Origin of the sequence: Streptomyces sp. ISL-87, assembly GCF_018614095.1 — a bacterium.
Classification (GTDB): Bacteria; Actinomycetota; Actinomycetes; order Streptomycetales; family Streptomycetaceae; genus Streptomyces.
In genome coordinates this window covers 1-41,284 of record NZ_JAGGOY010000108.1, presented here as the reverse complement: position 1 = coordinate 41,284, position 41,284 = coordinate 1, and the positions used below count along the sequence as shown (strand labels likewise).

General features: G+C 72.7%; 32 protein-coding genes and 1 pseudogene. 16 read left to right on the top strand and 17 right to left on the bottom strand.

Translation table 11 applies throughout. From position 1 onward, the window contains the following. Positions 1-2,271, bottom strand: a pseudogene (locus tag J7I97_RS39190) (hypothetical protein); the annotation flags it as partial. Next, a complete protein-coding gene (locus J7I97_RS32250; protein WP_214942217.1) occupies positions 2,259-2,723 on the bottom strand; it encodes a hypothetical protein in 465 nt (154 codons plus the stop codon). The gene J7I97_RS32250 and the pseudogene J7I97_RS39190, both read right to left, overlap by 13 nt. Positions 2,724-2,823: 100 nt before the next feature. Here J7I97_RS32250 and J7I97_RS32245 point away from each other — a divergent pair, with 100 nt between their 5' ends. The 3 genes from J7I97_RS32245 (at position 2,824) to J7I97_RS32235 (ending at position 5,677) form a co-directional block, all read left to right on the top strand. Further along, the gene (locus tag J7I97_RS32245; RefSeq protein WP_214942214.1) at positions 2,824-3,342 is read left to right on the top strand and encodes a hypothetical protein; all 519 of its coding nucleotides are present in this window, start codon (positions 2,824-2,826) and stop codon (positions 3,340-3,342) included. After that, positions 3,320-4,600, top strand: coding sequence for an ABC transporter substrate-binding protein (locus J7I97_RS32240; RefSeq protein WP_214942211.1), 1,281 nt, complete (start codon positions 3,320-3,322; stop codon positions 4,598-4,600). The genes J7I97_RS32245 and J7I97_RS32240 overlap by 23 nt, the downstream gene beginning before the upstream one ends. Positions 4,601-4,666: 66 nt before the next feature. After that, on the top strand, positions 4,667-5,677 hold the full coding sequence (locus tag J7I97_RS32235; protein WP_214942207.1) for a YafY family protein: 1,011 nt from the start codon (positions 4,667-4,669) through the stop codon (positions 5,675-5,677). A 459-nt stretch (positions 5,678-6,136) separates the two neighbouring features. On the opposite strand, the gene J7I97_RS32230 is transcribed toward J7I97_RS32235, so the two are convergent. Together J7I97_RS32230 and J7I97_RS32225 are read right to left on the bottom strand one after the other, a co-directional pair. Next, positions 6,137-7,249, bottom strand: coding sequence for a phosphatase PAP2 family protein (locus J7I97_RS32230; RefSeq protein WP_214942204.1), 1,113 nt, complete (start codon positions 7,247-7,249; stop codon positions 6,137-6,139). Positions 7,250-7,472: 223 nt separating this feature from the next. Next, positions 7,473-8,582 carry a glycosyltransferase family 39 protein gene (locus tag J7I97_RS32225; protein WP_308369326.1) on the bottom strand — a complete coding sequence of 370 codons (1,110 nt, stop codon included), beginning with the start codon at positions 8,580-8,582 and terminating at the stop codon, positions 7,473-7,475. Between the two features lie 289 nt (positions 8,583-8,871). Between J7I97_RS32225 and J7I97_RS32220 the strand changes: the two genes are divergently transcribed. Both J7I97_RS32220 and J7I97_RS32215 read left to right on the top strand, forming a co-directional pair. Beyond that, entirely contained in the window at positions 8,872-10,548 is a 1,677-nt protein-coding gene (locus J7I97_RS32220; RefSeq protein WP_214942198.1) for an MFS transporter, read from the top strand. A gap of 106 nt (positions 10,549-10,654) precedes the next feature. Continuing rightward, positions 10,655-11,824 (top strand): acyl-CoA dehydrogenase family protein, encoded by a 1,170-nt coding sequence (locus tag J7I97_RS32215; RefSeq protein ID WP_214942194.1) that lies wholly within the window; start codon positions 10,655-10,657, stop codon positions 11,822-11,824. A 9-nt stretch (positions 11,825-11,833) separates the two neighbouring features. Here J7I97_RS32215 and J7I97_RS32210 read toward each other — a convergent pair whose 3' ends face one another. After that, positions 11,834-12,292, bottom strand: coding sequence for a cell division protein SepF (locus tag J7I97_RS32210; protein ID WP_214942191.1), 459 nt, complete (start codon positions 12,290-12,292; stop codon positions 11,834-11,836). Positions 12,293-12,576: 284 nt separating this feature from the next. Between J7I97_RS32210 and J7I97_RS32205 the strand changes: the two genes are divergently transcribed. From J7I97_RS32205 to J7I97_RS32190, 4 genes are all read left to right on the top strand, one after another. Then, positions 12,577-13,929 (top strand): DUF5685 family protein, encoded by a 1,353-nt coding sequence (locus tag J7I97_RS32205; RefSeq protein ID WP_214942188.1) that lies wholly within the window; start codon positions 12,577-12,579, stop codon positions 13,927-13,929. A gap of 77 nt (positions 13,930-14,006) precedes the next feature. Then, positions 14,007-14,822 carry a DUF1684 domain-containing protein gene (locus tag J7I97_RS32200; protein WP_251049719.1) on the top strand — a complete coding sequence of 272 codons (816 nt, stop codon included), beginning with the start codon at positions 14,007-14,009 and terminating at the stop codon, positions 14,820-14,822. Between the two features lie 168 nt (positions 14,823-14,990). Continuing rightward, on the top strand, positions 14,991-15,875 hold the full coding sequence (locus tag J7I97_RS32195) for a S1 family peptidase (RefSeq protein WP_214942182.1): 885 nt from the start codon (positions 14,991-14,993) through the stop codon (positions 15,873-15,875). Between the two features lie 111 nt (positions 15,876-15,986). Next, positions 15,987-16,466 (top strand): hypothetical protein, encoded by a 480-nt coding sequence (locus tag J7I97_RS32190; RefSeq protein ID WP_214942179.1) that lies wholly within the window; start codon positions 15,987-15,989, stop codon positions 16,464-16,466. Between the two features lie 26 nt (positions 16,467-16,492). Here J7I97_RS32190 and J7I97_RS32185 read toward each other — a convergent pair whose 3' ends face one another. From J7I97_RS32185 to J7I97_RS32155, 7 genes are all read right to left on the bottom strand, one after another. Then, a complete protein-coding gene (locus J7I97_RS32185; RefSeq protein ID WP_214942177.1) occupies positions 16,493-17,389 on the bottom strand; it encodes a DUF4231 domain-containing protein in 897 nt (298 codons plus the stop codon). 78 nt (positions 17,390-17,467) lie between these two features. Then, on the bottom strand, positions 17,468-21,445 hold the full coding sequence (gene fxsT / locus J7I97_RS32180) for an FxSxx-COOH system tetratricopeptide repeat protein (protein WP_214942174.1): 3,978 nt from the start codon (positions 21,443-21,445) through the stop codon (positions 17,468-17,470). Beyond that, positions 21,429-22,796 carry a TIR-like protein FxsC gene (locus J7I97_RS32175; RefSeq protein ID WP_214942171.1) on the bottom strand — a complete coding sequence of 456 codons (1,368 nt, stop codon included), beginning with the start codon at positions 22,794-22,796 and terminating at the stop codon, positions 21,429-21,431. The genes fxsT and J7I97_RS32175 overlap by 17 nt, the downstream gene beginning before the upstream one ends. Positions 22,797-22,876: 80 nt before the next feature. Next, a complete protein-coding gene (locus J7I97_RS32170; protein WP_214942224.1) occupies positions 22,877-23,626 on the bottom strand; it encodes an AAC(3) family N-acetyltransferase in 750 nt (249 codons plus the stop codon). 254 nt (positions 23,627-23,880) lie between these two features. Further along, entirely contained in the window at positions 23,881-26,148 is a 2,268-nt protein-coding gene (gene fxsB, locus J7I97_RS32165) for a radical SAM/SPASM protein FxsB, inactivated metallohydrolase extension form (RefSeq protein ID WP_214942168.1), read from the bottom strand. Positions 26,149-26,177: 29 nt separating this feature from the next. Next, positions 26,178-26,342, bottom strand: coding sequence for an FxSxx-COOH cyclophane-containing RiPP peptide (gene fxsA, locus J7I97_RS32160; protein WP_308363674.1), 165 nt, complete (start codon positions 26,340-26,342; stop codon positions 26,178-26,180). Between the two features lie 387 nt (positions 26,343-26,729). Further along, positions 26,730-27,632, bottom strand: a complete 903-nt coding sequence (locus J7I97_RS32155) for an alpha/beta fold hydrolase (RefSeq protein ID WP_214942162.1) — start codon at positions 27,630-27,632, stop codon at positions 26,730-26,732. 123 nt (positions 27,633-27,755) lie between these two features. Between J7I97_RS32155 and J7I97_RS32150 the strand changes: the two genes are divergently transcribed. After that, positions 27,756-27,893 (top strand): hypothetical protein, encoded by a 138-nt coding sequence (locus J7I97_RS32150; RefSeq protein WP_214942159.1) that lies wholly within the window; start codon positions 27,756-27,758, stop codon positions 27,891-27,893. A gap of 16 nt (positions 27,894-27,909) precedes the next feature. Here J7I97_RS32150 and J7I97_RS32145 read toward each other — a convergent pair whose 3' ends face one another. Next, the gene (locus J7I97_RS32145; RefSeq protein ID WP_214942156.1) at positions 27,910-29,046 is read right to left on the bottom strand and encodes a DUF3533 domain-containing protein; all 1,137 of its coding nucleotides are present in this window, start codon (positions 29,044-29,046) and stop codon (positions 27,910-27,912) included. 182 nt (positions 29,047-29,228) lie between these two features. Between J7I97_RS32145 and J7I97_RS32140 the strand changes: the two genes are divergently transcribed. The 4 genes from J7I97_RS32140 (at position 29,229) to J7I97_RS32125 (ending at position 35,902) form a co-directional block, all read left to right on the top strand. Next, complete coding sequence (locus tag J7I97_RS32140; RefSeq protein ID WP_214942154.1) at positions 29,229-32,870, top strand: DNA polymerase III subunit alpha; 3,642 nt, start codon at positions 29,229-29,231, stop codon at positions 32,868-32,870. Beyond that, positions 32,867-33,856, top strand: a complete 990-nt coding sequence (locus J7I97_RS32135) for a hypothetical protein (protein WP_214942152.1) — start codon at positions 32,867-32,869, stop codon at positions 33,854-33,856. The genes J7I97_RS32140 and J7I97_RS32135 overlap by 4 nt, the downstream gene beginning before the upstream one ends. Positions 33,857-33,883: 27 nt before the next feature. Then, a complete protein-coding gene (locus tag J7I97_RS32130) occupies positions 33,884-34,591 on the top strand; it encodes a hypothetical protein (protein ID WP_214942150.1) in 708 nt (235 codons plus the stop codon). Between the two features lie 450 nt (positions 34,592-35,041). Next, positions 35,042-35,902: a triacylglycerol lipase gene (locus tag J7I97_RS32125; protein WP_214942148.1), complete on the top strand. Its 861-nt coding sequence runs from the start codon at positions 35,042-35,044 to the stop codon at positions 35,900-35,902. Between the two features lie 47 nt (positions 35,903-35,949). On the opposite strand, the gene J7I97_RS32120 is transcribed toward J7I97_RS32125, so the two are convergent. Next, a complete protein-coding gene (locus J7I97_RS32120) occupies positions 35,950-36,996 on the bottom strand; it encodes a lytic polysaccharide monooxygenase (protein WP_214942146.1) in 1,047 nt (348 codons plus the stop codon). A gap of 231 nt (positions 36,997-37,227) precedes the next feature. After that, complete coding sequence (locus tag J7I97_RS32115) at positions 37,228-37,722, bottom strand: DUF402 domain-containing protein (RefSeq protein WP_214942144.1); 495 nt, start codon at positions 37,720-37,722, stop codon at positions 37,228-37,230. A 161-nt stretch (positions 37,723-37,883) separates the two neighbouring features. Between J7I97_RS32115 and J7I97_RS32110 the strand changes: the two genes are divergently transcribed. Continuing rightward, positions 37,884-38,270, top strand: a complete 387-nt coding sequence (locus J7I97_RS32110) for a GntR family transcriptional regulator (RefSeq protein ID WP_214942141.1) — start codon at positions 37,884-37,886, stop codon at positions 38,268-38,270. A 109-nt stretch (positions 38,271-38,379) separates the two neighbouring features. Here J7I97_RS32110 and J7I97_RS32105 read toward each other — a convergent pair whose 3' ends face one another. Both J7I97_RS32105 and J7I97_RS32100 read right to left on the bottom strand, forming a co-directional pair. Next, positions 38,380-38,922: an FABP family protein gene (locus J7I97_RS32105; RefSeq protein ID WP_214942138.1), complete on the bottom strand. Its 543-nt coding sequence runs from the start codon at positions 38,920-38,922 to the stop codon at positions 38,380-38,382. Between the two features lie 199 nt (positions 38,923-39,121). Beyond that, positions 39,122-40,219: a DUF5925 domain-containing protein gene (locus tag J7I97_RS32100; protein WP_214942136.1), complete on the bottom strand. Its 1,098-nt coding sequence runs from the start codon at positions 40,217-40,219 to the stop codon at positions 39,122-39,124. A 206-nt stretch (positions 40,220-40,425) separates the two neighbouring features. On the opposite strand from J7I97_RS32100, the gene J7I97_RS32095 reads away from it, so the two are divergent. Then, positions 40,426-41,232 carry an SGNH/GDSL hydrolase family protein gene (locus J7I97_RS32095; RefSeq protein WP_214942221.1) on the top strand — a complete coding sequence of 269 codons (807 nt, stop codon included), beginning with the start codon at positions 40,426-40,428 and terminating at the stop codon, positions 41,230-41,232. Positions 41,233-41,284: the final 52 nt, after the last annotated feature.

Sequence of the window (41,284 nt, the reverse complement as noted above, 5' to 3'; positions counted from 1 at the left end):
GGTGGGGGTGGCGGGTGGTTGGGGGCTGGGCTGGGGCTGCGCCGCCGGTGCCGGGCTCCGACCGGGCGGCGGGGCGCGGGCTGGTTGGGGATCGGGCGAGGGCGGCGGTGGTGGGGGTCGTTCGGGTGGGGAGGGGCGGAGACGGGTGGAGAGGGCTGCCAGGAGGCCGATGAGGAGGGCGGGGAGGGCGGAGGTGCCGGGGGTGGTTGCGTCGAGGGCTACCAGGAGGGCGGCGGCTACGAGGGCGCCCAGGAGGCTGTCGGCGCCCACGGCCGCGACCGCCGCGAACCAGAGCAGGCCCCGGACCGGGTCGAACGCCTCAGGATCGAAGGCCTGGACGGCCATGCCCAGCAGGCCGCCGCCCAGGGCGGCCAGGGCGGCGCCCGCCACGAAGGCCAGGAGTTTCAGGCGGGGGACGGGGACCCCCGCCGCCGCGGCGGCGTCCTCGTGGTCTCGTAGCGCCGCGAAGGCGCGGCCCGAGCGGCCTCTGCGCAGCGCGGCCACCGCCGCCAGGGATGCGGCGAGGAGGACGAGCTCCAGGGCGTAGTACGCGCGGTCGTCGGTGAATCTGGGGGGACGGGCCAGGCGTACTCCGACCGTCGCGTACGGCTGGGTGAGGACGAAACGGCTCACCATCACCCCCACCGCGAGGGTGACCAGCGCCAACGCCGGCCCGCGGCGGCGGATCGCGGGGGCGCCGGTGAGTAGGCCGAGCGGGGCGACGAGCACGACCGCGAGTCCGAGGGCCAGCAGCCCGGGCACGCCGGCACCCGCCAGCCGGGCGGTGAACAGCGCGCCGAGACCGGCGTACGCCGCCTGCCCGAGGGAGAGCTGCCCGCCCCGGCCGGTCACGACGACCAGCGACAGCAGGACCACCGCGAGCGCGGGCACCTGGAGCGCGCCCCCGCCGCCCGGGAACCGCAACGGCATCAGCAGCACCCCGCCGGCCAACACGGCCACCGCCCGCGCCACCGGCCGTCGGCCCGCCGCGCACACTGCCGCCCGTAGGGCCGCCCCCCACGCCGCGGGCCGCAAAGCCGCCACCCACCCCGCCCGACGTCGGCCCGGGCCCGCCCGACGTCGGCCAGCGGCCGGGCCCGCACCCAGCCGGGGGCCGGCCGGCCCCGGGCCCGCCTCGGCATCGGCTTCGCCTGCACGCAGTCGGGGTGTGGTTGGGGTTGGGGGTGGTTCGGCAGCGTCTGGGCCTGCAACCGGTGGGGATGTGGTCGGGCTTGGGTGTGGTTCGGCAGCGGCAGGGCCCGTGCCTTGTCCGGGTGTGGCTGGGCCTGGGCGTCGTTCAGCGGCGGCCGGGCTCGGCTCGGCATCGGCTTCGCCTGCACCCGGTGGGGGTGTGGTTGGGCCCGGGGGTGGTTCGGCGGCGGCCGGGGCCGGGCCGGGTGTGGCTGGGGCCGTACGGAGGCCGGGGCGGACGGGGTGGCGGTCGGGCGGGGTCAGGAGGGCTGTCAGGAGGAGGGCGGCCGCGAAGAGGTTGGCGGAGAGGGCCTGGAGGAGGGGGCCGGGCCAGCCGGGCGGGTGGAAGCGGGTGAGCTGGGACTGGGCCACTGCCACGGTGAGGGCGACCAGGACGGCGACCGGGATGCTCTTCATCCGGGCGGCCACCGCCACCGCCAGGACCTCCAGGACCAGCAGCGGCAGCCCGTACGGGTCGAGGCGGACGTAAGGGGCCAGCAGGATCCCGGTCAGGCCGGCCGTCGCCGAGCCGAAGGCCCAGCCGGCCGCCGCCATGCGGGTGGTGTGGATGCCGCCCAGCGTCGCGAGGGCCCGGTTGTCGACCACGGCCCGCAGATCCCGGCCGAACGGGGTCCGCCGGGTCACCCACGCGACCAGCAGTCCGAGCAGGGCGACGGTCGCCAGCTGGGGCCACGGCTCGGAGCGGAACAACACCGGCGCGTCCGTCCGGGCGCCCGTCCCCCACACCGCGACCCCCACCCCGATGAGCAGGACGAAGACGCCGATCGACCTCATCAGGTCCGCCGCCAAGTCCGCCGGGCGGAAGAACACCAGGTGGAGGAGGAGACCCAGCAAGGGAGCCGCCAGCAGGACCGTCACCGCCGCCGCCGCGGGGACCGGGACCGACCGCCCCACCACCAGCTCGCGCATCACGTACGCGCACAGCATGGCCACCGCCCCGTGCGCCAGGTTCAGCACCCCGGTCGCGCGGTACGTCACGATCAGCCCGATCCCGGTCAGCGCCGCCGCGCTGCCCACCGTCAGCCCGGCCAGCGTGAGCTCGTACGTCAGAGAGGCCACGGCGGCTCGCATACCGGGCACGGGCTCAGGCCGTCCGCATCGGCGGCCGGCGACACCTCCGCGCGGCCGTCGACGAGCGGGCAGTCCGGCCGGTGGGCCAGCGATCCGCCCGGAACCCGTACGAGGGGACCGGAGGAACGGGCCACCGCCCAGGAGACGGGGGCAGGGGGAACAACCGGCGCAGGGGGAACAACGTGGGCAGGGGGAACAACCGGCGTGGACGGCTCCGCAGACGGCCAGCGCGTGAGCAGGACCGCGCCCGCCACCAGCAGCGCCGCGCCCGGGACCGTGCACGACGCCAGGTACGGGAGCTGCCGCTCGGCGAACCGCTCGCCGGAGACCCCGTACCAGCCCGCCACGCACAGCAGCACCCCGCACACCACCGCGCCGAGGCCCGCCCACAGAGGCAGGGGCGGGGGCCCGGGCCCGTCCGGTCGCCGAGGAACTCGCATACCGCGCCCCACACCGCCCATTTCTTGCACCGTGTCCGGAAGGCACCGACTCTGGAAGCATCGAGCCGACCGGCTCGCTCGGACACCGGTGGTGAGCCAGATGGTCCTGAGCAGACACCCCCGCAGTGCCGCGTGGGCCGCGGCCGCGGTACTCCTCCTCGCACCCGCCGCCGCGGGCTGTTCGTCGGACTCGGGGGACGGCGGTCCGGCGCAGACCCCCTCGGTCGTGGTGCCCGTCGTGCCGACCCCCACCAGCGGGCCGACCGATCCCGCAGCCGCCAAGGCGCAGATCGAGGAGAACTGGACGGCCTTCTTCGACGGCACGGTCCCCGCCGAGGAGAAGACGAGGCTGCTCGAGAACGGCGAGCGGCTCGGGCCCCTGCTGGCCGGCTTCGCCGCCGACCCCAATGCCGCCAAGTCCTCGGCCAAGGTGACCGCCGTCGACTTCACCTCGGCCACCGAAGCCCGGGTGACGTACGACCTGCTCGTCGGCGGCACCACGGCGCTGCCCGACAGCAAGGGGAACTCGGTCCTCCAGGACGGCGTCTGGAAGGTCTCCGTCAAGACGCTCTGCGCGCTGGTCAAGCTCAGCGGCAATGCGTCTGCTCCGGGCTGCTGAGACCCTGCTGCTCGCGGCGCTGCTGACGGCGAGCGCCGCCTGCGGCAGCCGGCTGCCGGAAAGCGCGTTCCACTCCTCGGCTCCCGCGGCCGGCGGGAGTATCCGCGTCGGGATCATCGCCGGCGTCACCAGCCCCGTCGGCGGTGATGCGTTCACCGGCCCGGGCGAGGGCGCCCGCGCGTACTTCGCCGCGCTGAACGCGCGCGGCGGGCTCGACGGCCGCCGGATCGAGGCGGTCGACTGCGACGACGGCGGCAGTGGCATCGGCAACAACGACTGTGTACGCCGGCTCGTGGACGACGAGCGGGTGTTCGCGCTCGTCGCCACCACCTCCCTCGACTACGCGGGCGCCGCGCAGGTCAGCCGCGCGGGCGTGCCCGACATCGGCGGCCAGCCCCTCGGGACGGCGTACGACACCTACCCGCACCTGTACGGGATCTACGGCAGCCAGTCCCCCCGCGACGGCAAGGCCCCCGGCTGGGGCGGCACCCTTTACGGCGGCACCGAGGTGTACCGGTGGTTCAAGCGCGAGCAGGGGGCCAGGACCGCCGCCGTGGTCGCCTACAACCAGGCCGCCTCGGCCGGCTACGCCCGCCAGATCACCGACGGGCTGCGCGCGGAGGGATACGAGGTGGTCCCCGAGCAGGTGGACTTCGCACTGCCCAACTACCGGGCGGTGGCCGCCGACCTGCGGGCGCGCGGCACCGACCTGGTCTTCGACGCCCTCGACAGCCACGGCAACGCGAAGCTGTGCGAGGCGATGGACGCGGCCGGGGTACGGGTCAAGGCCAAGGTCACCAACGTGCAGAACTGGAACGACCGGGTCGGGGAGGACTTCGCGGGCGCCCCGCAGTGCCGCAACTCCCTCTGGGTGACCGGCTCCAGCCGCAACCACGCCGACGCCGCCGATCCGGCCGTCGCCGAGTTCCGGACGGCGATGCGGGCCGCCGGCCATCGGGTCCTGTCCCAGTGGCAGCTCGAAGGCTGGGCGGCCGCCATGTGGTTCACCGACGCGGCCCGCTCCTGTCTGCCGGACCTCACTCGTCCGTGTGTCGAACGCTTCCTGGAGCGCCCCGAGCCGTACACCGCGCGCGGACTGCTGCTGCCCGTTTCCTACGTCCCCTCCCCGGACCCGCCCGCCACGCGGCGGACCTGCCTGTCCGTGGCCCGCTGGCAGGACGGCAGGGGCTGGGTGACCCAGGGCGGGGAGATGACCGACAACTGCTTCGACGTACCCCAGCTCCCGTACCGGCCCTGACCGCCCCGGCCCCGACCGCCCCGGCCCCAGCAGGGGGAGGGGAAAGGGCGCTGGCAGACTCGGGGCATGCTGGAGACCTCCGCACGACTGCTGCGCCTGCTGTCCCTCTTGCAGGCCCACCGCGAATGGACCGGGGCCGATCTCGCCGACCGGCTCGGTGTCACTCCGCGCACGGTGCGGCGGGACGTGGACCGGCTGCGGGAGCTCGGCTATCCGGTGAACGCCAGCCCCGGGACGGGCGGCGGGTACCAGTTGGGAGCCGGGGCCGAGCTGCCGCCCCTCCTGCTGGACGACGACGAGGCCGTGGCCGTCGCCGTGGGGCTGCGGACGGCCGCCGGAAACGGCGTCGAGGGGATCGGGGAGGCCTCCGTACGGGCCCTGGCCAAGCTGGAGCAGGTGCTGCCGGGGCGGCTGCGGCGGCGGGTATCGGCGCTGAACGAGTTCACCGTGCCGATGCTGCGCGGGCCGCAGCGGTCCACCGTCGACGCGACCGTCCTCACCGAGCTCGCCACCGTGTGCCGGGACAACGAGCGGCTGCGCTTCGGATACCGGGACCACGAGGGGGCCGTCACCCGCCGCACGGTGGAGCCGCACCGGCTGGTGTGCACCGAACGGCGCTGGTACCTGGTCGCCTGGGACCTGGACCGGGAGGACTGGCGGACCTTCCGCGCCGACAGGATCGAGCCCAGACCGCCGCACGGCCCGCGGTTCACCCCGCGCCCCGCGCCCGCCGAGGACCTCGCCGCGTACGTCTCCCAGGGCGTGGCGCAGCGCGCGTACGCGGCCCAGGCGCTGGTGCGGCTGAAGATCCCGGCGGAGGAGGCGGCGCGGATCATCGGGCCGTCCGACGGGGCGCTGGAGCCGGTCGACGGGCAGAGCTGCCTGCTGCGCACCGGAGCGGTGAACCTCGACGTGCTGGTGATCCACATCATGCTGCTCGGCTGTGAGTTCGAAGTGGTCGATCCGCCGGAGCTGACCGAGCGGATCAGGTCTCTGCGGGACCTGCTGGGGCGGGCCGTGGACGCGGCGCCGGATCCTTCGGCAGAGCGGACCCCGGCGGCAGTGAAGAAGATGTAACGAATCTGAGGGGAGTTCATATGGCTCGCGCCGAGCCCGCCGCGAGCAATCCCGGACAGGAATTCAAGGGCGCTCGGCGGGAATTCGAAAGAGCTTCTGCGGCGGGCGTTCCCGAGGGCCGGAAAAGAATTGCGCGGGTGCATTTGTCCGCCGGTCGGGATCAAGACTCCTCTGTCCAGGAACTGTCGACATCCCGTGACACAAGCGTGACCCGGGACGGACGAACGTACCGGCGCGCGGCTGACGGCCGGGCCCAATGGGCGGTGGCCCCCAACGGGCGGTGGTCCCCAACGGCAGTGGTCCCCCAATGGACGGCCGCCCCCCAATCGACGGTCGCCCCCCAATAGGCGGTCACCCCCAAACGACCGCGGCGGGCCGGGAGTGACCCGGCCCGCCGCGATGGTGGGTGTGTGTGCCGTACGGGGAGGCTGTGCGTACCGCCCCCGCCGGCCGGGCGGCTCAGCCGCCGGCGACCGGACGGGCCGAGGCCCCCCGGGCGGCGGCCCGCTCGGGCGCCGCCGGGCGGCGGCTGCCGGCCGGGGTGACCGGGGTCCGCTCGGAACGGATGACGTGCGGCCGGCCGGGCAGGTGCGGGCCGGGCAGGTGCGGGGCGGGCAGGTGCGGGGCGGGCCGGGGCGCGGGCGCGTGCCCGACGGGGACCGCGGGCGCGCCGGCCGGGGCGGGTACCGCCACGGGCACGCCGGGCTCACCGCCCTCACCCGCGTCGGCATCGCGTACCAGCTGCCACTTTCCGCCCGCGGAGAGCAGCGGGGTGAGCGCGACCGCGACCGGGGCGGGCACCCGCCCGGTCTCCAGACGGCGGCGCATCCGCTCGCGGAGCGCGAAGACATGGGCCTCGACCCGGGCGATCAGCGGCTCGAACCAGGGCAGCGCCAGCAGGATCAGCAGGCCCGCGGACCAGCCGAGCAGTACATCGCTGACCCAGTGCGTACCGAGGTACACGGTGGTGGCGCCGACGCTGAGCGAGACGACCGCGGACACCACGGACAGCACCCGCCGGGTGACCGTGGTGGAGGCCAGGTAGGCCAGGATCCCCCAGGTCACGACGGCATTGGCGGTGTGGCCGGAGGGGAATATATCGCCGCCCGCGAAGAGTTCGGCGGAGCCGATCTGGCGGGCGTAGTGCGGGCCGAGCCGGCCGAGGCCGAGCTTGACGGCGCCGACGGTGATGTTGAGCAGCAGCAGTGACACGCCGAGGGTGATCAGCGGGCGCAGGGTGTGCTGCCGCCAGGAGCGCCAGCCGAGCCAGGCGGCGACCATGACCGCGGTGGGTCCGCGCTGGCCGAGTACGACGAGGTAGTCGAGGAAGGCGTGCAGCTGCGGCCACTGCTCGTAGGGCCGGAAGAACATGATCTGCCAGTCCAGCCGGACCAGCCAGGAGGTGGTCATCACGGCCACCACGATGGCGAGGTAGAAGGCCAGGGTCGATGCCAGGAGCACGACGCGGTGCCGGCTCATCCGCGGTGTTTGCAGATGAGCCGGTCGCTCTGGTTCCCGGTCCAGCCGGGCGAAGGCCCGGTCCAGACGGGTCAGGAAATGTTCGGTACGCACTGAATCGACGTTACCGCGCGCCACTGCGCAGCCCGGTCGAATCGCGGGCTTTGTGATGACCATGTGATGTGGAGTTGGTCTCACACGGGACTTAATTCCCTTTATTGCAGCATTGGTTGGGGTCGCCTTGATCCATCGCCCGGCCAATTCTTCGCGCACTCACGCGGACTTTATTGCCGCGCACTAATTTCCCTGCCCAAAGATGATCAGGGGCATGCGGGTGCTACGGCGGCCCCGAGCCGTTCAGCCAGAACGCCCCGTACACCGCCGACGCCAGGGCCACCGACCCCAGCACCGCGGCCGCCCGCCCGGTCCGCCACCGGGCCAGGGCCACCGCCGCCGGCAGCAGCAGCGGGAATGCCGGAAGCAGCAGCCGGGGCTTGGAGCCGAAGTACCCCGAGGCGCACAGCGCGAGGGCCACCACGAGCCCGCAGTACACGAGCAGCGCGGCGGGCTGCCGTTGGCGCAGGCACAGCCAGTACAGCCACAGCACCAGCGCGACGCCCGCGATCAGGCCGACGCCCGCGAGGAAGGCCGAGGAGGCCAGCTTCGTGCCGATGAAGCGGGCGAAGGCCCAGCCCCCGTCGAAGCCGTTGCCCCAGCCACTCTGCACATCCAGGTAGCCGAGCAGCCCGCCGCCGGTGCTCGACGCGACCCACAGCACGTACGCCGCCGCCCCCAGCGGGGCCAGCAGCATTCCGGCCGCCATCCGCCAGGACCGCTCCCCGCGCCGCCAGGCCACTACGGCGGCGACCCACACGGCGGCCACTACCGCGGCACCGACCGGGCGGGTCAGTCCCGCCCCCGCCGCGAGCAGGCCCGCCGTCACCCACCGCCCGCGCAGCGCCCCGTACAGAGCCCAGGCGGCGAGCGCGGTGAACAGCGACTCGCTGTAGGCCATGGACTGCACGACGCCGACGGGCAGCGCGGCCCAGACCGCCACCGCGAGGACGCCCGCCCGGCGGCCGTAGAGGGAGTCCGCCACCGCGAAGATCCCCCAGACCGCGGCGAGCCCGGCCACCGCCGAGACCACCAGGCCCGCGGAGCCGTACGACAGCCCGGTGGGCGCCGCCACCAGCCGCTCCAGCCAGGGCAGCAGTGGGAAGAACGCCAGGTTGGAGTGGACGTCCCCGTTCGGGAGGACCACCTCGTATCCGTACCCCTCGGCGGCGATCCGGGCGTACCAGAGGGAGTCCCAACGCGCCGACAGCAGCGTGTGCGGACTGCTGCCGGCTGCCGCCCCCCACACGCCGAGCACGGCCAGCCCGAGCAGCCGGACCGCCGCGAAGACGGCCAGCGCGGGTGCGACCCGGCGGAACCCAAGATCTTTCACACGCACGATTATCGAGGGCGTGCGAGGGATGAAGGCCGAGAACCACAGGCCGTGAGCATGCGTGTACGCGGGGGAAGGGGCAGGGTGGCGCGAGTGGCGCACACCACACGGAGGCCGCCGTCGCGATGAGAGCTTGACCACGTGGGGCACTGACGAACTCGCGTACGCTGACCGTTCACTCGCGTGTCGATGCCGGACCCCGTAGGGCGCCGCACAGGGCAACCACACCCCGGTGGCTCCACCAGACGCTGGTCCGCCGAGTGCGAGGGATCACCTGGGAGGTACATGCATGTCGGTGACGAACGCGGTCGGCCGCAGGTCCGCCGGCACCGCCGGTGACCACCAGGCCCCTTCCCTCCGGCAGAGGCTGCACGCGGTCTCCGGCGGGGCAAACCGCTGGCTCGTCCTGTCCGTCCTCTGCGTCAGCCTGGTGCTCGTCGCGCTCGACGCGACGATCCTGCACGTCGCCGTTCCCTCCATCACCGAGGACCTGCGCCCCGGCTCGATCGAACTCCTCTGGATCGTCGACGCCTACCCGCTGGTCTGCGCCGCGCTGCTGATCCTCTTCGGCACCCTCGGGGACCGGGTCGGCCGCCGCCGGATACTGATCCTCGGCTACGGGCTCTTCGGCGCGGCCTCCGCGATCGCGGCCCTCGCCGACAACGCCCAGGTACTCATCGCCGCCCGCGCCCTGCTCGGCATCGGTGGCGCGATGATCATGCCGGCCACCCTGTCGATCCTGCGCCAGGTCTTCCCCGAGCGGCGCGAGCGCGCCCTCGCCATCGGCATATGGACCGCCGTCGCCGCGATCGGCGCGGCCAGCGGTCCCGTACTGGGCGGCTTCCTCGTCCAGCACTTCTGGTGGGGCTCGGTCTTCCTCATCAACATCCCGCTGATGGCGCTGATCCTGCCGCTCGGCCGCTGGCTGCTGCCCGAGTCCAAGGGATCCTCCGACGGGCCGTGGGACGTGGTCGGCGCGCTGATGGCCGCCGCCGGTGTGCTCGGCGCGGTCCTCGGAGTCAAGCGGATCGGCGCGGAGCGGGCGCTGGCCGATCCCGGGGCGCTGGTACCGCTGGTGCTCGGCGCGGCGCTGCTGATCCTGTTCGTGCGGCGTCAGAAGCGGCGCGAGCACCCGCTGATCGACATGCGGATGTTCTCCCGTCCCGCCTTCTCCACCTCCGTGGCCTGCATCGTGCTCGCCATGCTGGCTCTGGTCGGCCTTGAGCTGATCGCCGTCCAGTACCTCCAGCTCGTCCTGCACCTCAGCCCGCTGGAGACCGGCCTGCGGCTGCTGCCGCTCACCTTCGCCGCCATGGCCGCGGGCGCCACCGGCTCGTACACCCTGGCCCGGATCGGGCCGCGCACGATGGTGTCGCTGGGCTTCCTGCTGACGGCGTTCGCGGTGCTGCTGCTGACGTTCATGGGCGAGCACGACCGGCCGTTGCTCCTCAACGTGGGGTTCATCCTGCTCGGCTTCGGGCTCCAGACCACGCTGTTCGCGGCGTACGAGTCGATGCTGAGCGAGGCCCCGGCGGCCACGGCGGGCGGGGCCGCCTCCATCGGGGAGACCTCGTACCAGCTCGGCGCGGGCATGGGCATCGCCCTGCTCGGCAGTGTGATGAACGCCGCGTACGCGCCGGGGCTGGCGCATGTTCCGGGAGTCTCGGCGGCCGAGTCGGCCGGCGCCTCGAACTCGCTCGGCGAGGCGTATCAGATCGCGGCGCACCTGAGTGGGCCGGCGGGGGCCTCGCTCCATGCCGCAGCTCGGCATGCCTTCGTGCACGGGCTGCACGTCACGCTCGTGGTCAGCGCCCTGCTGCTGTTCACGGGGGCGGCGATGGCGCTGAAGCTGCCGCGGACCATGGAGTGTCCCGACGCGGCCGAGGCCGAGGCCGTACGCCTCCCCGCGCAGGCGAGCGCCGAGCGCGACCCGGCCGTCGGCGGCCTCCCCGGGCGCGCGGTCTGACTCAGGCCGGCTCCCGCTGCGCGGAGCCGGAGGGGGTGGACCGAGGGCCGGGTCGGCCGACAAACTTGCACCGCTAGGTTTCGTCCTCAGGCCGCCGGGAGGCCACGTGTCCTTCGTTCCCACCGATCCGCTCGGCCTCGACGAGCTGCTCACCCCCGAGGATCTCGCCGTCCGCGACACCGTCCGCGGCTGGGCCGCCGACCGCGTCCTGCCCCACATCGCCGAGTGGTACGAGAAGGGCGAGCTCCCCGGGATCCGGGAGATCGCCCGCGAGCTCGGGGCGATCGGCGCACTCGGGATGTCCCTCCAGGGATACGGGTGCGCCGGCGCCAGTGCCGTGCAGTACGGCCTGGCCTGCCTGGAGCTGGAGGCCGCCGACTCCGGGATCCGGTCCCTGGTCTCCGTACAGGGCTCCCTCGCCATGTACGCGATCTGGAAGTACGGCTCCGAGGAGCAGAAGCAGCGCTGGCTCCCCGGCATGGCGGCCGGCGAGCTGATCGGCTGCTTCGGGCTGACCGAGCCCGACGTCGGCTCCGACCCCGCCGCCATGCGCACCTACGCCAAGCGCGACGGCGCCGACTGGGTGCTCAACGGACGCAAGATGTGGATCACCAACGGCAGCGTCGCGGCCGTCGCCGTGGTGTGGGCGCAGACCGACGAGGGGATCCGGGGGTTCGCCGTACCCACCGACACCGCCGGCTTCTCCGCGCCCGAGATCAAGCACAAGTGGTCGCTGCGCGCCTCGGTGACCAGCGAGCTGGTGATGGACGACGTACGGCTGCCCGCGGACGCGGTGCTTCCGGGCGTCACGGGGCTCAAGGGACCGCTGGGCTGCCTCAGCCACGCGCGGTACGGGATCATCTGGGGTTCCATGGGCGCGGCGCGCGCCAGTTTCGAGTCCGCGCTCGGCTACGCGAAGACGCGGGAGCAGTTCGGCAAGCCCATCGGCGGCTTCCAGCTCACCCAGGCCAAGCTCGCGGACATGGCGCTGGAACTCCACAAGGGGATCCTGCTCGCCCACCACCTGGGACGGCGGATGGACGCGGGCACTCTGCGGCCCGAGCAGATCAGCTTCGGCAAGCTCAACAACGTCCGCGAGGCCATCGAGATCTGCCGCACCGCGCGGACGATCCTCGGGGCCAACGGGATCTCGCTCGAATACCCCGTCATGCGGCACGCCACCAACCTCGAATCGGTCCTCACCTACGAGGGCACCGTCGAGATGCACCAGTTGGTGCTGGGTAAGGCGCTCACCGGGCTTGACGCCTTCCGGTGAGGGCCCTGCTCAGCTCTGGTTGAAGAAGTCGCGCGAGCGCCCCGTGGGCTCGCCGCTCACGATCTGGGTGTCGGCCGGGGTCAGAAGGAAGACCCTGGTCGCCACCCGCTCGATCGAACCGCGCAGCCCGAAGGTCAGGCCGGCCGCGAAGTCGACCACGCGCTTCGCGTCGCCCGGGTCCATGGACGACAGGTTCACGATCACCGGGACGCCCTCGCGGAACAGTTCGCCGATGCCGCGCGCGTCACGGAAGCCGTCCGGGGTCAGGGTCGCGATCCGCCGGCCCTGCTCGACGGCCGACTCCGAGGCCACCTTGACCCGGGGGTCGGTGACCCACTGGTCGCCGGGGCCGGAGACCGAGCCGTGCTGCCGCTCCACCGCCTCCGCGTAGTCGTCGTCGTAGTACCGCTCGTCGTCGCTGTCCTCCACGAGACCCAACCAGGCACTCGCCTTGCGCACCGAACCCATGGACGCCTCCTTTCACCGCGATCAGTCTGTCTTCTTCTCCGCATCCCTATGGTCGTCCATGATGCTGACAACGCGCCAAGTGGATAGTCGCCGCGCAGGGGTTTCGTGACGGTACTGGTGCAGAACATCCGTTGCACGGTCAAGGTTCCTGGCAGCTACCACTGCTGACTGAGTGAAAATACGACCGCTGCCACCGGGCGGGTGAGCAGTGGGGGCGTACGGGTGAACGACCTGGCTGGATACGATGCCCCGCAAGCATGCGTATGACACACGGGGGAAGCACATTGTTCGGCATCGTCAGGCCCTGCACGCACCGGCTGGGCGAGCGGTTCAAGACGGAGTGGATGGCCCATCTCTGCGGTCTCTGCCTGGCACTTCGCGGTGATCACGGCCAGTTCGCCCGAATCGTCACCAACTACGACGGGCTGCTCGTCTCCGTTCTGACGGAGGCTCAGTCCGGTCCCGCGGCGGGTACCCGGCGCACCGCCGGTCCCTGCCCGCTGCGCGGGATGCGCACTGCACCCGTGGCCAACGGCGAGGGCGCCCGGCTCGCGGCCGCCGTCTCGCTCGTGCTGGCCTCCGCGAAGGTACGGGACCACGTGGCCGACCGGGACGGCCTGTTGGCCCGCGCCCCCATAGCCGCCGCCGCGCGCAAAGTGGCGCGCGGCTGGGACCGGGCCGGCGCGCGTACCGGGGCCTCGCTCGGCTTCGACACCGCGGTGCTCGTGGACGCGGTGGACCGGCAGGGTGGCATCGAGACCCTGGCCGGGCTCGGCACTCCCGTGCTCGTGGTGACCGAGCCGACGGAGACCGCGACCGCCGCCGCCTTCGCGCATACCGCGGTCCTCGCGGGACGGCCAGGCAACACCGCAGCCCTCGCCGAGGCCGGCCGGTACTTCGGGCGGCTCGCACACCTGCTGGACGCCGTGGAGGACCAGGCCGCCGACGCCGCGGCGGGCGCCTGGAACCCGCTCACGGCCACCGGGACCTCCCTCACCGAGGCGCGGCGGCTGTGCGACGACGCCCTCCAGGGCATCCGGCTGGCGCTGCGCGAGGCCGAGTTCGCCGACGCGGGGCTGGCACACCGGCTGCTGGTCCACGAGCTGCGCACCTCGGTGGACCGGGCCTTCGGGACCACGAGCTGCGGCCACGTCGGCATGAACTCGGGCGCGGGCTACGGGGCGCCGCCGCAGGGATACGACAACCCGGGCTCGGGCAGCCCGTACGGGGGCGGCCCGTACGGGGGCGGCCCGTACGGGGGCGGCCCGCACGGGGGCGGCCCGCACGGGGGCGGGCCGTACGGGGGAGGGCCGTACGGCCCCGGTACCCCGGCCGGCCCCGGTGGTCCCGGGATGCCTCCGCCGATGGGCCCGGGCGGCCCGGGCGGCCCGGGCGGGCCCGGCGGGCTGCCCCCGCAGAAGCCGCGCCGCGGGCTCCTCGCCGGCTGCGCGGTGGCACTCGGGCTGTTCTGCACCTGCCAGCTCTGCTGTACGGAACACGAGGGCCCGTGGTCCCGCAAGAAGCGGGACGCGTGGTGCGAGGCCTGTGACTGCGGCGGCGATCCCGGTTGTGGCAGCTGTGACGGCTGCTGCAACTGTGACGGCTGTTGCTGCGATGGCTGCGGCTGCGACTGCTGAGACCCTTTCAGATTTAACAGGTCCGGACGGCGTACCCCATGGTTCCCGTCCGGACCGGCGTGGAAGGGTTGAGCGGCATGAGTGATGACGCAAATGACCCGCACGCCGACTGGGCGAAGTGGCACGAGCATCGGGTGGACACGGTGTCCGCTCCGTACGGTCCGCTCTCCCTGACGGGCACCCACTGGCTCGCCGATGACACGGACGGTCGAATTCCGGCCGTTCCGGGGCGTTGGCGCGCCACCGACGGCGGGGTGGCGCTGAGCGCCGCCCCCGGCGACGGCATCAGCCTCGACGGGCGGCCCTTCACCGGTGACGCCGTACTCGCCGCCGACGAGGGCTCGCCCGCGCACTCCCGGATCGCCGCCGGGGACGTGCGCCTCGTCGTGATCCGGCGTGAAGGGGACTGGGCGGTGCGGGTCTTCGACCCCGCCTCCAAGGCCCGCGCGGCCTTCACCGGCATCGAGGCCACCCCCTACGACCCCGCCTTCGCGCTGCCCGGCCGCTTCCGCCCCTACGGCGAGGACCGGACCGTGCAGGTGGAGAACGCCGACGGGCGGGAGCGCGGACTCGGCCTCGGCGGCGAACTGAGCTTCTCGTACCAGGGCGCTGAACACACCCTCCAGGTGGCCGTGGATGAGGACGACGGCAGCCTCTGGGCCGTCTTCGGCGATACCACCGGCGGCCGTTCCAGCTACCGGTTCCGCTTCCTCAAGCCCGGCGTCCCAGGCGCCGGGGGTTCGGTTACCGTGGATTTCAACCGGGCCGTGTTGCCGCCCTGCGCCTTCGCGGACCACTTCATCTGTCCCTTCCCCCCGCCGGGGAACACTCTGCCCTTCGAGGTCGCGGCGGGTGAGCGGCGGCTGAAAGACGCCCTTGCGACCGGTATCTGACGCCAGGACACTCCCGACAGTGCTTTTCGAGGGCTGGTCGAGGAATTGTCAGGGGCGCGTCAGGAGCACGATACGAGCCCATGCGCCCGCCGTGCCCCCGACTGCGCCTCACGGGCACCGGCACCCCCACGTTCGCCGGGCCCCCGATCCCTTCCGGGAGGACGAGAAGTGAGGATCAAGAGCATCACCCGTACCAGGCTGCTCGCGGTGGCCACCGGCCTGGCCGCCGTGGCCGCGCTGGCCTTGCCCACCGCGGCGAGCGCCGACCCGCAGGACGGCGGATTCAGCGCCGAACGGCTCGCCTCCGCCGGCGCGTCCGTTCTGCGTGCCGACGTCGCGGGCACCGCCTGGCACACCGACCCCGCCACCGGGACCCTCGTGGTCACCGCCGACTCCACCGTCAGCGCCACCGACCTCGCGAAGATCAGACGTGAGGCCGGAGCCGACGCCGCGGCCCTGCGCATCGAGCGCACCCCCGGCAAACTGACCAAACTGATCTCCGGCGGAGACGCCATCTACGCGTCCAGCTGGCGCTGCTCGCTGGGCTTCAACGTGCGCAGCGGAACCACGTACTACATCCTGACCGCCGGCCACTGCACCGACGGGGCGGGCACCTGGTGGACCAACTCCTCACACACCACCACCATCGGCCCGACGGCCGGCTCCAGCTTCCCGACCAATGACTACGGCCTCATCCGCTACGACAACACCTCGCTGTCCCACCCGGGCACCGTCGGCAGCCAGGACATCACCAGCGCCGTGAACGCCACGGTCGGCATGTCCGTGACCCGCCGTGGCTCCACCACCGGCATCCACAGCGGCTCCGTCACCGGCCTCAACGCCACCGTCAACTACGGCAACGGCGACATCGTCTACGGCATGATCAAGACCAACGTCTGCGCCGAGCCCGGCGACAGCGGCGGCCCGCTCTACTCCACCACCCGCGCGGTCGGCCTCACCTCGGGCGGCAGCGGCAACTGCTCCTCCGGCGGAACCACCTTCTTCCAGCCCGTCGTGGAAGCCCTGAACGCCTACGGAGTCAGCGTCTACTGACCGGGCACCGTGCGGATCCCGTCCGCGCGCCCCGTCGCACCCCTGGACGTCCTCCCGCCTTCTGGGAGGATGTCCAGGGCGTCGGTGTCCTCGGGGGGAGCAGGTTTCCGCATGAAACGTATCGGCGTGACCGGGCACCGGTCGATACCGCGCGAGGTACTGGGCCACGTGAAGGACGGCCTGCGGGCCGTACTGGGCGGCCACGAGGGGCCGCTGGAGGCCTTCTCCAGCCTCGCGGAGGGAGCGGACCAGCTCTTCGCCGACATCGCGCTGGAATGCGGCGCCGACCTCACGGTGGTCATCCCCAGCGGGGACTACGAGGACGCCTTCGAGGACGCCGAGGCCCTGGCCCGCTACCGGCGGCTCAAGCGGCAGGCCACCCAGGAGGTCCGGATGGACTTCGCCCGCTCCACGGACGAGGCCTACTACGCCGCCGGCACGTACATCGCCGACTCATGCGACCGGCTCGTGGCCGTCTGGGACGGCCTGCCGGCCCGCGGACACGGCGGAACCGGCGAGATCGTCGCCTACGCGCGGGCCCTCGGAAAGCCCGTCACCGTCATCTGGCGCGAGGGCGTGACCCGGGACTGAGCCGCGCCCCCGCGGCCGCAGAGGTGTCAACTGCTATGCCTGGCCAGCCAGTCCGTGTGCTGCGGAGAGACGTACCGCTCGGTCTCGTACACCGCGGATGGCCAATGTGACTCGGTGATCGTCGTCTGCATCACGACCATCATCGTCGCCAGGTCCTGCTCGATCAGGGTGTGCGCCTCGATCAGCGGATGGTGGCGCCGCACCTCGTTCCAGGCGATCGCGGCCGCGGCGGCCGAGCTCAGCAGCCCGGTCAGCCTCGGCCCCGGTCCCGAACCGAACGCCCCGAGCAGGGCGAACAGCAGGCCCAGGCAGGTCAGCAGCACGATCGTCCACGACCACAGCGCCGTCGCCCGCCGGGACACCTCCGTCTTGCGCCGGTACCAGTTGCGCTGCTCGATGAGCCGGTCCCGTACGTAGGTCTCGCGCCGGACCTGGTATTCCAGCCCGCGCAGCCGGTGCATCGCGCCGGTGATCTCACCGCCCTCCGGGACCGTGCCCGCGGTCCGCGGATCCTCCCAGCCCATCTTGCGCAGCTCGTCCAGGCCCTTTTCCAGCCGCGTCCGGTACGTAGCCTCAGCGCCGCTCACCTCGCTGCCGAACGGCGCGCCGTGCACGGCGTACCGCCAGGCCAGGGACTTGATGAACTCGGCCGCGCTGCGGTTGAGCTGCCACTGCGGGCGAGCCCTGCGCCGGGTCGCCCGGACGCCCACGGCCAGCACCCCGGCGTACGCGAGCACGCTCAGCACCCCGAACAGGTGCAGCGAGGCCACCGTGGGCCCCGAGGGCAGGGCGGCGGCCCCGGCGGCCGCCACGAGCAGCACCAGCTGGGCCCGCGTGGCCTGGGTGGACTCCCGCTGCCGGGAGACCGCCGCCTGGTCGGTGTGGTGGAAGAGGGCCGGCAGGTCCTCGTTTCGAAAGGTCATGCTGTCGGTCACAGCGAACCCCCCAGTCTGCTGTTGGGTGGGGCGGCGGGGACGCCGAGGTCCCCGCCGCCGTTCGGATCACACCGCCAGCGGCTCCAGGTCGCGGTGCACGCGCCGCTCGTCGCGGGCGTAGCGGGTCAGACCGTGCTCCTCGCCGAGCAGCCGTGTCAGCTCGACGATCGCATCCGCCCGTACCCGGGCCGCCTCCTCCTTGCGGCCCATCGAATCCAGGCTCACCGCCATGTTGGAGGCGCTCGCCAGGGTCTCCGGGTGGTGCGCCCCGAGCGCCTCGCGCAGCCGCAGCACCGCCGTCCGCTCCAGTTCCAGGGCGCCTTCCGGATCGCCCAGATCGGCCCGGGCGTTGGCCAGGTTGAGGTGGGCGAAAATGGTGTGCGGGTGATTGTCGCCCAGCACCTCGCGCATGTAGCGGATCGTCTGCCGCAGCATCGTGTCCGCCGTCTCCGCCGCTCCCGTGCCCCAGTGGAAGACCGCCAGGTTGTTGACCGCGGCCAGGGTGTACGGGTGGCGCTCGCCCGGCACCTTCATGTACTCGTCCACCACCTCCTGCGCCAGGTCCCGGGCCCCGCCCGGGTCCCCGGTCGCGAACATGTCCGCGGCCAGGTTCAGTTCGCAGGCCAGCAGGTCCGGGTTGACCGAGGTGTACTTGGCCCGGTAGCGGTTCCGGGTCGCCGTCGTCAGCCGCAGCGCGTCCTCCAGTTCGCCCGCCCGCCGCAGCGACACCGCCAGGTTCTTCGCCGCCGACAGCGTGCCCGGGAAGGCCCGGCCGAGCTGCCGCTTGTAGATCTCGTACGTCCGGCTCAGCAGCTGCACCGAGTCGTCGTACCGGCCCACCTCGCGCAGGTCACGAGCCAGGTTCTGCGCCGAGGACAGGGTGTACGGGTGGTCCGTGCCCAGTACCTCGGTGCGCCGGTCGAAGACCTCCTGGTCGATCTCCCTGGCCCGCGCGTACTGGCCCACCATGCGCAGGTTCAGCGCCAGGTTGTTCGCGGCGGCCAGGGTGCGCGGGTGCGCCTCGTGGAAGATCTGCCCGAAGCCCTCGTGCGCGGCCGTGGCCAGCTCCATCGCCTCGCCGTACCGGCCCAGCGCGCCCAGGTCCATCGCCAGGCCGCTGGTGGTCATGTACGTGTGCGGGTGCGAGGGGCCCAGCGCGCTGCGCTGCCGTTCGAGGGTGACCTCGTCCAGCTCCTTCGCCTCCACGAACCGGCCCTGCGAACGCAGGATGTTGGACAGGTGGAAGCGCAGGTACAGGTACTGGAGGTCGTCGTTGCCGAGCGTCTCCTTCCAGGTCTCGCGCAGCTCCTCGCCCAGCGCGTAAGCGGCCTTGAAGTCACCGCGCTTCCACAGGTAGCGGACCCGGTCGATCATCAGCCTGCGGGTCTCCGGCTCCTTGCAGAACCGGGCCTCAGACGGGGTCAGGTGCGGCCAGATCGTGTTGAACCGAGGCCACGTCTCCGGGTTGTCTATCGGCTCGTCGTCATCCGGCCGGGCACCGGCCAGGATCCGGTGCACCGCGTGCCGGGCCTCGCGCTGCTCCTCCTCGGACAGCTGCGCCCGGATCACCGCCTGGACGAGGCGGTGCACCTGGATGCTGTTGCTGACCTGGTCGACCTTGGCCATGGCGAACCGGCCGATCTCCCGGATCACCCGGCCCAGCACCAGCTTCTCCTGGAGCGAGGAGTCGTACGGCTTGAGCGCGTCGATCATCTCCTTGCTGTAGAGCAGGTTCGCCGAGATCGGCTCCGGCGCGAAGAAGGCACACAGCTGCAACAGCCGTACGGCGGCCGGGGAGCGGGACTGGAGCCGCTCGATGGACACGTTCCAGGTGGCGGCCACCGGCTCCGGGTACCCGGGCGGCTGGTTCAGGCCCAGCACCCGGGCGGCCTGCTGCGCCAGCTGCTCCAGGTACGCGGACACCGGGGTCGCGGTCTCCGCGATCCAGGCGCCCGCCTGCTCGACGGCGAGGGGCAGGTCGCCCACCGCTATCGCCACCTGCTCGGCGTCGTCCTTGGTCAGTCCGGGGGCCCGGCGCTGGAGGTGCTCGATGGACTCCTCGCGCAGGAACACGTCCACCGGGAGCGCGTCCCCGTACTGCGACCAGGACTGGTTGCGAGAGGTCACCAGGACATGCCCCGGGCCGCCCGGCGGGAAGAACCGCTTGAGCGTCTCGGGATCATCGGCGTTGTCGAACACCAGCAGCCACCGCGAGGACGGGACCCCGCGCCGGAGCAGGTCGATCGCCTCCTGGGACGCCGACGCCATGTCCTCGCCGGTCTGCGCGCCGAGCCGTACGGCCAGCTCCGCGAGGGCCGCCACCACGTCGTCGGTCTGCTCCGAGGAGATCCACCAGACCAGGTCGTAGTCGGCCATGAACCGGTGGACGTACTCCAGCGCCACCTGGGTCTTGCCGACGCCGCCGAGCCCGTACAGGGTCTGCGGCTGCGGCAGCACCACGGCCATCCCGCCGCCGAGCTGGTCGCGCATCCGCTCCAGCACGATGGAGCGGCCGGTGAAACCGGGATTGCGGGGCGGCGCGTTCCAGATCTTCGGGACGGTCCCGGGGAACCGGGGGCCCGGCGCCGAGGCGCTGGCCACGCTGTCCGGCAGCGCCATCGGCCGCTCCACCGCACGCAGCAGCGCGGTGGTGGCGTGCACCTCGTCGAGCCGGAACAGGTCCACCGGGTTCCGGTCGATGTACGGCGTGGACAGGCGTACGTCGCCCACTCTCAGCGGCACCAGCTGGCGCCGGCCCCCGGTCGGGTCCTCGGCGGCCGCCCGCTCCCAGACGTCCACGGCCCGGGCGGACTTGAGGTAGGCGCTGGAGAGCAGCACCACGGTCCGGGCGGCGGTGTCGACGCTGATGCCCGCGCCGCCCAGGGTGTCCCCGGCGGACGTGCCCGGTGCCCGCTCGGCGGAGACGTCCTTCGGGACCACCCGGAAACCGGCCCGGGTGAGCACCGACTCGATCCAGTCGGCCCACATCCGGTTCTCGGCGACGTAGGACAGGAACAGGTCGGCGGGCAGCGCCGGGCGGCGCCGGGTGAAGGCGTCCCGGATGCGCAGCCGGACCTCGTCGCCGATGGCCGGCATGGAGGTGATCTCACCCTCGGTGACCACGGTGGTGAGCCGTTCGAAGGCGGAGAGCAGGGAGTTGGTGAGCCCGGCCTCGTCGCCGAAGGTCGCCAGCGTCTCCTCGTAGGCGTAGTAGGGCCGGTACGGGATCTCCACCGCGCCCCAGTACGAGGTGAGCTCGTCGCCGACCAGGCCGTTGGGGAAGCGGTCGAACTTGATCCGGGCCAGCGCCCGGCCCGCGTCGGCCTTCTCCTTCTCGCCCTCGTCGATGCGCATGGGAACCGGGTAGATCTTGATGCCGCGGTCGTTGAAGCGCTCGTCGATCTGCCGGGCGACGGACGCGGCGCCGTCGATGGACTGGTCGGAGAGGGTGAAGCAGTCGACCAGGACGTCCGGGAGGTGCACGGTGCAGATGTCCGCGATGTCGGACAGGCCCGTGCGGCTGTCGATCAGGACGTAGTCGTAGTTCTGCTTCATGTCCGCGCGTAAGGCGTCGAAGAACAGGCCGCCGCCCAGCCGGTCGTAGAAGTTGTCCCAGTCGAAGGTGGAGACGGTCGCCGAGTACTCGCGGTTCTGCCGGCCCGCCGAGACGAAGTCGAGGGTGCCGCCGTCCGGGAACTCCCAGCCCAGGGTCTCGGGGGTGAGGGACACGGCGTGCGGCTGGATCCGCGCGTAGTCCTTGTGCCAGTCGTCGGCCCGCTGCACCGGGCTGGTCGCCGCCCACGCGTACTCGCTGATCAGGTCGATGACCCCGGTGGTGGCCCCGAGCGTGGAGGGGTCCAGGAAGGGGTGGAAGAACCGGTGCAGGCCCGGCGCCTCCAGGTCCCAGTCCACGGCGAGGACCCGCTTGCCGTTGGCGGCGAGGATCCAGGCGGTGTTGGCCAGCGCCATGGTGCGCCCCGTACCGCCCTTGTACGAGTAGAAGGTGACGATGCGTCCTTCACGGCTGTCACGACTCACTGTCATCCGTGTCCCCCCGGTCGTTGTCGGTGTCGTCTGTCGCGTGGCGGCCCTGGCGTTCGTTGCCGGCTTGGCCGACGTCGGGCGGGAAGGGGGCGCGCGGTGGTGGTGCGGGCGGTCCGCTCATCCCCATCGGGCCGAGCAGCCGCGGACGTTCGGTGGGGGTGCCGCCGGCCGGTGGATAGACCTGTGCGTGTCTGAGGAACTGCTGGGCGGCGGCCTCGACCACCTGCGGCAGGATCTGCCCGAGCGTCTCCATGTTGGCCACGCCGTTGGCGGCGGCCCGGCAGGCGGCCCGGCCCTGGCCCATCTTGACGGGCATCGTGTCCTCCAGCCGGTTCGCCAGCTCGTTCTCCTTGGCGCGGCTCTGGTGGTCGTAGCGGTTCCAGGGCACCACCACGTTGATCCACGGCCGGGACTCCTGGTCGAAGGAGGCCAGCCGCTGGCGCCGCTGCTCGTCCTCAACCGCCCACCGGTCGACGATCAGGATCTCCGGCCGGGTCGGCGGCTGCTTGCTGTCGAAGTGCCCGGCCTCGTCGTCGAAGGAGCTCATGGTGGTCTGGTAGTTGAGGTTGCGTACCAGGTCCTCGGCGACGTACGCGATGGGCCGCTGGGAGGCCGGATGGTACGGATTCCAGTCCAGGGCGCTGTCCCCGTAGTACTCGGGGCTGCGGCCGTCCGGCAGGTCGTGCCGGGACGCGGCCGCCACGGTGACGTGCAGGGTGCGGGCAGCACTGCTCGGTCTGCCGAAGGCGCTGGGCACCACCCGGTAGTCCACCGGGCGGACGGCCTCGAGGCGGACGGTCTCGGCCACCCGGACGATCCGCTTGGCCAGTTCGTACACGGCCCGCTCGTACTGTTCGGCGTAGCCGCGCAGTTTGATCAGGCCGTAGAGCCCGTCGGTGACGTAGCGCTCACCGAAGGTGTTGTGGTTGAACTGCAACCGCTCGGCGGGGCCGGGCAGTTGGGAGGGCGGCACGGGCACCCACAGCGCGGGCACGATGGCTTCGGCCGGCTGGTTGCTGACCGCGCCGTGCTGGATGGCGCGCTGCGCGAACGCGAACCACTCCTTCCCGCACATCTCACTGGCGAAGTACCGCGGCGAGAACAGGGGTACGAAGACCCGGCAGGTGGCGAGCGCCGCCCCGAGCCGTTCCGACCAGCCCTCGCCGCTGCGTATCTCCCGGTCCATGAAGCCGGCGTCGGAGCCGGCGGGCAGATCGGTCAGCGCCATGACATGACTGCAGAGATCGCGGAAGAGGCGCTCGACCCACATGTCAGGGTCGGGCCCCCCGGCCCCGAATCTCGGTGTATGCGCATAACTGAGAAAAAAATACGGCTGCACTGATGCGGGCACACGACCCCCGTCCCGAAGATGTCGAGCGAAGAAACATCATTCCGGAGCTGCTTCGCCACATCCCCTCATCGTTCAGTCAATCAGCGTCTGTTTTCGGTCATCCACTCCAGCGCGTGGTCGACGGCATCCGGGAGCGAGAAGAGCATGGCCGAGGCGCCTCCCACCCGCCCCCTGCGCATCTGGGAATCCGGGAACGACTTCCCGATCTCGGCGAAATCGCTGTCATCGAGCGCGACGTCCTCGAACGAGGTCCACTCTCCCCCCTGCTGACGCCGATGCTGACGTCCTTGCTGCCGCCCCGGAAGGTTCACCTTCACCACACACTCGTACTTGCGCAAGGGGGGCTTCGGAATTCGATACTCCGCGAGATGGAAAGCGGTACAGACCGAAAAACCCACATTGATCATGAGCACCTGGCCCCCCTCCCAGCACATCTTTCCCAAGGGCGACTCTTCGCCCATATGGCTTTCGATGCGGTGATCCGCGCACAGCCGCTCCGCGTCCTTGCCGAGGGCCGCGAAGGAGGTCTGGGGGTGCGCGCTGCGCACGGCGCCGGGGGCGGTACGGACGGCCTCGGCGAGGACCCCCATGCCCTGGCTCGGGGTGAGCGCCTGGTCGAAGGCCGGCATCCGGTCGCGGAAGGCCCGTACCTCGGGCTCGGCCAGACCGGCGATCGTGGCCAGGTGGGCGTTGGAGGTGGTGGAGTTCTCGGCCGTGAACGCCGGGACCACCAGGGTGCCGTGCGGGCCGAGGACACCGGTCAGGGCGTCCCGCAGGGTCGTGGCGCGCAGGCCGGTGCCGTGGAGCGAGGCGTGCACCATGAGCCGCATCCGGGGGCGCACGCCGAGGAGCCGCAGTTGGACGGCTAAGGAGAGGGCACCGGTGCGGGCCGGGGGGGCCGGGGCCGGGGCGGTCGGCCCGGTTGAGGTTGGGCCGGCCGGGTGGGTCGGGTCGGCCGGGTGGGTGGGGTCGGCCGGGTCGGCCGGAGTTGGACCGGCTGGGCCGGCTGGGCCGGGCGGGCGGGGTGGGTCGGCTGGGCCAGGTGGGCCGGGTGGGCCGGCTGGGGCTGGGTCGGAGGGCAGGGTCATGCGCCGGCCCCCTTCAGCTCCCAGCGGAGCTGCTCCACCAGCCGCTTGCCGGTGGTGGTCAGTTCGGCCGCCCCGGACAGCCGGTCCAGGGCCCGGTGGATCCGGTCCGCGCCGCCCGGCTCGGGGACCGCCGTGGCCCGCCGGTACGCCTCCACCGCCACCCGCTCGTGGACGTCGGCCAGCAGCCGGGACACCGGAACCGGGCGCTCCCGCCACGGGGAGGGGTGCTGCCACTGCCCGTCCAGCGCGTACAGGTCGGCCACCTCGGTCAGCGCCCGCAGCCGGGCCCGCCGCCGCCCGGTCAGCAGCGCCAGCGCGGTCTCCCGTACCCCGGCGTCGTACGGCACCCCGAGCGCCCCCGGCCCGTGCCGGCCCGCCTCACCCCAGCCGCCGGCCAGCGGACCGCCCGCGAGCGGGGTCAGCGTGGTCAGCCCGGCGGCGGCCGCCCGGGCGAATTCCGGCACCGCGGTGTGCAGCAGCGTCCAGGCCTCGTCCAGCCTGCCCCGCCACTCCTCGGTCTCCCCGGCCCCGAGCCGCAGCCGGGGCGGCCGGGGGAAGCAGTTGCGGTACGGGTCGAGGTCCTCCAGCGCCACCGGGGCGGCGTCCGGCCCGGGCGACCAGGTCCGTACGGGCTGCCAGCGCGAGTCCCCCGCCGCCGGCCCGAAGCGGTGCTCGGTGCGGCCGTCCCGTACGGCGTACCCGTCCTCGGTGGCGTGCAGCACGGCCCGCCCGTCCGTGCCGGGCTCACCGAGCCGCAGCAGCCCCAGCGTCGGCAGGTACACCTCGCCGTCCCGGTAGGCCACCTCGGCCGGCAGGTCAAGTCCGCCCCGCAGCACGGCGGCCGCGGTCAGCGCGGCCAGCCTGCACGCCGCCTCCGGGGCGGGGTCCGCGCGCCGCTCCCGGGACGCGTCCAGGGCCGCCCACACCCACGTCCGGGTGAACGGGTGGTCCAGTACGGCGTCCAGCGCGTCCGCGCCCGCCTCCCCGGCCTGCTCCACGGCGGCCAGCAGCTCCCAGGCCCTGGCCCAGTCGGCGTCGCCGGCCAGGTCCTCGTGCAGCCGGGCCAGCAGGACCCGGGTCAGGTCCTCCTGGGCCCGGGCGAGTCCGGCCGGATCGGCCAGCTCCGGGGCGGTCGCGCGGTCCGCGGTCCGGCCCTCGACCCCTTCCACCAGCTCCCGCAGGTCGGCGCAGTACACGGAGGGGTTGTCGAAGCCCCCGCCGGTGTCGTCGTCGGCCTTGTAGCGGTGGGTGTAGAGGCCGCCTCCGCACGAACGTACGACGGGGCACCGGCGGCACGAGTCGCTGACGCCGGCCAGGCCCAACTGCCTGGCCCGTACCCCCGGATGGGCCGCGACCTGGTCGAACGCGTGGTCGAAGACATTGAAGCCGGTGGCCGCCGCCCCCTCGAAGGCGCTCTTGAGGGAGTCCACCTGCTCCAGCGCCCCGTCGGTCTCGACGACGACGAGGTCGGTGGGGGCGAGGCCCAGGGACTCGGTCAGGCTGGGCCCGCCGCCCAGGGTGGAGAGCAGGGACTCGAAGAGCCGTACGGGCACCGGTCGCCCGAGGTGCTCCCAGTGGTCGAAGACCCGCAGCAGCCAGCGCGCGTACGCGTCGGGCACGCCGTCGGGGCGGGGCGGCGGGGCCTCCCAGGTGGCGTGCGGGAGGAGGAAGTCCACGCGGGGGGGTTCGAGCTCCACGAGGGCGTCCAGCACGGCGACGGGGTCGTTGGCGACGTCCACCGTGCAGAGCAGGCCCTGGTAGAGGTGGCGGTAGGGCTCCGACCGGAGCAGTGCGACGGCGGCCAGGACCAGGGGGTGGCTGGTGCGCCCGTCCGCGAAGCGGCGGTGCCGGTCGTTGGCCGCGCGGTCCCCGTCGAGGGAGATGCCGACCCGGACGCCGTACTCGGCGAAGAGGTCGAGGTGGCGGGTGCTGAGCTGGAGCCCGTTGGTGTGGATGCGCAGGTCGAGATCCGCGATTCCGGCGAGTGCCCGGGTGAACTCCTCGCACACGAGCCGGAGGCGGGCGGTGCCCGCCAACAGGGGTTCCCCTCCGTGGAGAATCACCGTGACGGAGGGGAGCGCATGGTCACGGGCATGCTCGGCGAGTCGTGCCGCGGTGTGAGTGATGGCCTCGGGGGAGATCACTTTCGGCCGGCCCCGCCAGCTCTGATCTGCGTGTTCGTAGACATAGCAATGATCACAAGCGAGATCGCATCTGCTGTGAACTTTCAGGACGATCTCGCGAAATGCGATCAGGCCGGTCATTCCACCAGTCTAGAGCGCGTACTTCGGTGTCAGAGCGCAGAGTTGAAGATCGGTGCCTGAACCGAGCGACCGGATTCCGTCGGCAGCACGCGGCCGAGCTTGGCGGCCGCCGAGGCGCTGCGGACGTCGATCTGGGCGAGCGGGACCCGGCGGGCCTTGACCGTGCTGGTCGAGGGGGTTGCGGAAGTGTTCACGACACCGTCCTTGGGGAAGCCATGTGGAATGGGCATGTGAATGACAACAGCGACATGCTGGTGTCAAGCGTGGACTTTACTCGTCCACACCCCAATGGCAACTGAGGCATGACGCCTGGTCAAGCGTTCCATGGCAGCCGCGGTGTATTTCCCGGGGTCCGGTATTCGTCCGTTTGCCGGACGGCAAGATCCATTTCTTTTTCCGTGGGGTGCCTTGAGCCAGGCACAGGGTGCGTTCAGCCTCGGCCACGATGTGTTTCGCGATCTTGTGATTGGTGTCCTGCCGACTCCGGCATTCGAACAGCGATCTCTCGTTCGGAGTGTGGGCAACCCGGTGCTTCACGCCCGGTCTTCGGACCAACTGCGAGGTTTGATCGACTCGTTGGATCAGGCGGGCTGCTGTTCGCCCAGGGGCGGCGCCGGCAGCTCCCGCAGCAGCCAGGTCAGTACGTCGGGCAGCGCACGCAGCGCCGCGAAGTGCGCGGCGGCCGGGTCGATGGTGGTGGTGGCCCCCGGGATCCGGCGGGCCAGCCAACGGGAGTGGCCCACGGGGGAGAACACGTCCAGCTCCCCGTGCCAGATCAGCACCGGGCAGCGGATGTCGGCCGGGTCGAAGCCCCAGGGGCTGCTGAAGGCGAGGGCGTCGTCGATCCAGCCGTACGCGGAAGTGCGGACCCCCTCGCGGTAGTTGCGCAGCAGCATCGCCCGAAGACCCGCGTCCGCGACGATCATGCGGTCGCTTTCGGTGAGCTCGCGGCGCAGTTCGTCCAGCAGCCGGCCGGGGTCCTTGGCGATCCCGGCGGCGCGCGGGATCAGCCGGGCGGCCAGCTCCTCGGGGTCGGTGGAGGCGGTGGTGTACTCCTGCACGTTCGAATCGGCCATCCCGGCGAACCAGTCCAGGTCCTCCGCGTCGCGGGGGGCGAGGGGGACCAGGGCCGCGGTGCGGGTGACCCGGTCCGGGAGCAGGGCGGCGCAGGCCAGGGCGCCGGGGGCGCCGCCGGAGCGGCCCGCCACGGCGAAGGTGTCCAGCCCCATGGCGTCGGCGATCGAGGCCACGTCCTGGGCCACGTCGGCGACGGTGCGGCCGGGGTGGCGGTCGGAGCCGCCGTAGCCGGGCCGGTCGTAGGCGATGAGCTGCATCCGGCGCTGATAGAGGACCATGCCCCGGGGGGCGGGTCCCAGCCGGCTGCCGGGGGTGCCGTGGAGCAGAAAGACAGGTCTTCCGTCCGGGTCGCCCCAGCGCTCCACCGTCAGAGCGCGTCCGTCCGCGGCGCGCACCTGATTGCGCACGCGCTCCCTCCCTCACCCTCGACGCGAGTCTCACGGTGATTGTGCGCGCTGGGGGAGGAGTGCGGTAGGGCGCACTCCTCGGGAAATTCTCCCGCCCGTTGTCCGCCCCGGGGCGGGGCCTCGATGTGCGGCGCATGCGTCTACTCGGGCATCCACACCCGCTCCGCCGGCGAGGCGGGCGTCACCCTCGGCAAGGCGGTCGGCCGGCACGCCCTGCGGGGCGCCGACCGGTTCCTGGACCCGCGCGGCCAGGGCGCCTAGCGCCGCGGCCGGGTGTTCACCGCCCGGCCGTTCCCTCCGCGGCCACCGCGTCACCGGGGTCACCGGGGCCGTCGGGGAGCCCGGTGCCCACCGCGGCACCCTGGCGGCCCCGGCGGAAGACCGCGCAGGCCACGGTGACGGCCGAGCCGAGGACCGCCCAGCCGGACAGCACCAGCATGGCCCCGGCCGCGTCGTTGCCGCTGAAGTACGTGATCGAGCGCGCGGCATACGTCCCCGCACCCGGTGGCAGGGCCGGCCCGATGGCCCGCCAGAACGGCGGCAGCAGCGGGTACGGGTAGGCGCCGCCGGCGCTCGGGTTGCCGAGGACGACCACCAGCAGGATCGCCAGGCCGATGCCGACCACGCCCGCCAGGCCCTGGAAGGCCAGGGTGATCGCGCCGACGGCGAAGACGACCAGGGTGCCCAGGCCCCACAGACCCATGACGCTGCCGGGCAGTGCGCCCAGGATCGGGCCCGCGATGACCGTGCCGAGCAGCCCGGCGACGATCGCGTAGGCGAGCAGCGCGCCGAGCCGGATGACGGCGCGGTGGGCGTTCGCGGGCCGGGCGCCGGCGCTGATCGCGAGGATCGCGGCGCACAGGTAGCCGCCCACGCACCAGCCGACGACCAGGTAGAAGGAGCTCAGGCCGCGCGCGTCGCCCGCGGCGGCCGGGGCCACGTCGGTGATCTGGACGGTGCGGCCCTGGGCCTGTTCGGCCCGCGTGACGATCTCGGCGACGGCCTGCGAGAGCGAGGCCCCGGCGCCGCCGGCGACCAGCAGCCGGTCGGTCTTGCCGGCCGGCCGGATGATCAGCGCGCCGTCCACGTCCCGGTTCCTGACCTGTGCGAGCGCCGCCGCTTCGTCCTTGACCGCGTGGGGGTCGAGCGGCTTGCCGGGCAGGGCGCCGAGCTGCTTCGCGGACTGCTCGGCGATCGGCGCGGCCGGGGCGGTCACGGCGAGCGGGATCTCGCTCGGCTTGGGGTGGTGGAAGGCCCCGATGTACGAGGTGATGAAGGCGAGCTGCAGTGCCAGTACGCCCAGGACCAGGAGGGCAGCCCGGATGGACACGGCGTCCTTGACCTCGGCGAGGAAACCGGCGGACGGACCGGAGGCGGCTGCGTTGGCGGGCTGGGTCACGTCTCGCTGGGTCATGCCTCACACGCTCGGCGTATCGGGGGTGGGGCGCAGCAGGGGCGGGCCGAATGGATGACGGGCCGGCGACGAGATGGATGATCGAACAAGTGTTTCGCACGGGTATTCGAATTGCTCTATGGTGGAGAGCAGGGGGAGGTTGAAGAAGTCTGGGGAGCATCGAGCGAAGCAGGAGGCCGCGGATGCCTGGTTTTACGCATCTGCACACCGTTTCGGGGTTCTCCATGCGCTACGGAGGCTCGCACCCGGAACGGCTGGCGGAGCGCGCCGCCGAGCGGGGCATGGACGCCCTCGCCCTGACCGACCGCGACACCCTCGCGGGCGCGGTGCGGTTCGCGAAGGCGTGCGGGGCGGCGGGCATCCGGCCACTGTTCGGGGTCGACCTGGGCGTGTCGCCCGCCGGTCCGCCCGCGGAGGGCCCGGCCGGGTCGCGTACGGGAAACGGCGCGGGCATCCGTACGGGAACCCAGGCGGCCGGGCCCGGCGGTGCGGAGGCCTCCTCCCGGCGGCGGACCCCCGTCAAGGGCGGGGCCTTCATCGACGAGTCGGCCCCGCGGGCCGTCTTCCTGGCCCGGGACGGCGCCGCCGGCTGGGCCGAGCTGTGCCGGATGGTCACCGCCGCCCACGCGGGCCCCGCCGACGGGGTTTCCGCGTGGGCCGGCGGGACCGCGGCTCCCTCGGGGGGCCCCGGCGCACGGCAGGGCGGGCAGCCGCTGCTGCCCTGGAACGCCCTGCGCGGCGACGGCGTGTTCGTGCTGCTCGGGCCCGGGTCCGAGGTGGGGCGGGCCCTCGCCGCGGGACGCCCCGACCGGGCGGCGCGGCTGCTCGCGCCCTGGCGGGAGATCTACGGCGACGCCCTGCGCCTGGAGGCCGTCCACCACGGCCGCACCGGCACCGGGCCCGGCTCGCTGCGCCTGGCCGCCCGCACCGTCGGCTTCGCCGCCGAACAGGGCGTCCGGGCCGTGCTCACCAACGCCGTCCGGTACGCCGACCCCGGCCAGGGCCCGGTCGCCGACGTCCTCGACGCGGCCCGCCGGCTGGTCCCCATCGACCCCCGCAACTCCGGACGGCCGCTGGACAGCGGGGAGCGCTGGCTCAAGGGCCCGGCCGCCATGGCCGAGGCCGCCGACCGGATCGCCCAGGCGGCCGGCCTGCGCCCCGCCGACGCCCGCCGGCTGCTCGCGGAGACCCGGCGTACGGCGGAAGCCTGCGCGGTGGACCCCGAGGACGACCTCGGCATCGGCTCCGTGCACTTCCCCGAGGCCCACCTCGTCGGCGCCGCCCACCGCACCGCCCAGCGGGTCCTGGCCTCCCGTGCCTCCGCGGGCATGGTGCTGCGCGGCTACGCCGACGACCGCGCGTACTGGGAGCGGATGCACCAGGAGCTCGACATCATCGCCTACCACGGCTTCGCCTCGTATTTCCTGACGGTCGCTCAAGTGGTGGACGACGTACGGGAGATGGGCATCCGGGTGACCGCCCGCGGCTCCGGCGCCGGCTCGCTCGTCAACCACCTCCTCGGCATCGCGCACGCCGACCCCGTCGCGCACGGCCTGCTGATGGAGCGCTTCCTGTCCAAGCGCCGCCATGTGCTGCCCGACATCGACATCGACGTGGAGTCCGCCCGCCGGCTGGAGGTCTACCGGCGGATCATCGACCGGTTCGGCACCGAACGCGTCGCCACCGTCTCCATGCCCGAGACCTACCGCGTCCGGCACGCCGTCCGCGACGTGGGCGCCGCCCTGTCCATGGACCCGGCCACCGTCGACCGGCTCGCCAAGGCCTTCCCGCACATCCGGGCCCGCGACGCCCGCGCCGCGCTGGAGGAACTGCCCGAACTGCGCGGCGTACACGGCGACGGACAGGGGGAGTCGTACGGACGGCTGTGGGAGCTCGTCGAGGCGCTGGACGCGCTGCCGCGCGGGATCGCCATGCACCCGTGCGGGGTGCTGCTCTCCGACGCCTCGCTGCTCGCCCGCACCCCCGTGGTGCCCACCAGCGGCGAGGGGTTCCCGATGTCCCAGTTCGACAAGGACGACGTGGAGGACCTCGGACTGCTCAAGCTCGACGTGCTGGGCGTACGGATGCAGTCCGCGATGGCGCACGCTGTCGCGGAACTCCGGCGGACCACGGGGCGGGAGCTGGACCTGGACGACCCGGCGCAGGTGCCGCCGGGCGACGAGGCGACGTACGAGCTGATCCGCTCGGCCGAGACGCTGGGCTGCTTCCAGATCGAGTCCCCCGGCCAGCGCGACCTGGTGGGGCGGCTCCAGCCGGCCACCTTCCACGACCTGGTCGTCGACATCTCGCTGTTCCGGCCGGGGCCGGTGGCCGCCGATATGGTGCGGCCCTTCATCGAGGCCCGGCACGGGCGGGCCCCGGTCCGCTTCCCGCACCCGGACCTGGCGGAGGCGCTGCGCGAGACGTACGGGGTGGTGGTCTTCCACGAGCAGATCATCGAGATCGTGCACGTCATGACCGGCTGTGGCCGGGACGAGGCGGACCGGGTGCGGCGCGGGCTGTCCGACCCGGAGTCGCAGGGCCGGATCAAGGTCTGGTTCGCGGCGATGGCGGGCGCGCGCGGCTATTCGCCGGAGGTGATCGGCCGGACCTGGGAGATCGTCGAGGCCTTCGGCTCGTACGGCTTCTGCAAGGCGCACGCGGTGGCCTTCGCCGTGCCGACGTACCAGTCGGCCTGGCTCAAGGCGCACCACCCGGCGGCCTTCTACGCCGGGCTGCTCACCCACGACCCGGGGATGTACCCCAAGCGGCTGCTGCTGGCGGACGCGCGGCGGCGGGGCGTGCCGGTGCTGCCGCTGGATGTGAACCGATCGGCGGTCGCCCACCACATCGAACTGGTGTCCGATGTGCCTCCGGTGTGGGGGCTGAGGCTCGCCCTGGCCGATGTCCACGGGATCAGCGAGGCGGAGGCGGGCCGGATCGAGGCCGGCCAGCCGTACGCCTCCCTGCGCGACTTCTGGGACCGGGCGCACCCGGGGCGGGCGGTGGCCGAACGGCTCGCGCATGTCGGGGCGTTGGACGCCTTCGGGGCCAACCGGCGGGACCTGCTGCTTCACTTGACCGAGCTGCACGGGGCCCAGCGGGCCACCGGGATCCGGGGCGGCTCCCAACTCCCCCTGGGCGGAGGGCGGTCCACGGCTGCCGTCGGGCTGCCCGACCTGACCGACGCCGAGCGGCTCAGCGCCGAGCTGGGCGTCCTCGGCATGGACGCCTCGCGGCACCTGATGGGCGACCACCACGCCTTCCTGGCCGAGCTGGGCGTGATCCCGGCGCGCCGGCTGCGGGAGGCCGAGCACGGGCAGACGGTGCTGGTCGCGGGCGCCAAGGCGGCCACCCAGACCCCGCCGATCCGGTCCGGGAGGCGGGTCATCTTCACGACCCTGGACGACGGGACCGGGCTGGTCGACCTGGCCTTCTTCGACGACAGCCACGAGGCGTGCGCGCACACCGTCTTCCACTCCTTCCTGCTGCTGGTGCGGGGAGTGGTGCAGCGGCGTGGCCCGCAGAGCCTGAGCGTGGTCGGCGCGGCGGCCTGGAACCTGGCGGAGCTGGTGGAACTGCGGGCGGCGGGCGGCGTGGACGCCGTCGCGGCCCGGCTGTCGGAGCCCATGGCGGGTGCGGGTGCGGGTGCGGGTGCGGGCTCCGGTTCCGGTTCCGGCTCCGGTACCGCTGTGGACTCCGGCCGTCGGATCCACCTCCCGACGGGCTACGAGATGAACCCCTGGGCCGATCTCCAGCCCGCCGGTGACCGTGCCGCGACCGGCCGGAAGCTGTGGCACTCCAGCCCCGGGAGCGCGGGATGACCGCCGGCGTCCTGCACATCCGGTGCGCCCCGGCCCTGCCCGAGGAGGGCTACCGCGAGGTCCTGGACCTCCTGCGGGAGTTCTCCCCGCTCGTCCAGGCCCTCCCGCCGCGCGCGGCTTTGGTCCAAGTCCGGGGTGCCCAGCGCTACTTCGGCGTGGACGCCGGACGCATCGCGGAAGTGGTCCGGCTGCGCGCGGTGGCCCGGCTGGGCACGGACCTCCGGATCGGCGTCGCCGGCACCTGGGCGGTCGCGTCGATGGCCTCCGCGCGGATCCCGGGGCCCGGCGGCATCCTGGCCGTCCCCGACGACGCGGACGCGGTGGCCCGCTTCCTCGGGCCGCTGCCGGTGGAGGCGCTGTACGGGCTCGGCCCCCGCCAGGCCGAGGCGCTGCGCCGGTACGGGCTGCACACGGTCGGCGCGCTCACCGAGGTCCCGCCCGGGGTCGTCGAGCGGATCCTGGGCCGCCGGGCCGGCCGGCTGGTCGCGGAGCGCGCCCGCGGGACCGACCCGCGCCAGGTCACCCCGAAGGACCTGCCCGCCTCGGCCGCCGTCCGGATCCGGTTCACCCGGGAGGAGCTGGACGGCCCGCACGCCCGGGCCGCGCTGCTCGGCCTAGTGGTCCGGCTGGGCGCGACCCTGCGCGGCCGCCGCCAGGCCGCCCGGTCCCTGTCCCTGACCCTGCAGTTCGCGGGCGGCACCCGCTGGGAGAAGACCCGGCGGCTGCCGGAGCCCTCCGCGCACGACGAGGACCTGCGGACCATGGCGTACCGCCTGATGGACGCGGCCGGGCTGCAACGGGCCCGGCTGACCGGCATGGTGCTCCGCGCGGAGGACCTGACCGGCGCCGAGCGGGTGGCCCGGCAGATCTCGCTGGACCCGGTCCGGGAATCCCGCCTGACGGTGGAGGCGGCCGTCGACCGCGCCAACGCCCGCTTCGGCCCGGGCACGGTCCGCCCGGCGGCCACCTTCAGCAGGGCCTCGTAGCGGCGCCGGTCGGGTAGCGTGCGTCAGATGAGCTGGCGGAGACCCACATACAAAACGGTGGACGGGGAGCGGATAGACGGCGTCTGGTGCCACATCTGGCGGCGCCGCGCATTCGACGGTGAGTACAGCCTCGAGGACCTGTTCGTCTACGCGGACGGCGCGATCCAGTGCGGGTTTCCCAGTGTGGATCCCCTCGACCTGGCCGGCCTGGAGAAGCTGCTGGCCTCGGGCGAGGTCGCGGTGACCGAACCGGGGGCGCCGACCTGGGACTTCAAGCCCTCGAAATGGCTCTCCCGCAACGGATGGCCACTGACCCCGGACGGCTTCCTCCTCGAAGTCGCCGACCAGATCGAGAAGTTGAACGGCCGGCCTACATCGAACGACCGCTGCTGGGAGGCCGTCCGCCGCTACCGGCAGGACCCGGCCGAGCCGTCCCGCGAGGCGCTGCGGGAGGCCTACCTGCGGATTCCCCCGCACGAGCGGAACTTCGCCCTCGGCGACATGGACCTCCAGGACCGCCCCCTGCGCGTCCTGGTCACCGACATCGGCGAACCTGTCGACGGCGACGGCCCGGTGGTCACGGAGGAGATGCGCCAGTGGGCGCGGGACTACTTCGACCGCGTGCATCAAGGAGCAGCGGACTGGGAGGAGCGCAAGAGCTCCGTCCTGTACGCCGGGTCGCAGCCGACCGGGGCGAACAGCACCTCGTCGTCCGGGGTGACGGTGCCCACGTAGACCACGTCGGCCAGGCCCCAGCCGGTCATCCACGGCACCCGCCCGGCCAGCCGCCACCCGCCCCGGTTCGTATGCGATCAACCCGTACGCACCGCACGCCGCGAGCGCGTCAAGCTGCGTACGCGGCACGCCCGTCTCGGCGGTCTCCTCCACGTGCGGCCGCAGGGTGCGCACCGCGACCTCGATGACGGCGGCCACCAGCGGCTCGGCCGCCAGGCCGGGCGGGGTGGCCAGTGCGGTTCCGGCGCCGGGAGCCCTCTGCGTGCGGCCGTTGTTCTCGGCGGGGTTCTCGGGCGGGACCGGAGCAGCGCTCAACACGCGATTTTTTACCGACGCGTAACTTCCAAGTCTTGCTACCCGCCCGTAATTTAACGGCAGCAGCACCCCTTGTGATCCGGATCACGGGAAGACCCCCACGCATTTCCCCTTGACCAGCAAGGAGATCACTCGATGCTGCCCTGGAGACGCCTGATCCGCCCATTGGCCGTCCTCACCCTCGCCGCCGCCGCCCTCGTCGCGCCCGCCAGCGCCGCGCAGGCCGCGACCGCCCCCAGCAGCGGCTGGAACAACTGGTCCTGCAAACCCTCCGCGGCGCACCCGCGCCCCGTCGTACTCGTCCACGGCACCTTCGGGAACTCCGTGGACAACTGGCTCGGCCTCGCGCCGTACCTCGTCCACCGCGGGTACTGCGTCTACTCCCTCGACTACGGCCAACTGCCCGGAGTTCCCCTGTTCAACGGGCTCGGGCCGATCGGCAAGTCGGCCGGCCAGCTCGACGTCTTCGTCGACAAGGTGCTGGCCTCCACCGGGGCGGCCAAGACCGACATCATCGGCCACTCCCAGGGCGGCATGATGCCGCACTACTACCTCAAGTTCCTGGGCGGCGCCGACAAGGTCAACGCGCTGGTCGGGCTGGCCCCCGACAACCACGGGACCACCCTGCTCGGCCTCACCCAGCTGCTCCCGTTCTTCCCCGGCGCCGAGGACCTGATCAGCTCCGCGACCCCGGGGCTGGCCGACCAGATCGCCGGATCCCCCTTCATCACCAAGCTGAACGCGGGCGGCGACACCGTGCCCGGAGTGAAGTACACGGTGATCGCGACGAAGTACGACGAGGTGGTCACGCCGTACCAGAGCCAGTTCCTGGACGGGCCGAACGTACGCAACGTCGTGCTCCAGGACCTGTGCCTGCTGGACTTGTCCGAGCACGTCGCCATCGGCCTGACCGACCGGATCGCCTGGCACGAGGCGCTCAACGCCCTCGACCCGGCGCACGCCGAACGGACCACCTGCGCGTCGGTCTTCGACTGACGAAGCGACGCACGAGCGGTCCGTTCTTCCCGAATGGCGCTTCCCGGCTAGCGGCCGTGGCGGCCCGTCGTCGTCCGGCGGCGGGCCAGGCCGAACAGCACGGCCGCACCGGCGGCCATGGCGCCGGCCCCGGCGATCGCGATCGCCGGGGTGGCGCTGCTGCCGCCCGTCTCCGCGAGGTTGCTGCCCGCGGGGGACTGGGACGGGGCCTGGGCCTGGGACGGCGTCGACGACTGGACCGGCGTGGCGGCGGCGCTGCCGTTCGTCTTCGGGTCGTTGTCGCCGTGTCCGCCGTGCTCCACGGAGGACTTGCCGGCGCCGGCGGCGATCTGCTGGTCCGTCGGGGCCTGCGGACCGGCCGACGGCTGCGCCGCCGAGGGCGCGGAGCTCGGCTTGGTCCCCGTACCGCTGTTGCCGGTGCCGGTGCCGGTGCCGGTGCCGCTGCCGCTGCCGCCGTTGTCCTTCCCGAACACCACGTCCGAGCAGGTGTAGAAGGCCTCCGGGCTGTCCGAACGCTGCCAGATGCTGTAGATCAGGTGGCGGCCGGTCTTGTTCGGGACGGTGCCGGTGAAGACGTAGTCCCCGTTCTGCATACCCGGGTCGGTGGCCTTCGCGAACGGCGCGGGCTCCAGGTCCGACCACTTCAGCGGCTTCGACGGGTCGTACCCGTCCTTCGTCACGTACAGCTCGAAGGAACCCCTGTGCGGAGCGGTCCCCTTGTACCGGAAGGTGTGCGCGCCGCTCTTCATCGAGCTCGCCGGCCAGTCGGCGCGGGCCAGGTCGAGGCCCTTGTACTTGCTGTTGCCCGCGGAACACAACTGCCCGTCCGGAATCAGGGACTTGCTCTGGCCGGCGGCGTTGGCGATGTTCACCGCGTTCCAGTCGTAGAACGCCTGCGCCCCGCTCGCAGCGACGGCCGTCTTGCACGCCGCCGACTTCGGGGCCTCGGGACCCTCCGCGTAGCAGGCCGCCACCCGGCTGACCGGGTCCGTCATCGAGCCGTGGGCGGCCGCCGGGGCGGCGGCGTACGCGGCCACCGCGAGCGGGGCGAGGGCGACGGCGGCGATACGGGTCACGGCGCGGGGTGCGGGCATGGGTGGATCTCCTTCGAGGCACGGCACAGCAGGCGGCGCAAGTCGGGTGTGGCCAGCGGAAACCGGGCTGTGCGGCGCCGCCCCCCGTGGGCATCGGCGCCACCACAGCCCCTCCCTGACCCCGCCAAGCTAGCCGCCCACCTCCCGCTTTTCGCCGCCTCGGGGCCCCACGAGCTGATCCTTAGGGTCCGCTTAAGGCAGGGGTAAGCGCCCCCTCAGAATGAGGCCGGTTCAGGCGAGGAGGGCGGGGAGGCCGGGCGCCGTTCTGGCCTGGCGGTCCAGGACGTCGAGGGCGCGGACGGCCTCGGCGGCGGCCTCCGGGTCGGTCTCGGCGAGGCCGCTCTCGGCGAACTCGTCCTCGTCCAGCCGCAGTACGGAGGTTCTGTCCGCCGACACCCACAGGTCGAGGTCGAGGTCCTCGACCAGGATCTCTCCGTCGCGCACGACGGCCGGGCGCGTGACGTCGCAGTACCAGCCCTTGAGGACGCCCTCGCCGGTGCGCACCTCCTTGACCGCGTACCAGCGGCTGCGCCAGAAGTGCTCGGTGAACACGTCGCCCGGCTCGAAGCGCACGAACCCGAAGTCCCGGACGCCGTCGGCGGCCCAGGGGGCGCGTACGGAGATCCGGTCGCCGGTGTCGGCGACCAGCACGGCCGGGTAGCGGATCTTGGTTCGGCCGGCCTTGGTCAGGGCGACGCTCACCTGTCCGGCGTCGGTCTTGCTCACTGTGCGGTCTCCATTTCGCTGTTCCAGATGGTGGCGAGCCAGTCCTCGTAGTCCTCTGTCGTCGAGATACGCCGACACGTCGCCGGGTCACGGCGTCGACGCTAGGCGCGGTGGTGTGCGGACGCCTCCGAATTAACGGCGGATGGGGGAGAATCGGCCGCGTGACCTCGACGAATCTGAAGATCCGGATTGACGGCTCGGCCGGTGCGGCCGCCCCGTACGAGCAGCTGCGCGCCCAGATCGCGGAGGGGGCGCGGGCCGGCCGGCTGCCGGTCGGGTTCAAACTGCCGACCGTGCGGGGCCTCGCGGAGGAGCTGGGGCTGGCAGCGAACACCGTCGCGAAGGCGTACCGGGCCCTGGAGGGCGACGGGGTGATCGAGACGCGGGGGCGCAACGGCACGTTCGTCGCGGCGGTCGGCGATTCCGCCGCGCGGGAGGCCGCCGCTGCCGCGCAGGCCTACGCGGAGAGGGCGCACCGGCTGGGACTGACCTTCGACGAGGCCACGGCGGCCGCCCTGGACGGCCTCCGCGCGCGGTACGGCAAGTAGCGGTACGGCAAGTAGCGGTACGGCAGACACGCGGAACGGCACATATGCGGTACGGCAAGCAGCGGTACGGCGCATAGCGTCGGGCTCGGTCACGCCCCGTCGGGACCGGTCAGGCCTTGTGCGGTCGGAGTACTGACTTGAGGTGGTGCTGCATGGGCTGCCCGACCGCCTCCATCTCCTGGACGATCGTCAGCTCGCCCTCCTCGAAGGTGTACCGGCGCCGCATCGCGGTCACCTCCTTGGCCCGGGGGGTCACCGACACGTTCTGGGTCGCGATCTCGATCTCCGTACCGGACACCTGGCCGACGTAGGTCTCCACGATTCCGGTCGGGTGGGCCAGCACGACCTCGAGGGAGGCGTCGGGCATGACCCGCCACCACCCGACCTCCCGCCCCGAGGGGCGCAGGGCCGCCCCGGACTCGTCGACCAGCCACGCGCGTGACTCGTAGCGCAGGAACGGCCTGCCGTCGTGGCTGAAGGTGATCTCCTGCTCGTACCGGAACCCGTGCTCCAGGGTCGGGTACTCGCCGCTCCCCTGGCCGTGCCAGCGCCCCAGCAGGTGCAGTACCGGCCGCAGCTGCGGGTGCGGCTCGGGGCCCTCGCCGAGGGTGTGGCTGTCGGGGTACGGATTCTCCTGCGCGGGATCGAGCACGCTGCACCTCTCCTGTTCGTGTGTCCCCCGCGGAAGCGTTCACGGTCGACGGGGGCCTTCTCCACGGCCCCATTGTCGTCGGCGCGCGGGTCCGGCCGGTGAAAGCCCCGCTGACAGCGCCGCAGGCAGTCGCGTCTGCAGTCTCGTCGGCAGTCCTGGTGACAGGCCTGGTGACAGGCCTGCGACTGCGGCCCGCGCCCTACAAGTACAGGCCCGCCTCCGTGCCCTGCCCCTGCGGAGGCAGCAGCGCCGCCGGGCCCGTTCCGCGGCGCAGGGCGAAGAGTTCGGCCAGGGTGGCGCCCTCGCGGGAGACGCCCTCGTCCGTGCCCAGCCAGTCCACCGCCTCGCCGTGGGTCAGCCGGCCGACCTCGATGCGGGCCAGGCAACGGCCCGGGCGGACCACCGCCGGGTGCAGACGCTCCAGGTCCTCGTTGGTGGTGACCCCGACCAGGACGTTGCGGCCCTGGCCCAGCAGCCCGTCCGTCAGGTTCAGCAGCCGGGACAGCGCCTGGCCGGCCGTGTGGCGGGCCTCGCCGCGGATCAGCTCGTCGCAGTCCTCCAGCAGCAGCAGCCGCCAGCGCCCCTTCGCGGTGCCCTCGTCCTCGCCGATCGCGATGTCCATCAGGTAGCCCACGTCGTTGAACAGCCGCTCCGGGTCCAGTACGCAGTCCACCTGGCACCAGTCCCGCCACGACCGGGCCAGCGTGCGCAGGGCCGAGGTCTTGCCCGTGCCCGGCGGGCCGTGCAGCAGGAGCAGGCGCCCGGCGATGTCGTCCGGGGTCACCTTCATCAGCCGGTCCATCGCCCCGGCCACCGGAGCGGTGTAGTTGGACCGCACCTCCGCCCAGGTCCCGGCCGCGATCTGGCGCGTCGTCCGGTACGGGCCGCGGCGCGGGGAGACGTACCAGAAGCCCATCGTGACGTTCTCCGGCTGCGGTTCGGGCTCGTCCTGCGCCCCGTCCGTGGCCTCGCCGAGCACGGTGGAGGCGAGCTCGTCGCTGATCGCCGTCACCGTGACGTCCGCGCCCCGGCTCCAGCGCGAGACGAGCATGGTCCAGCCCTCGCCCTCGGCGAGCGTGGCGCTGCGATCGCTGTCGCGCGCCGAGCGCAATACGGTCGCCTCGCGCGGCAGCAGGGTCACATCCGCCTTCACCCGCTCGATCGTGACGCTCTGCGAGTACGGCTGCTCGCCGGACGCGAACCGGCCGAGGAACAGCGCGTCTACGACGTCCGACGGTGAGTCGCTGTCGTCGATGGTGAGACGGATCGGCAGCGCGTCATGCGGGTTGGCTGGCATGGCGCCCATGATCCGGCACGAAGTGCCCTCATGCACCCGTGTTTCGCCGGATCGGGTGCCCAAGTTCCCTCTTCAAACACATCGCGAGTGAAGATTCGGGCCGCAACTCCGCCCTGAATAATCTTGGCATGAACACTTCCAACATGTCTCGGCTGCTTGTACCACGGACTCAGGAGTAACCCCCACAAGGAGCCGCACACATGAGCATGAGAATGTCGCGCTTCGCAGCCTTGACCTCCTCCCTCTTACTCGCCGCGGGCGCCGCGCTGTTCGGCGCGGGCCAGGCGTCCGCCGCCGCCCAGGCGGACTTCGGTTACGTCGCCCTCGGCGACTCGTATTCCTCCGGCGTCGGCGCCGGCAACTACGACAGCGCGAGCGGCGACTGCAAACGCACCAGCCGCGCCTACCCGGCCCTCTGGGCCGCCGCCCACTCCCCGCAGAGCTTCTCCTTCACCGCGTGCTCGGGTGCCCGTACGGGTGATGTCCTCGCCAGCCAGCTCGCCCCGCTGAACTCGGGCACCGACCTCGTCAGCATCACCATCGGCGGCAATGACGCGGGATTCTCCGACGTCATGACTACCTGTGTGCTCCAGTCCGAATCCACCTGCGTCAGCCGGGTCAACGAGGCCAAGGCCTACGTCGACTCCACCCTCCCCGGCAAACTCGACCAGGTCTACAGCGCCATCGACAGCCGCTCGCCCAACGCCCGTGTCGTCGTACTCGGCTATCCCCGCTTCTACAAGCTGAACGGCACCTGCGTCACCGGACTGACCGAGGGGGAGCGCTCCGCCATCAACGGCGCCGCCGACTACCTCAACGCCGCCATCGCCAAACGCGCCGCCGACCACGGGTTCGCCTTCGCCTCGGCCGTCGGCGCCTTCACCGGCCACGAGATCTGCTCCGGCAGCGCCTGGCTGCACAGCCTCAACTGGCTCAACATCGGGGAGTCGTACCACCCCACCGCCACCGGGCAGTCCAGTGGCTACCTGCCGGTGTTCACCAGCGCCGCCTGATCCGGAAGAGGTCGCAGGTCACCGGGGCGCGCTAGTGCTGCTCCGCGTTAGT

Bases quoted from the DNA above. Each gene is read 5' to 3' on its own strand.
- J7I97_RS32220 (WP_214942198.1), top strand. From the start codon at position 8,872: ATGTCGGTGACGAACGCGGTCGGCCGCAGGTCCGCCGGCACCGCCGGT.
- J7I97_RS32235 (WP_214942207.1), top strand. From the start codon at position 4,667: ATGCTGGAGACCTCCGCACGACTGCTGCGCCTGCTGTCCCTCTTGCAG.
- fxsT (WP_214942174.1), bottom strand. From the start codon at position 21,445: ATGACAGTGAGTCGTGACAGCCGTGAAGGACGCATCGTCACCTTCTAC.
- fxsB (WP_214942168.1), bottom strand. From the start codon at position 26,148: ATGACCGGCCTGATCGCATTTCGCGAGATCGTCCTGAAAGTTCACAGC.
- J7I97_RS32125 (WP_214942148.1), top strand. From the start codon at position 35,042: ATGCTGCCCTGGAGACGCCTGATCCGCCCATTGGCCGTCCTCACCCTC.
- J7I97_RS32210 (WP_214942191.1), bottom strand. From the start codon at position 12,292: ATGGGTTCGGTGCGCAAGGCGAGTGCCTGGTTGGGTCTCGTGGAGGAC.
- J7I97_RS32150 (WP_214942159.1), top strand. From the start codon at position 27,756: ATGTGCGGCGCATGCGTCTACTCGGGCATCCACACCCGCTCCGCCGGC.
- J7I97_RS32185 (WP_214942177.1), bottom strand. From the start codon at position 17,389: ATGACCTTTCGAAACGAGGACCTGCCGGCCCTCTTCCACCACACCGAC.
- J7I97_RS32190 (WP_214942179.1), top strand. From the start codon at position 15,987: ATGAAACGTATCGGCGTGACCGGGCACCGGTCGATACCGCGCGAGGTA.
- J7I97_RS32145 (WP_214942156.1), bottom strand. From the start codon at position 29,046: ATGACCCAGCGAGACGTGACCCAGCCCGCCAACGCAGCCGCCTCCGGT.
- J7I97_RS32250 (WP_214942217.1), bottom strand. From the start codon at position 2,723: ATGCGAGTTCCTCGGCGACCGGACGGGCCCGGGCCCCCGCCCCTGCCT.
- J7I97_RS32245 (WP_214942214.1), top strand. From the start codon at position 2,824: ATGGTCCTGAGCAGACACCCCCGCAGTGCCGCGTGGGCCGCGGCCGCG.
- J7I97_RS32200 (WP_251049719.1), top strand. From the start codon at position 14,007: ATGAGTGATGACGCAAATGACCCGCACGCCGACTGGGCGAAGTGGCAC.
- J7I97_RS32100 (WP_214942136.1), bottom strand. From the start codon at position 40,219: ATGCCAGCCAACCCGCATGACGCGCTGCCGATCCGTCTCACCATCGAC.
- J7I97_RS32170 (WP_214942224.1), bottom strand. From the start codon at position 23,626: ATGCGGCTCATGGTGCACGCCTCGCTCCACGGCACCGGCCTGCGCGCC.
- J7I97_RS32135 (WP_214942152.1), top strand. From the start codon at position 32,867: ATGACCGCCGGCGTCCTGCACATCCGGTGCGCCCCGGCCCTGCCCGAG.
- J7I97_RS32240 (WP_214942211.1), top strand. From the start codon at position 3,320: ATGCGTCTGCTCCGGGCTGCTGAGACCCTGCTGCTCGCGGCGCTGCTG.
- J7I97_RS32140 (WP_214942154.1), top strand. From the start codon at position 29,229: ATGCCTGGTTTTACGCATCTGCACACCGTTTCGGGGTTCTCCATGCGC.
- J7I97_RS32120 (WP_214942146.1), bottom strand. From the start codon at position 36,996: ATGCCCGCACCCCGCGCCGTGACCCGTATCGCCGCCGTCGCCCTCGCC.
- J7I97_RS32130 (WP_214942150.1), top strand. From the start codon at position 33,884: ATGAGCTGGCGGAGACCCACATACAAAACGGTGGACGGGGAGCGGATA.
- J7I97_RS32095 (WP_214942221.1), top strand. From the start codon at position 40,426: ATGAGAATGTCGCGCTTCGCAGCCTTGACCTCCTCCCTCTTACTCGCC.